General features: G+C 43.9%; 42 protein-coding genes and 1 pseudogene (1 of these 43 running past the window's edge). 8 read left to right on the forward strand and 35 right to left on the reverse strand.

What is annotated here, in order from left to right:
* The 7 genes from JOD82_RS27740 to JOD82_RS27770 all read right to left on the reverse strand — a co-directional run.
* Positions 1-4577, reverse strand: a 4577-nt coding sequence (locus JOD82_RS27740) for a non-ribosomal peptide synthetase (RefSeq protein ID WP_209950336.1), incomplete at its 3' end; no start/stop codon positions are given.
* Positions 4578-6602: 2025 nt separating this feature from the next.
* Entirely contained in the window at positions 6603-6911 is a 309-nt protein-coding gene (locus tag JOD82_RS27745) for a hypothetical protein (RefSeq protein WP_039275163.1), read from the reverse strand.
* A 121-nt stretch (positions 6912-7032) separates the two neighbouring features.
* Positions 7033-8883 carry an ABC transporter ATP-binding protein gene (locus JOD82_RS27750; protein WP_209950337.1) on the reverse strand — a complete coding sequence of 617 codons (1851 nt, stop codon included), beginning with the start codon at positions 8881-8883 and terminating at the stop codon, positions 7033-7035.
* A complete protein-coding gene (locus JOD82_RS27755; protein ID WP_039275165.1) occupies positions 8876-10639 on the reverse strand; it encodes an ABC transporter ATP-binding protein in 1764 nt (587 codons plus the stop codon). Before JOD82_RS27755 ends, JOD82_RS27750 begins: the two co-directional genes overlap by 8 nt.
* Before the next feature lie 73 nt (positions 10640-10712).
* Complete coding sequence (locus JOD82_RS27760; protein ID WP_069011340.1) at positions 10713-11123, reverse strand: MarR family winged helix-turn-helix transcriptional regulator; 411 nt, start codon at positions 11121-11123, stop codon at positions 10713-10715.
* A gap of 574 nt (positions 11124-11697) precedes the next feature.
* A complete protein-coding gene (locus tag JOD82_RS27765; RefSeq protein ID WP_209950338.1) occupies positions 11698-12720 on the reverse strand; it encodes an NADH:flavin oxidoreductase/NADH oxidase in 1023 nt (340 codons plus the stop codon).
* A 379-nt stretch (positions 12721-13099) separates the two neighbouring features.
* A complete protein-coding gene (locus JOD82_RS27770; RefSeq protein WP_069011343.1) occupies positions 13100-13972 on the reverse strand; it encodes a LysR family transcriptional regulator in 873 nt (290 codons plus the stop codon).
* 111 nt (positions 13973-14083) lie between these two features.
* Here JOD82_RS27770 and dapA point away from each other — a divergent pair, with 111 nt between their 5' ends.
* Positions 14084-14965, forward strand: coding sequence for a 4-hydroxy-tetrahydrodipicolinate synthase (gene dapA, locus JOD82_RS27775; protein WP_069011338.1), 882 nt, complete (start codon positions 14084-14086; stop codon positions 14963-14965).
* A 459-nt stretch (positions 14966-15424) separates the two neighbouring features.
* Here the strand turns inward: dapA and JOD82_RS29440 are convergent, their stop codons facing one another.
* From JOD82_RS29440 to JOD82_RS27785, 3 genes are all read right to left on the reverse strand, one after another.
* Positions 15425-15529 (reverse strand): DUF6254 family protein, encoded by a 105-nt coding sequence (locus JOD82_RS29440; protein WP_023988604.1) that lies wholly within the window; start codon positions 15527-15529, stop codon positions 15425-15427.
* A gap of 235 nt (positions 15530-15764) precedes the next feature.
* The gene (locus tag JOD82_RS27780; RefSeq protein ID WP_069011337.1) at positions 15765-18158 is read right to left on the reverse strand and encodes a cellulase family glycosylhydrolase; all 2394 of its coding nucleotides are present in this window, start codon (positions 18156-18158) and stop codon (positions 15765-15767) included.
* 913 nt (positions 18159-19071) lie between these two features.
* Positions 19072-19986, reverse strand: a complete 915-nt coding sequence (locus tag JOD82_RS27785) for an arginase family protein (RefSeq protein WP_069011336.1) — start codon at positions 19984-19986, stop codon at positions 19072-19074.
* A 106-nt stretch (positions 19987-20092) separates the two neighbouring features.
* Between JOD82_RS27785 and JOD82_RS27790 the strand changes: the two genes are divergently transcribed.
* Positions 20093-20434 (forward strand): winged helix-turn-helix transcriptional regulator, encoded by a 342-nt coding sequence (locus tag JOD82_RS27790; protein WP_029518466.1) that lies wholly within the window; start codon positions 20093-20095, stop codon positions 20432-20434.
* Positions 20435-20556: 122 nt separating this feature from the next.
* Here the strand turns inward: JOD82_RS27790 and JOD82_RS27795 are convergent.
* Positions 20557-21134: pseudogene (locus JOD82_RS27795) on the reverse strand (glycoside hydrolase family 2 TIM barrel-domain containing protein); the annotation flags it as partial.
* Positions 21135-21331: 197 nt separating this feature from the next.
* Positions 21332-23392 carry a beta-galactosidase gene (locus JOD82_RS27800; RefSeq protein WP_209950339.1) on the reverse strand — a complete coding sequence of 687 codons (2061 nt, stop codon included), beginning with the start codon at positions 23390-23392 and terminating at the stop codon, positions 21332-21334.
* 149 nt (positions 23393-23541) lie between these two features.
* On the opposite strand from JOD82_RS27800, the gene JOD82_RS27805 reads away from it, so the two are divergent.
* The gene (locus tag JOD82_RS27805; RefSeq protein WP_209950340.1) at positions 23542-24384 is read left to right on the forward strand and encodes a helix-turn-helix transcriptional regulator; all 843 of its coding nucleotides are present in this window, start codon (positions 23542-23544) and stop codon (positions 24382-24384) included.
* A 170-nt stretch (positions 24385-24554) separates the two neighbouring features.
* Here JOD82_RS27805 and JOD82_RS27810 read toward each other — a convergent pair whose 3' ends face one another.
* Positions 24555-25442 carry a LysR family transcriptional regulator gene (locus tag JOD82_RS27810; RefSeq protein ID WP_029518469.1) on the reverse strand — a complete coding sequence of 296 codons (888 nt, stop codon included), beginning with the start codon at positions 25440-25442 and terminating at the stop codon, positions 24555-24557.
* 110 nt (positions 25443-25552) lie between these two features.
* Between JOD82_RS27810 and JOD82_RS27815 the strand changes: the two genes are divergently transcribed.
* The gene (locus JOD82_RS27815; RefSeq protein WP_029518470.1) at positions 25553-26938 is read left to right on the forward strand and encodes an MFS transporter; all 1386 of its coding nucleotides are present in this window, start codon (positions 25553-25555) and stop codon (positions 26936-26938) included.
* Positions 26939-27632: 694 nt separating this feature from the next.
* On the opposite strand, the gene JOD82_RS27820 is transcribed toward JOD82_RS27815, so the two are convergent.
* From JOD82_RS27820 to JOD82_RS27845, 6 genes are all read right to left on the reverse strand, one after another.
* Entirely contained in the window at positions 27633-28115 is a 483-nt protein-coding gene (locus tag JOD82_RS27820; RefSeq protein ID WP_069011332.1) for a GNAT family N-acetyltransferase, read from the reverse strand.
* Positions 28116-28753: 638 nt separating this feature from the next.
* Positions 28754-29056, reverse strand: coding sequence for a putative quinol monooxygenase (locus tag JOD82_RS27825; protein WP_029518474.1), 303 nt, complete (start codon positions 29054-29056; stop codon positions 28754-28756).
* Positions 29057-29148: 92 nt separating this feature from the next.
* The gene (locus tag JOD82_RS27830; protein WP_069011331.1) at positions 29149-29943 is read right to left on the reverse strand and encodes an SDR family NAD(P)-dependent oxidoreductase; all 795 of its coding nucleotides are present in this window, start codon (positions 29941-29943) and stop codon (positions 29149-29151) included.
* Positions 29944-30078: 135 nt separating this feature from the next.
* Complete coding sequence (locus JOD82_RS27835; protein WP_069011330.1) at positions 30079-31107, reverse strand: helix-turn-helix transcriptional regulator; 1029 nt, start codon at positions 31105-31107, stop codon at positions 30079-30081.
* A gap of 632 nt (positions 31108-31739) precedes the next feature.
* Positions 31740-32804 (reverse strand): Gfo/Idh/MocA family protein, encoded by a 1065-nt coding sequence (locus JOD82_RS27840; protein WP_039275006.1) that lies wholly within the window; start codon positions 32802-32804, stop codon positions 31740-31742.
* A gap of 115 nt (positions 32805-32919) precedes the next feature.
* Positions 32920-33828, reverse strand: a complete 909-nt coding sequence (locus JOD82_RS27845; protein ID WP_029518478.1) for an AraC family transcriptional regulator — start codon at positions 33826-33828, stop codon at positions 32920-32922.
* 510 nt (positions 33829-34338) lie between these two features.
* Between JOD82_RS27845 and JOD82_RS27850 the strand changes: the two genes are divergently transcribed.
* The 4 genes from JOD82_RS27850 to JOD82_RS27865 all read left to right on the forward strand — a co-directional run bounded on the left by JOD82_RS27850 (position 34339) and on the right by JOD82_RS27865 (position 38877).
* A complete protein-coding gene (locus JOD82_RS27850; RefSeq protein ID WP_069011329.1) occupies positions 34339-35547 on the forward strand; it encodes an MFS transporter in 1209 nt (402 codons plus the stop codon).
* A 164-nt stretch (positions 35548-35711) separates the two neighbouring features.
* Positions 35712-36980: an aspartate aminotransferase family protein gene (locus JOD82_RS27855; protein ID WP_209018357.1), complete on the forward strand. Its 1269-nt coding sequence runs from the start codon at positions 35712-35714 to the stop codon at positions 36978-36980.
* Positions 36981-37014: 34 nt separating this feature from the next.
* On the forward strand, positions 37015-38064 hold the full coding sequence (gene gutB1, locus JOD82_RS27860; RefSeq protein WP_029518481.1) for a 2-amino-2-deoxy-D-mannitol dehydrogenase GutB1: 1050 nt from the start codon (positions 37015-37017) through the stop codon (positions 38062-38064).
* A gap of 30 nt (positions 38065-38094) precedes the next feature.
* Positions 38095-38877, forward strand: a complete 783-nt coding sequence (locus JOD82_RS27865) for an HAD family hydrolase (RefSeq protein WP_029518482.1) — start codon at positions 38095-38097, stop codon at positions 38875-38877.
* 243 nt (positions 38878-39120) lie between these two features.
* On the opposite strand, the gene JOD82_RS27870 is transcribed toward JOD82_RS27865, so the two are convergent.
* The 16 genes from JOD82_RS27870 to JOD82_RS27945 all read right to left on the reverse strand — a co-directional run.
* Complete coding sequence (locus tag JOD82_RS27870; protein WP_069011325.1) at positions 39121-40722, reverse strand: alpha-amylase family glycosyl hydrolase; 1602 nt, start codon at positions 40720-40722, stop codon at positions 39121-39123.
* A gap of 177 nt (positions 40723-40899) precedes the next feature.
* On the reverse strand, positions 40900-41376 hold the full coding sequence (locus tag JOD82_RS27875) for an RNA polymerase sigma factor (protein WP_029518484.1): 477 nt from the start codon (positions 41374-41376) through the stop codon (positions 40900-40902).
* A gap of 41 nt (positions 41377-41417) precedes the next feature.
* Positions 41418-42359 (reverse strand): polysaccharide deacetylase family protein, encoded by a 942-nt coding sequence (locus tag JOD82_RS27880; RefSeq protein WP_209950341.1) that lies wholly within the window; start codon positions 42357-42359, stop codon positions 41418-41420.
* Between the two features lie 66 nt (positions 42360-42425).
* A complete protein-coding gene (locus JOD82_RS27885; RefSeq protein ID WP_029518486.1) occupies positions 42426-43640 on the reverse strand; it encodes an ABC transporter permease in 1215 nt (404 codons plus the stop codon).
* Positions 43637-44374: an ABC transporter ATP-binding protein gene (locus JOD82_RS27890; protein ID WP_029518487.1), complete on the reverse strand. Its 738-nt coding sequence runs from the start codon at positions 44372-44374 to the stop codon at positions 43637-43639. Before JOD82_RS27890 ends, JOD82_RS27885 begins: the two co-directional genes overlap by 4 nt.
* Positions 44371-45831 carry an efflux RND transporter periplasmic adaptor subunit gene (locus JOD82_RS27895; RefSeq protein ID WP_165150588.1) on the reverse strand — a complete coding sequence of 487 codons (1461 nt, stop codon included), beginning with the start codon at positions 45829-45831 and terminating at the stop codon, positions 44371-44373. The genes JOD82_RS27890 and JOD82_RS27895 overlap by 4 nt, the downstream gene beginning before the upstream one ends.
* A gap of 35 nt (positions 45832-45866) precedes the next feature.
* The gene (locus JOD82_RS27900; RefSeq protein WP_029518489.1) at positions 45867-46976 is read right to left on the reverse strand and encodes a TolC family protein; all 1110 of its coding nucleotides are present in this window, start codon (positions 46974-46976) and stop codon (positions 45867-45869) included.
* A gap of 181 nt (positions 46977-47157) precedes the next feature.
* A complete protein-coding gene (locus tag JOD82_RS27905; protein WP_029518490.1) occupies positions 47158-49170 on the reverse strand; it encodes an ABC transporter permease in 2013 nt (670 codons plus the stop codon).
* On the reverse strand, positions 49136-49915 hold the full coding sequence (locus JOD82_RS27910) for an ABC transporter ATP-binding protein (protein WP_029518491.1): 780 nt from the start codon (positions 49913-49915) through the stop codon (positions 49136-49138). The genes JOD82_RS27905 and JOD82_RS27910 overlap by 35 nt, the downstream gene beginning before the upstream one ends.
* Positions 49916-50015: 100 nt before the next feature.
* A complete protein-coding gene (locus JOD82_RS27915) occupies positions 50016-51002 on the reverse strand; it encodes a sensor histidine kinase (RefSeq protein WP_209950342.1) in 987 nt (328 codons plus the stop codon).
* On the reverse strand, positions 50999-51700 hold the full coding sequence (locus JOD82_RS27920; RefSeq protein ID WP_069011312.1) for a response regulator transcription factor: 702 nt from the start codon (positions 51698-51700) through the stop codon (positions 50999-51001). The genes JOD82_RS27915 and JOD82_RS27920 overlap by 4 nt, the downstream gene beginning before the upstream one ends.
* Before the next feature lie 491 nt (positions 51701-52191).
* Positions 52192-53034, reverse strand: coding sequence for a carbohydrate ABC transporter permease (locus tag JOD82_RS27925; protein ID WP_029518494.1), 843 nt, complete (start codon positions 53032-53034; stop codon positions 52192-52194).
* Positions 53035-53062: 28 nt separating this feature from the next.
* Positions 53063-53941 (reverse strand): carbohydrate ABC transporter permease, encoded by an 879-nt coding sequence (locus JOD82_RS27930; RefSeq protein WP_069011311.1) that lies wholly within the window; start codon positions 53939-53941, stop codon positions 53063-53065.
* A 79-nt stretch (positions 53942-54020) separates the two neighbouring features.
* Complete coding sequence (locus JOD82_RS27935; RefSeq protein WP_069011309.1) at positions 54021-55322, reverse strand: ABC transporter substrate-binding protein; 1302 nt, start codon at positions 55320-55322, stop codon at positions 54021-54023.
* 199 nt (positions 55323-55521) lie between these two features.
* Entirely contained in the window at positions 55522-56628 is a 1107-nt protein-coding gene (locus JOD82_RS27940; RefSeq protein WP_029518497.1) for a response regulator transcription factor, read from the reverse strand.
* A protein-coding gene (locus JOD82_RS27945) for a cache domain-containing sensor histidine kinase (protein ID WP_165150580.1) crosses the window boundary here: on the reverse strand, positions 56621-57671 show its 3' portion. The gene runs 758 nt beyond the window's last position; only the last 1051 of its 1809 coding nucleotides appear in the window; the start codon falls outside the window, past its right edge; its stop codon occupies positions 56621-56623. Before JOD82_RS27945 ends, JOD82_RS27940 begins: the two co-directional genes overlap by 8 nt.

The raw sequence follows: 57671 nt of genomic DNA on the forward strand, positions 1-57671 counted from the left end.
GAATAAATGTTTTCCAGTTCTCCCGCATTAGCCGTCTGCTCTACAATATGATCCAGCTCTCCAGCCGTCAGTCCTTGGAAGGACAAGTCGCTTGGTGTCAGCTCCGGCAACTCTTTACCCACACAGTGAGCCAATATCTCACGTAAGCCCTCCTGCAACAGATCAGCCAGCTTTTTGATTGATTTTTTCATAAACATTTTGTTGCTGTAGCTGATCGTCAGTTCCAGTGCACCGTCCGTGATCATGCCGTTGATATCCAGAGCATACCGCTTGGTCAACGTGTCACTCATGGAAGCTCCGATGGAATAAGGAGACATGCGGAACGCATTATTCTTTAAATCCTGATCGAATTGTCCGAGATAGTTAAAGCTGATTTCTGGCTCGGCAACAAAAGCTGCTTCTCCTTCACCGCTAGCAAGATATCTCAAAATCCCGTATCCAATCCCTTTATGCGGCAAACGGCGCAGCCCTTCTTTGACGTTCTTGACACGCCGTCCTACATTCCGGTCCTCGTCCATATCAAGTACAACCGGGAATTGGCTGGTAAACCAACCGACCGTGCGCGTAATATCCATATCCGGCAAAATCGCTTCCCGTCCGTGACCCTCCAGATTTACAAGTACCTGACGGATGCCTGCCCACTCATAAATCGCAGTGCCCAGAGCTGTCAGTAAGAGGTCGTTCGCTTCCGTATTGTAGGCCCGATGAGCTTGTTTCAAGAATTGTTCCGTTTCTTCGACCGTCCACGCTACGGTCAGTGTTCGATCATCGCGAAGCTGTGGCTTGGCCTGAGATTTACGAGTGTAATCTTTTGGCAAGGATGCCTGGCTCTTCCCTACTTGCTCAATTTGCTCCCAATACGCACGCTCCTTCTCCAACGCTGCACTGCTCACATAAGCGGATAGCTGGTCTGCCCACAGACGGAAGGAATCCGTCTTATTCGGCAACCGGACAGACTCGCCCCGTAAAGCCTGCTCATAGCCGGTTGCCAAATCCTCCAGCAAAATACGCCAAGACACATCATCAACCACCAAATGGTGGATCGCCACCAGCAAATGGTCTCCATCGTTGCAACGGAACAGACCCAGCTTTACCAGCGGTCCTTCGGATAGATTCATTTTGTTTTGAATTTCAGTTGCTTTCGCCTCAATCGTCGCGCTCAGAATGGCTTCATCCGTCAAAGCCCTAAAGTCTAGCACGTCCAGATGATACAGCTCGCCTTCCTGTACTCCGCGGTTCCACGCTTGGTAGCCTTGCTCGGTCTTCCTGAATACCATCCGTAGTGCATCGTGATGCTCGGTCAACTGGATTAGCGCCTGATGCAAAGCAGCTTCGTCAAAGCCCTGCTCCCGGTGCAGCATAACCGCCTGATTAAAGTGATGCGCGTCTACATGCTCCTGTTCAAAGAACCAATGATGGATCGGAAGCAATGCCGTTTCCCCGCTCACTTCTCCCTGATCTGCCATACGACTTACCATAAACGGTGCCAATGCTGCGATGGTTGGACAGCGAAGCAGATCCTTCATATCCAGCTTGTAGCCTGCCTGGAACGCACGGGATACGATTTGAATCGCCTTGATGGAATCGCCGCCCAGATCAAAGAAATTGTCCAAAATACCTACAGTTGGCACGCCCAAGGCAGACTGCCAGATCGCCACGAGTGCCCGTTCCGGCGCGGTATGGGGCGCTTCATAATCCGCTCCGCTTTGCTGACTGCCTTCCGGTGCTGGCAGGGACTTGCGGTCGATTTTACCGTTCGGTGTCAACGGCATCTGCTCTAACTGAATGAAATACGACGGCACCATATAGCTTGGTAGCTCCCGCCCCAGCTCACTTCTCAGTTCACTGGCTTCCATTTCTTGACTGGCCACATAGAACGCCACCATTTGTTTTTGACCCGTTGTTTCGTCCGCACGGGCCACGACAGCCGCTTCTCGTACCGACTCCACCTGCAATAGCTGCGATTCGATCTCGCCCAGTTCGATCCGGTAGCCACGGATTTTAACCTGGTGATCCATACGTCCCAAATATTCAATATTGCCATCCAGTGTCCATCTCGCCAAATCGCCTGTACGGTACATCCGTTCATAGCCCTCTTTGCCTCCGGCAAACGGATTTTCCACAAATTTCTCTGCCGTCAGATCTTCGAGATTCCAATACCCACGGGCCAATCCTTCCCCCGCAATACACAACTCGCCCGGCATACCGACTGGCTGCAATTCCCAGCTCGCATTCATGATATAGATTTGGGTATTCGCGATCGGACGTCCTATATTAATTTCTTGAGCATGAGTCAGTTCCTGTACGGTCGACCAAACCGTCGTTTCTGTAGGTCCGTACATGTTATAAATACGGGGACCATTTATTTCTTGCAGTGCTGCGAGCAGCTTGAACGGAAGGGCTTCACCACCCACCATGATTTCCTTCACGCCTCGCAGCGCGTGGGAACCAGCTTCATGATCCAGCAGCATCTGTAGCCGGGATGGTGTCATTTGCAACATGTCTATAGAATGATGAGCAATCAACTCACCCAGCGCCTGAGGGTCCACCTGATGCTGATGGTCGCCAAGCACAACCGTCATTCCAGCCAACAGTGGCAAGATGGTTTCCAAGACGAAAATATCGAATGAAATGGTCGTGAGTGACAAAATGGTTTTGCCAGCTTCAAAGTCAATGATTTCATGCATCCCGGTAATAAAGTTCAGTACCGAACGATGCTGGAGCATAACTCCTTTTGGATTTCCGGTCGATCCAGAGGTATAGATGACGTAAGCCAAATGCTCTGGGCGAGCAATCGTCTCCAGGTTGTTGCTTTCTCCCTGATACAATGCTGCATCCTCAAGAAATATTGCATTGGCATTGCAATGATGCTCTTCCAACAGATCACGACTGGTCAGAAGCACTGCAGCCTTGCTGTCTTCAAGCATGTATTGAATACGAGATGACGGAAATTCAGGATCGATCGGCACATAAGCACCGCCTGCTTTTAGAACAGCCAGCAGGCCTACGATCATTTCCACGGAGCGCTGCATCATCAGGCCGACCAGCTTGTCAGGTCCTACTCCCTGTGCTTGAAGCATTCGTGCCAATGAGTTCGACCGTTCATTCAGTTCCCGATAAGTCAGACTCTGACTTCCAAACATAACCGCTGTCTGATCTGGTGTACATTCTGCCTGTTTCTCGAATAACTCATGAATCCCCACATCGTCTGGAAAGGGAACTGTGGTCGCATTAAATACATTCATAATTTGTGCCCGCTCTTTGTCACTCATCAGTGACAACTCCTGAATCCGCTGCTGTGGCCCTTTCACCATATGCTCTACCACACTCAAGAATTGACGAATAATTCGAGCGATTTCCTGCTCGCTGAACAGCTCGGTCCGATAATCCAGTTGCAATACAAGTTTATCGTCATCCAGCATATCAATCATGGCAATATCAAAGTCACTCACTGTATCTCCGCAGAAATCGGTATGCACCTGCTGAACAGCTTCATCAAAACGATAGAAGCTCAGCGTACGGTACTGAATGGTAACGCCAAACAGGCGGCCAATATCCGTGCCGCTTTGTTGTTCACGCAAATCCTGTATGATTTTGTTATACGGATAACGCTGATGCCGCAAAATGGACGACTGCTCCTTGCCAACACCCTGTAGGAAAGTAAGCAGCTCGGATTCCGGCTCAACTTGCAAACGTGTAGCCACAGTGCTGACGAACATGCCCATTGTATTTTTTTCCTTCTTCAACGTACGGTTAGCATACAATGTACCAACCGTTAAATCTTGTTCACCTGTCGTTTTATGTAAATAAATATACAGAGCAGCCAGGAAAAATGTAAAAATACTGATGTTATGCGCCTCGCAAAAAGCCGTGACACCACGATATAATTCGTGCTCCAGTGTATAGGTCTCCCGGCGTGCAGCCGTGCTTACTGTGAGCGGATTATACGATTTTAAACCTGTAACCTCCGGCAAATTGGAAAATTTCTCCGTCCAGTACATCTTATCCTTTTGATAGCGGTCCGATTGCTCATAGCTTTGCTCCGTCTGAATAAAATCGAGATATGAGTTCGCTGGGGCCGGCGCATCTGAACCTGTACCATGCACAATATTCATATAATTCCCCGTAATTTCATTAATGGCCTGCTCCATGGTAACGCCATCCGAAATAATATGATGCATCTTGAAACTAAACCAGGTGTCTTCTGCCCCCAGCTGCAAAATAGTAAACCGATACAGCTGCGAATCCAGTAAGGGGAACGGCTGTGCGTTGTGATGGCTGACCCATAGCTCAGCTTCCTCCGGGGTAACCTGAAGCGTTTCTATGCTTTGAGCAGCAAACGGTTCCACATATTGATAGGGGATGCCATCCCGAGCCGTGATTTTGATACGAAAAGAATCGTTTTGTGCAATCACCCGGTTCATTGCCTGCTGCAATGCATTTATTCGAACCGTTCCCTTGATTTTAACAGTGGTAATAATCGTGGACGTGTTGCGATTGGGATACACAAGCTCCGTGTACCAAATACGTTGCTGTGGTTGGCTTAATGCAAACAGTTGAACATTGTGCTGAGTCATACGTATCTCTCCTCGCGAAATAGATAGAGGTAAAGTAACTCCTCATAAATGACCGCCCTTGTCAAGGAACTAGTCATGCGTGTCTTTTCTCCGGCATTAAATTGCCAATGGTAGTCGGCAAAAGCGATCACTCCTGATATACCATTGAGATATGGGTGCCTTCAAAGAGCTGAATTTGAATCGAAACAAGCGCATCTTCTTTTCATCGCTCACACTTTCGCAGTGCAAGCTTTTTTAGTTGTGCGGACATAGCAAATAACTCTGACTCTGGATGTATGAAAATGTGCATGGAATGAGAATATTTTTGAATTATGCTGAGAGTGCATCTTGGTGGTGGGTTGTAGAATGGTTGCCACAATATTAACAACGTAGTGTATCATGATGTGTGCTGTCGAATCTTGGCTGGAGGGTATCGATGCTGTGAGATACATGAGCTGCTGCAGCGTGGTTAGGAGCGTGATTCACGACTGCGCTTATGACTTCCTGATTTTGTACATGGATGAAAAATGATGGTCATCGGACGGGCCAACGGGGTTCCCAGGCTGCTAAGGATACGTTTCACATACCTTAAAAATAATGAAGTTGTCTTTTGCAATACGGGAGATGTGGGACGGATTTACTGGATATGATGCTATGGACAGGGAATCTTACAGTTTGGCCTATACAACTGCCATGCTGTTTCAATTACAATCAGTGCCCCCATACATTGTCTAAAAAAGAGAACAGCTTATGTACTTATGAAGCCATTTCGGGAAGCAGTGAGGGCATGTTGTCCTGCTTGATGTCCATGGAGCTTCTGTTGAACAACTTCTATGTTCTGCAAGCCATTAAGCAAAGTCCTCATATCGGGCGAAAATAACTGGATCTTCTCAGTCAGATAGATCACGATTTTTAAAAACTAAGACATGATCGGAGTCGCCATATAAATTTCTCAAATCCTCTTATTGCCCAAAATTTCACAATAAATCCTTATATCCCTTTTTTCCTCCCAATACTTTCTAGCTATTTTAAATATACAAACTTTAAAACCGATTAGCATGGGACAAAAGTTCCAAATTGATAGATTTCATGAAATCCATAAATAACCCATATTATTCTATTATTTTTATATCTTCAAATACAATAATTTCACTTTTTTTATTAAATTGAATACCGATCATGACCCGTTAACGTGATTTAAGACAAAATTTTTGATTTTATAAATTGATAAAATCAAAATGACGTAGACTTGCAAAAAAGTCCAAAACCCTTGTATCAAAACAAATTTTACGTTACACATCATTAACACAAATGTAACAAATCAATTCTGACATCATCCGACAAATTTCAACTTTTTCAGCAATATTCTTTAATCACCTATATAATGGAATTTATTCACATCAAGCTGAAGTGATTCAAAATTAATAACTCTTCATTTTTTAAATAGATAGTGACTTTTCATAGCTCTTTTGAACTAATTCACATGCAAAATTTTCTTTAATTTTCTTCTGAAATTTCAGTTCAGATTAAATTTTTCTCTAATTTTAGCTAGAAACTTTGCTTTTTATTTAATAGAAACGTTTTGATCTTCCTTTAAAAGTATAAATTTTTAGAAAAATCATAACTATGGAACTATTTTTTTCGCAAAATTCAATGAACCGGAAACATAAAAATAGCAAGTCTCCATGTTGCAAGAGACTTGCTATTTTTATGTTTTGGCGACTTGACCCTTAAGAATGAAGTGAATACTGCCACAGCGAACGTACCAGAAACATTTGTTGTGTGATGTATACTGTGTACGAATCGAATCGTTTTTGTTGCCGAGCGCATCACAACCGATTGAGCTTCTGCCCTGTGATCAGACATGGAACAAATCCTTTGCAACCACTCACCAGATATCCAGACAAACAATCGTATATCACGTCTTTTAGATGACAAGGGATTCCCGCGGCTGTCCACATTAACCGATTCAAACTGGTGCGAGAACTGAACCGGATAATCAGAGCTTGGCTTCTACGCCTACTTTGCTGCAATAAGAATCGTTCTTCACCCATCCACTACATCTGCTTGTAAATCTGTTGCAATTTCAATCATCTTAGGCACGACAGCCTCATTGGAAATAGCCACGTACACATCCCCCATGTAATGACGAAAAGGTATTTCTACGTCAGCATACTTCCACATGAAAAAATCTCCCTCGATCGACATGGTGCTCTCAGCACCTTGTATGATAAGCTCCCGTGAATACGAAAAGTCTGGCTGGGATGCAAAGTAATCTTTGCACTCCTCCAGGGAAATGGATTGCTCCACAGGATTTTCCTGCATGGAACGGGTGATTCGAAAACGCTGGTTCATTGATCTGCCTCCACAATTATGATTAAGAAATTCTGACTCTTATACCTTATAATGTCCACATGATGATGTTAATTAAGTTGGAACTATATGGATATTCATTATACTTTCAAGCAGTTACTTTTTAGGACGCATGTTCAAACTGACTGTTGTATAGATCGGCATAGAAGCCGCCTTTTGCTAGCAATTCCTCATGGTTACCCATTTCGATAATGTCACCGTCCTTCATGACCAGAATCAGATCCGCATTCTTGATCGTCGAAAGTCGGTGAGCAATCACAAAGGAGGTTTTCCCCACAGTCAGCTGGTCCATCGCTTGTTGAATCAGCAATTCCGTACGCGTATCGACCGAGCTTGTGGCCTCATCCAGAATGAGCATAGGTGAATCTTCAATCATCGCCCTTGCAATGGTAATCAATTGCTTTTGACCCGCAGAGAGATTGGCTTTGTCATCCAGAACTGTATCATATCCCTGCGGCAGTGTTTTAATGAAACTGTGCAGTCCCACCGCTCTACATGCAGCTTCTACCTGCTCATCAGTAACATGATCTTTGGAAAAGACGATATTGTCACGAATCGTTCCTTCGAACAGCCAGGTATCCTGAAGCACCATACAGAATAATTCATGAATATTCTCACGCGTTAATTGGCTGATCGGGGTTCCGTCAATGTAGATTTCTCCATCGTTCAGCTCATAAAACCGCATGAGTAAATTCACGAGCGTGGTCTTACCAGCGCCTGTCGGACCGACAATGGCGACTTTCTGACCAGCTTTAGCTTTCATAGAGAAGTCTTTGATAATCATATGGTCTTCGTTATAACCGAAACGAACACGTTTGAATTCAACATCCCCTTTGGCGTTATCCAGCTTCATAGTCTTGTCACTTTCATCCGCCAGTTCTTCTTCACCCAAAAATTCGAATACACGTTCACTGGCAGCGGCCGCCGATTGCAGATTGGTTGCAGCCTGTGCCAGCTGTGACAAGGGCTGTGTAAACAGACGAATATACACCATGAAGGCGACAATAGTTCCGATGGTTATAGTCTGTTGGTTGACCAGCAAAGCTCCCACAACACAGACCGCGACATAACCAAAATTTCCAATGAACATCATGACTGGCATCATCAGACCAGACATGAACTGGGACTTCCATGCATTTGTATATAAGCGGGTGTTAATGCCATGAAACACTTCCTTGGCTGCTTGTTCCCCGTTATAGACCTTGACTACGTTATGACCAGCATAGGTTTCTTCGATATGACCGTTGATCTGGCCAAGCTCCGCTTGCTGTGCTACAAAATATTTCTGTGAATGCTTCATAATCACGCTCATCAGGCTAAAGCCGATCAGCGTAGCTACAATTCCGGTAACGGTCATGATCCAGTTCGTATACAGCATCATAATCAAAGCACCCACAAAGGTAGCCAGCGCACTAACAAGCGTGCCGAGACTGTTGTTTAGCGTTTGTCCGATGGTATCGACATCGTTTGTTACGCGGCTAAGCACATTACCGTAACTCGTAGAGTCAAAATACTTCAAAGGCATATGATCGATTTTTCGAGACAGCTCTGTTCGCATCTTCTTTGTAAGACGCTGTGAGACGGTTGCTGTAATGAAGCCCTGAAAATAGTTAAAAATAAGACCAAATCCATATAAAAGCGCTAATACAAAAATAATCTTCTGAACAGCACTTACATCAATCCCGGTTACGATTCCTTCCTGAATCAGGTTGGCAATATCACTGAGCTTATCTGGGCCAATCACGTTGAGGGTAGAGCCGACCAGGGCCAGTACCATAGCGAGTATAATCATAGGCACATAGGCCTTGCTGTAGGATGCAAGCTGGCTGATGGTCTTTTTAAAATTATTTGCTTTTTCACCACCACCCCTGCCCCCCGCGGGACCTTTGCCCATGGGACCTGGCTGATTCATTTTCATTTGCTGGCTGTCGACGGTGTGTTCATTCTTATCCATGTATGAGTTCCTCCTTCGAAAGCTGCGAATATGCGATCTCCTGATAGGTGCTGCAGTTCGTCATCAGCTCTTCATGCGTGCCACTCCCTACAATCTCCCCCTGGTCCAGCACGATAATTCGGTCAGCGTCTTTGATAGTGCCTATGCGCTGACCAACAATAAGTGTCGTAGCGTGGCCGGTTTCTTTTTTGAGAGCGGAGCGCAGAATCCGATCTGTTCTGTAATCTAGTGCCGAGAAGGAATCATCGAAAATATAAATTTCCGGCTGTCGGTAGATGGCACGCGCAATCGACAGCCGTTGCTTTTGACCACCGGACACGTTCGCTCCACCTTGCGAAATTCTACCCTGATACTGACCATCCATTTTTTCAACAAACTCCGTTCCTTGAGCAATACCAACGGCTTCTTTGACGAGTTTCTCTGAAGCTCCTGCTCTTCCGTTAACACCATACGAAACGTTGGATACCACCGTACCGTTGAACAGTACAGCTCTCTGGGGAACATATCCGATTTTGTTATGGAGTGCCTGCTGATTATAGTTCCTGACATTCACACCGTCCACGAGTACCTCTCCCTCGGTCACATCATAGAAGCGGGGAATTAGATTGATCACGCTGGTTTTGCCGCTGCCTGTAGCGCCAATAAAGGCAACCGTCTCGCCTCGTTTCGCCGTAAAGCTAATATTGCGAAGCACGGCCTCCTCCGCGTCCGGATATTTGAAGCTGACATTACGGAATTCCACTTGCCCCATAACGCTTTCTTCTCCAGTCGTCTCATGCCCGTTAACGATACTGGATTCGGTATTCAAAACCTCCATGATCCGTTTGGCAGAAATCGAAGCTCGAGGCATCAGGAAGAAAATCATACTTACCATCATAAAGGCCATGACCACCTGCACCGCATAAGAGGAGAATACGACCATATTAGAGAATAGCGTAATGCGGTCCGGCACGGCCGCTCCGTTAATCAGGTAAGTGCCAACCCAATAGATCGAGACACTCAGACCCGACATAATAAAGGTCATACCCGGGCCAACCATTGCCATTAACCGGTTCGCAAACAGGTTTGTATTCGTCAATTCGGCATTAGCCTGCCCGAACTTCTCCTCCTGATACTGATCTGCATTATAAGCGCGCACCACCCGAAGCCCGGTCAGATGCTCACGTGTTACTCTGTTCAGATTATCGGTGAGACGTTGGATTTTTTGGAAACTCGGAAGAGCGAAAATAACAATGACACTCAGCATCAGGATCAGGACAGCCACAGCCACTCCTGTAGAGGCGGTCCACTGCCAGTTTTTATCCGCAATTTTTGCAATGGCCCACACGGCCAGAATCGGCGCCTTGATGATCACCTGCAGCCCCAGCGCAACCACCGTTTGAATTTGGGTAACATCGTTCGTGGAGCGGGTGATAAGGCTGGCTGTTGAAAAGTTGTTCATCTCTTCCATGGAAAAAGATAAGGCCTTGTCAAAGACCATCGCACGCAGACGCATGGCCAGCCCTGCCGCGACCTTTGCCGCAAAATAGCCGACAATAATAGATGCAATCATACTGCCGACGGCACAAAACAACATGTAACTGCCGGGAATCAGCAGTTCGGACATAGGTGTTCCTTCTGTTTGCAGCTTGGTCGTAATTTCCGCCATATAATCAGGTAGCTTCAGATCAAGCCAAACCTGCACAACGATGAAAGCCAGGCTGCAAAGCACGAGCATCCATTCATTTTTTTTGAGATATTTGAATATCTTTAGCATTCCGTTGCTCTCCTTTTATCTGATAGTCTTTGATGTCTGGTGAAGTATGGTGCTCCTGCGTCTGCATAGAAATTCAGCTTCTAGAGACAATAAGCTTAATGAGCCGGATCAGTTCTTTGGCATCCTGTTCGTCTAACTTTCGAAGAACATTCTCGGTCCATGTGATTCCTTCCTTATGCCTATCAATCATAAATTGCTTACCTGAATCCGTAATGAATACAATCACCTTACGTTTGTCATTGACATCAGTACGCCGTACAACTAGTCCTTTCTTCTCAAGGCTCTTCAGTGCCGTTGCTACTCGTCCCGTACTGACGGACAAGTATTCGCTCAAGTGGCCAGAGGTAACCCCGTCCTTATTGAAATTCAGACAAATGAGAATCCCCATTTCGCCACGTGAGAAGTGCCCTCGTTCCTCTAATGCTGGTTTCCGCGATTTGACGATATACTCGAATAGTTCTGTCGCTAATGCTTTATAATCCAATGGTCACAACACCTTCTCGCTAATACCTTATAGTATGAGATAATTAATCTTATAGTATAAGATAATAATAATGTTGGGTTACAAAGTCAATTAGAGAAAATATGGAATACAAAAAATCCTCCGTAACCAGCTTGTATTTTCACCAAATTTTCCACACAAAAAGTTCAATGGAAATGCCAAAAACTCGAGGAGTGGTTTGCAAGGCTTTTACCAACCTTCACTTCTAACATTGATAGCTACATTGCATTGTAACGTCCATGGTATGAATAACCATCTTATAGTGCCACATATCACAACACCTAAGAGCTAAAACCGAATCTCATCTTATGTATCTTCCTCTGACATGCTCTCTGTGGTCGCATAGTTCATTGAATTAGACCTTCTGTAGAGTACCTTGATAGAGTACTTTACAAAAGGTCTAAAGGACGTACTTTTTTCGCTTAATCGACCATTTCCATTTCAAAGTCTTTTATCGTTGCATTCGGTCTTAAAATCTTTTCCTGGTCAAATATAGCTAGCGGTTCACCACCATTTTAACTTTGACAGGCCAATTATGATTAGCAAGAGCTCAGTCTTAGAACCCTGTAGTATACTGTGTAGGGATTGCAGTTTCTTTTTTCAATTTTGATGCGGCTTCCAGTGACCAATAAGGATTTCTCAACATCCCTCTACCCACAGCAACCAGATCGGCCTCTTCATTTCCGATAACTGCATTCGCCAATATTGGATCTTCTAGTCTTCCAACGGCCATCACTGGAATATCCAAAGCTTCTTTGATCTCTTTTGCTAAGGGGACTTGATACGCTGCGTGAGTTCCTGGTCTGCCCCATGCAGCTATAGGTCCCTCACCGCCAGATGAAATATCAAACATATCTACTCCTGCCTTTTGATATTCCTTGGCAAAAGCAATGCTTTCCTTAATACCATATCCACCTTCTACGTATTCTTTGGCAGAAATACGCATCAAGAGCGGCATATCTTCTGGCATTTCACCCTTCGCTGCCTGGATGATTTCCCGACCAAAAAGGGTAAGGTCTTTACCATATTCATCTTCCCGTTTGTTCGTAAGCGGCGAATGAAATTGATGAACCAAATAGCCATGTGCACCATGAATTTCAATGCTGTCGAATCCAGCCTTGACAGCGCGAGCTACAGCAGCACGAAATTTCTCAACCAGGCCTTTAACCTCTTCTGTTGTAAGCGCGCGAGGTTGTTTTGAATTTTCATCAAATGCAATAGCAGATGGTGCTACAGGAACTTCAGCATCTTCCGCCTTGCGTCCGGCATGCGCGATCTGGATTCCCACTTTGGCACCGTAGCTATGACAAGCATCTACAATCCGTTTGAGAGCAGGAATCTGCTCATCTGACCATAAACCAAGATCAAAATCGGAGATACGACCATCCGGCTCTACATCTGTCATTTCAATTATGATAAAACCAGCTCCGCCTACTGCACGGCTAACATAGTGCATATAATGCCAATCTGTGGCAACCCCGTCCTTTTTGTCAACCGAGTATTGGCACATTGGAGGCATAACTACGCGATTTTTCAATTCCAAACCTTTAATTGTATAGGGACTAAATAAATCTTTCATGTGAGAAAGACTCCTCTCTGAGTTATATTAGGAAATACAACAACAAAATGCATGCACACGCATATATACTAACATGTTTGTTTCATTTGTCAACTCTAAGCATGATTTCAAAACTTCAAAGTAAGATTACGTCATTTACTCGTTTGTTGTAGTAAGCCACTTCTTCGTCTATATCGTAAAACCGGCATTGCCTGACCACGTAGTCATCGGAGCCATACGCTATTCTTCATAGTGATCCCGCTTTTTAAATTAATTAATGCACATTTTGATTGCTTATTTTTCAAAAAAATACGTGGATGATTTGAATAAACTGTGAGCGCTTCTGGTTTCCACTAGGAAGCGCTCGTACTGTATATTAATTTTTGATGTGGAGGAAAATCTACATTCTCATGCTCTCCATAAAAAAGCTCAATGCGTTGGACACCCACTTCTTGGGATGAAGAACAAGCTGAATTTCCAGCTTGAGCTCGGCATGCTCAAAGGGTAACACCTTCAGCTCTTCCCGTTCAATCTCCTCCAGCGCAGCCATTAGAGGTAGAATGGATATACCCTCTCCAGTCTTGATGCTCCGTTTGATCGCTTCCGGATTACCCAGCTCTAGGCTTACGCGATAGGTGATTCCATTTGCTCGAAGCACTCTCTCCAGCAGTTGTCTGTAGTTGCACGTATGCTCGGGCATAATCCACTCCGCATCCACCAGATCATCCAGGCCTATTCGCTCTTTAGCGATAAGCGGATGGTTCGGATGGACAATCAGCACAAGCGGTTCTTCTCGAATCGTAATCCACTGCAAGGCCGGATTGCTTGAATCGTCCGCGAGGATCAGTCCAACATCGGCCTCCCCTTCCCTGACCTGGTGCAAAATCATCTCTTCGCGATCCGTATGCAATCGTATGTTTAGATCAGGGTATTCTTTGCGAGTTGCCTGCATAAACGGCGGCAGAAAATACGAAGCGATGGAATCCATAGTACCGATCGTCATAGAGCCGCCGCCCTGCTTGGCCAATTTTTCTTTCGATTGCTCGAAAAGCTCCAGCATTTGTCCAGCAAGCTTGAACAGTTCTTCCCCGGCAGAGGTAAGACGAATCTTGTTGTTGCTGTAGCGTTCGAACAATTTGACTTGATACGTTTTCTCCAGCTTCTGAATCTGGGTCGTGACGCTGGATTGTGCGTAACCGAGCACTTCTGCTGCTCTCGTAAAGCTTTCACGAATAGCAACTTCCCGAAATGTCTGAAGATAAATGAAATCCATTCTGGCCACCCCATCGAAAATTTTGATTAGAATCATCGCTTATTATAGATAACTCCGATGCTGTCTCCTATGTTACATTAGATTTAATTCAACGGGAAGGGATAACTGGTGATGATGAACGAACAACATATTCATGGGATTTTCATACCGCTGATTACACCTTTTACGCGTGACTATAAGTTGGACATCGATTCGTACCGGAAGTATGTTACCTATCTTGCAGGCCATGACATTCAGGGTCTGGTTGTTAACGGTACGACAGGAGAGTCGCCAACCGTATCCTGGGATGAAGTAAAGCAAATGGTACAGGTGACGCAGGATGTTCTGAAGAGCATGAACAAAACCATTCCGATCGTCATTGGCACTGGAACGAACGATACCTATTCAACGGTGCATCGGACGGAAATGGCGGCTGAATTAGGAGCGGATGCAGCCATGGTGGTCACTCCGTATTACAACCGACCGACGCAGGAAGGGATCTTGGAGCATTTCCGTGTCGTATCTCGTGTAGGCCTGCCTGTGCTTGTATATGAGATTCCGGTTCGCACGGGCAGTCGCATGACAATAGATACCATACGCAAGGTGCTGGACCTGGATGGCGTAATTGGGCTCAAGGACAGCACGGGCGGTCTTGATCTGCTCTTAAAATTGACCCAGTACGAGACCAAGCCTGTCCTCTGCGGAGAGGATGCCTATTTCCATGCCATGCTATGTCAGGGAGCTGCCGGCGGTATGCTTGCATCCGCTCATCTCAATATCCAGAAGTATGTGGATACGTACCAACGTTTTGCAGCTGGCGACATGAACGGGTCGCGAGACAGTTTTAAGCTACTGGAACCGCTGATCCAGCATGTATTTGCAGAGCCAGCCCCGGCCGCGATCAAGTGGTGGCTTACCCAGCAAGAAATTATTGCCGCCGAGCAATTGCGCCTGCCACTTATGCCACTGTCGGATCAGGTGAAGCAAGGTCTCCTGAATTCAATCGTATCCTGATAAATCAGCTTATCTCAGACTACCCAATCATAACGTAGAAGAAGCATCTCCTAGTCAGGAGATGCTTCAATTTTTAGCCGGAACTGGCGCCCTTCTGAAAAACGAATTTAAGAAGATACCTTCTATACTAGAACGCTATAAGTTACTGGTCTAAAATTGGTGAAGATGAATGTAGCACATAGCAATTTGATGTTTGAAGACGTGTCTTCTATCGAGCTTAAAATGTCCGAAAGATCATTGCGTTGCTTGATCCCCACCCAACCCTAACTGTCTGTCATCAAGATACATTTTTTGCAAGTCCCTCAATCTGAAAAGCTCACAAGCAATAGCTGGATGGTTGCTAGTAAATCCAGTTGCAGCATTAAGGGAATTCTTTGTGTACGCGAAATCATTGCAAAAAGAAGCTGCCGATGAATTTCATCGACAGCTCTTCTCTTTTACGCAGTATACTCCTCAATCCTATTCGCTGGACAACTCCTTGAGCGATTTGACTTTACCATGGGGATGCTGTTCTTGCTTTCGTGACTTCCAGGCTGCTTCTTTCCTTTTCTTCTGGTGAGCCATAACAGATATCCTCCTTTGGAAATTGTGATGTATACTACTTTCTTAAGTTGTCATTTCTCAGCTCTGTTCATTCATAAAACTAAATTCGCTGGATTTTTGGAATAACTCAGGGTGTAATCTGGATAAGCCAACTAGCCTTCTTGGAAGCGAGAAATGTAGCTGCATGTGGAATCGGCCGATAAGAGGATTTAGTACATATAACTGCGCCCGCAAGATTGGAAGGAGCAGTAGAAGGCTATTTGTCGGCTGAACCACTATAAACTGTGCTTAATTTCGATGTCGCCCTAATACCATTGGGACCTTCAATAATAATACGACCTTGTTCCGTAAAACTTGTTCCTTCCCAGTCAGTAGCCATATCCAAATAATCGAGACCCGCGCTGTTTCCTTTCCAAGACCATGCTAGATAACCTACCCCCTTTTGCTCAGCGTAACTCATAATGGTAGCCTCATCAACATCACCGCTCGTATGCTTGATGCCGAATTCGCCAATCACAAGAGCCAGGTTTTTATTCAGTACATTATCCATGTTGCTTTTTACTGTAGCAGCATTTCCACCGGCATATTCATACATATGAATAGAGAACATCGTATTTTTAAGCGGATCTGCATTAAAGACTTCTGTTCCGTAGTCAAAAATAGATTGCGGATACTGTCCCCATCCTGCTCCGTCAACCATGATTGTGTTTTTGATGCCGGCATTTCTAAGCTTGGGTATAACAGACTTATAGCCTTGCGCCCAGCCTCCGCCATCCCATGTTCCATACCATTCGTTCGCAATATTGAGGATAACGGTGCTTTCTTTTCCAATGAGTGCACCTTTCATTTCAATCCAGTAATTCGCAATATTATTCAATACAGTAGCGCTATCAGACCCTGTACCATCATGTACTTCAAGGACAACAACCAATTTGTTTTGCTCTGACAAAGTGATTAAATTCTGTAACTCAGACAGATTGTTTTTTGTCCATTGCTGACCATCCGACAGTACGATTCTGATGGTGTTCGCTCCCGTTCTCGCAATGGCAGGGATCGCTGCTGACTCTTGACCCTTATACCATGTATAAGCGTGATTGATTCCTCTCATTACGAACGGATTTCCGTTGGCATCGTACAGCGTTGTTCCGTTAATATAAAAGCCTGTATTCTCAGAGGTAGCATTTGTCGTCACATTTGTGATATTGCTTGTTGTTGAAACATTCCCTGCCGTATCCCTGGCTTTTACTGTGAAGCTATACGTTGTATTGGCGGTAAGTCCTGTCACCGTATAACTTGTCGTGTCGGTTGAATCGACTAATGTTGTTCCATTATACACATCGTAGCTGGTAACCCCTACATCGTCTGTTGAAGCATCCCATATAAGACTTACCGAAGTGTTTGTTTTGGAAAAGCTTTTCAGGTTCGCTGGTGCCGTTGGTGCTGTCGTATCAGCGGTGGATTCGACAAGCGTAAACTTCCATTTCTGCTGATCATTTCCGTTATCCACCCATTGCTGTACATTTGCCCCATCATTAGTATAACCCCCGATTACATCCAGCGCTTTACCGCTAGATTTAACGAGCAACTTATAATATCCGCCGCCGACGCTAATAATCTTCCACTTTTGATTAGATAAGTCGTTGTCTGTCCATTGCTGCACATTAGCACCATCTTCGAGAGAACCTCCAGCTACTGTTAATGCTTTACCGCTGGATTGCACAATCAGTTTATAGTATCCATCGCCAACGTCGATCACTTTCCATTTCTGCTGGGGTCTGCCGCTGTCCGTCCACTGCTGCACCTTGGCTCCATCGGCAGTGGAGTTTCCTGCTACCTCTAGGTTTTTTCTGCTATGTTGTGCTGTTAGTTTATAAATTTCACCTGAAACAATACTTGTGTCGGATGCGCTAGTGTTCACATCAATCACATTGCTTGCAGCCGACGCGTTCCCAGCAGCATCTCTGGCTTTCACATAAAAGCTGTACGCCATGTTAGCTGTTAAGCCGGTAACGATAAAGGACGTAGACGCACTGGAGCCTATGAGGTTTGATCCGTTGTAGATGTCGTATTCGGCAACCCCTACATTGTCTGTAGATTCCGTCCACTCTAAGCTTACCGTCGTATCAGATATAGAGGAACTAGTCAGGCCGGAGGGCGCTGTTGGAGGTGTGTTATCCCCCGGTTCGTCGGCTGAATGCACCTCGAATTCCCAGAGGGAATATCCGTAGCCAGTAGCCCTTTCGATGCCGTTCATTCTTACATACCTTGCGTTTGTTGCTTCGAAAGATATCTTCTCAATTCCTCCCTCTCCAGTCGTAGTGGAATAGACGGTAGCCCAATGATCATTATCCGTTGATGTTTGAACTTGGAAGGACTTCGCATAAGCCGCTTCCCAGTTAAGCGTAACCCCATTGATTTCGGTAGTATTGCCGAGATCTACACTTATCCACTGTGGATCTGAATATTGTGAAGACCATCTAGTTAGCGAATTCCCGTCAATCGCAAAATCAGCCGCCTTACTCGAATCTTCGACGGAGCTTGCAGTTGCCGATTTGGTGAGAACAAGGCTTTCGGAAGCGCTCACATTTTTGATCGGCAACAGACTAATAAGCAGACCAAACAAAATCAAACATGTTATGGTTTTTTTCATCTCAAAACCTCCAATTCATATAAATAAACAACTGCTTGATTAGTCCTGTATTATTCATCTTGAAGTTCACTAATTTACCTAAATTGTCTTTTCTAGGTCGACCCTCCCTTCATAGTTTTCTATTCAAATCTTCATCCCAAAGGCTTAATAAAGGCTCCTCCTTTAACCGCTTTCATTTAGAGTTACATCACTTATTTCGCTTCGATTGATTTTCTATATCGTCCTCCAGAGATAAAATTCATCAAAGCGACCTAAAGCATATATATTTTTGTCCTCCAGCACTATTCCTTGATTAATAAAAAGTTTTAAAATCTATTTGAAAAACTCATAACAATGCGCCTGAATCATGCAAATTATTTAATAGCTGTTATTGTAACTCCCTAAAAGAAACGTTTTTTAAAGAGACTATGAGCTAATGATCAATTATTCAGCAAATGAAGCAAGTGAACCGCCTTCCCACATTTCCCACTAATTCAGTGTCAAACCATCATTATAAAGATTATAGGCACCTTTGAAGGCTTACTATAAATTTTATCCAAAACAAAAAAGCCGCCAAAATGGCGACTTCTTATGCGTATATATTGTTGTCTCTCCTTGCAGTGCTGATGATGTTAACCAAGCCATAGTGAACAAAATAGCCTATACTTAACACACTCCATTCCAGTCATCCCCTTTGTCCAAACGCTCTCTAGGCTCTAACCTCACTTCTGGCAATCCTGGATAAACAGGCATTTCTTCATATATTGGGTAACCGATTTCAACGTACTTTTACATAATAAGACGCTTCTGTAATTAGTTTTAAGATCCATTATAGGGGATATTCGCCTAATGTGCAGCTTCCGAAAAGTACAAGCGGAGTAGAACCAGACAAACTGTAAGCAGATCATTGTTCTCTTATAATCCGTGTATGAACTTAGTTATTTAATATAGGTATCTCTCCAAGCAGATTTTTTAAATTAATAGAATCCCACGGCATATGCTCCGTTATACCTAAGCCAACTACATCTGTTTCTTCAGATAGTTCTCTAATCAGATTAAGTAGTTGGGGCATTTGCATTGTTCCCGCAGGAGAATAATTATAAGGTGCTTCAGGGTTGGCGAATAATAAAGAACGAAATGCTTTTGGGTCAAGCACATCTAAATCAAGGTGAATAGCCAGATGCTTAATGCCACTTTCTTTAATCCACTCTTTTATAGATTCAGTACTGTTTGTTAACTCTTGAGCTTCTGCAGTTTTAATCCCTAGTCTTTGAATCACTTCTGTATCTGGTTCTGTTGGTGCTATACCTAGTCTTTGAAACGCTTCTGAAATCACTTCTATTTCTTGCTCTGTAGGAGTTGCTAATCCTGCGATAAAAACATTTTCTGGTTTTAGAGGGATTTTCACATGCTTTGCGAATTCCTCATCTCCTTCTCCCAACAGATTTCCGAGCGGTAATGTATGTCCGTTATCATAGCCTACATATCTAACTAAATCACTGTGAGCATCGATCCAAATTAAACCTAATTCCCCACCATATCGTTCGTTTAAATAGGCAAATGGAGCTTGTTCCACTAAGCAGTCACCACCAAACATTACAATGCGATCTGGCTTATGAGCATCAATGATATGCTGAGCAGCCTCTAATTGTTCAAGTAGCTGTGTTCTCCCATTCATACCGTTTTCGTTTTCAAGTGGAGTTCCATCATAAGCTTGAACTGGAACATGAATAAGGGGTTGATCATTATCCGGAGCTAGCCAAGCAAGCAGTTCGGCTCCAAAAGAGTAATTAGGATTGTTTCCCCCTTGCCATTGTGGCATTAACAGGCGTATTGTTTTTTTAGTCATGTTATTCTCTCCTTTACTTCAAAAGTAAGGTTAGTATAAACTGAACACAAATAAAAACGTAGTACGCACTATTTTGATAGGTACTACCCGAAAGGATATTGTTACCATGAGTATGGCTGAATTTAAAGGTAAAGTTAAAAATATTCAAGATACACCTTTTGGTTATACAGTTTCATTGATTGGTGGTAAATGGAAAATGGTTATTATTTATCTTCTAGCCGAAAACCGAACCGTTCGCTTTAATGATCTGAAAAGACAGATAGGGGCTATTACTTATAAAACATTGAGTTCACAACTAAAAGAATTGGAAGCGGATGGTCTGGTAAATCGTAAAGAATATCCTCAAATTCCCCCTAAAGTCGAGTACAGTCTCACAGATAAAGCAGAAACGCTATTACCAGTTTTGGAAGGGTTATGTGAGTGGGGAACAAAAAACCAAAATAGTTAAATCCAGTTTTATACTAAAAAGCCCATATGCGAAAAGTATGCTGAAGATGCCGTATTCCTTATTCTCCAACGGAAGAGACAGCATACAGCCGTTCTGCAAATTCTATTATCTTAATTATCGCATCAAGCCAGATTTATCTCCCGAATCACTTCAAGCGGAACCTTCGGTTTTCGGTCTTCCGTCAACATTGACTTCCTGCTGTACATCGGTTACCTGTGTATAGCAATAGCCCGAGAGATAGGGGGGTCGCTTTAATTGCTCCGGTGATTGCACGGAAACGTTCGATAGAAGCTTCGACTGAATAAAGGAAATGCTGTTGTTTACGATGCTTTCCTTTTCCTGATATCGCCCCAAAAACTCTTCGCCCGTTTCCACATAATCATGAAGAGTTAAAAATATCCGAGACCCTATGCTCCCATCCGTCATTGGTAACCACCGGACGATACGGATCAATCGTCTTCGTCAGATGATAAATGGTTTGCGTGAACTGCTGCTGCCTTACATCATGTTCTATGGTCGATATGCCACACGATTCATTGAACGGGACCCAAGTTATGATGCTTGGATGATTGTACTACTGCGGCACGATTTCCAGCCATTCCTTCGTAAAGCGGCTAACCGCCTGGTCATTGAACTCAAAGGTCGACGTCATTTCTGACCAGACGAGCATGCCTTTCACATCACACCAATATAAAAAGCGTCAATAATATTGTATTAAATTATTAATTTTGTATTAAATACCGATCATGTTCGATTTCTCTGGTTCAAGAACCCATAGGAAAGACAGCGATTATTGAGCCGAACCCTGTACAAAAAAGCACACGTTATTTCCTTGCTTTATGCAATAAAAAGCCACTGATCTTCGGATTAAGACCAGCGGCTGATGCTCTCTTCATTTTAAACTTTCTTTAATACCCATACTCCATACGGTTCCAAAGGTACGGTACCCGTAAGCCTGCTACCGGAAAGGAGCTCCTCCGTCTCAACACTCAGTTTAATCTGAGCCGTTTCTCCGCTGTAATTCAGTAGAAATACCAGCTCTTCTTGTACATCCGCGCGAATAGCGACTTCTACCGTCGAAGGAGCTTGACACCAGCCCGCAAGCGGAGATGCCACCGGCAGCTGTCTTAGAAGCTCAGCCGCTATCGGTAAGTCAAAAGCTGCGCCCCAATAGTAGACCAGTCCCTCGCCGACACGGTTGACGGTCAAGGCCGGTTTCCCTTCATAGTAGCTTGATGCGTACTCCGCGAGTACTTCTACCGTGTCAGCATGAACACTCATTATATCGTTGAAGCCTGGAGCACAAAAATCAAGAGCTTGATCCTTAAATCGCACCGATACAGGTGATGCCGTCCCATTTATCATCGTAAAGTCCTCTACGTGAACGCCGCTCATTGCGGCTGCTGGGCCTGGGAGTGGCTGTATACGGCAGTGACCGAACTCGTTCTTATAACCGGTGCGGCAGCCGAAGATCAGGATGCCCCCATCCTCTACATATTTCTGTAACATAGCTGCCGTACTGTTTCGTAGGATCGCCGGATGCGTGTATACCAGCACCTTGTAATTGGCCAGTTCCCGCAGCTGTTCTGATTCCATACCCGGACGGATTGTAACCATATCCGAAGGTATATGTCCATACTGCAGTGCCTTGTACCAGCCGAGCTCACTTTGCTTTGTCAAGGGACCATACCATTTATCCAACTCGCTATCCCACTCGTTATCATAATCGCGAAGTAGAGCAACCTCTGCCACGTAGCGTTTGCCAAGAATCCGTCCTCCAACCTTTTGCAGCTCCTTTCCGACGCGGCCTGCTTCTGCGACCCGACGATTCGGCTGATTGTGATAATCATTAATTCCATGCCAGTACATTTCTGTACCAAACGTTGCCGTTCTCCAGCGGAAATACAAAATCATGTCTGCCCCGTGAGCAATGCTTTGGTAAGTCCACAATCGCATCTGCCCCGGACGCGGGGATGGCATCTCCATCCTGTTCACCCATCCTCCCGGACCGGATTGCTGCTCCATCACGCAGAAATTTGGTGACATCCCTCTGACGTTACTTAAAGAAAGCCCCCACTTGCGATCCAGCAATGGCATCTCCCCTTGGTCCGGATAAATGGTACTGAATTGAGGGTAAGAATCGTACGAGAAAAAATCAAGTAATTGATCCGTCATCCTATGACTATCCAAATGCCCGAATACACCGTTGGTTGTCACCCACTGATTAGGCGCCACTGACCGAAGGATGTCCACTTGTAGTTTGGCAAACGAAATGGTGTTATCGGATATAAACCGTTTCTCGTCCAAAGACTGATGAGGGTTCGTTGACCCGGATACGGTTGGACGAGTTAGATGAACCTGCTTCCAGCTGTCATAAGTTTGATTCCAGAATACAGTACCCCAGGTCTTATTGAGTTGCTCCAACGTACCGTATTTTTCCTCTAGCCAGCATCGGAAGGCCTGATGATCTGCCTCGGCATAAAAAACATTTATCTCGCAGTTCAGCTCATTATCAATTTGCCAACCCATGATGGCCGGATGATCTTTGTAATGTTGTGCCATCTCTCTTGTAATACGTGCGCAAAGCTCCAAATAAATGGGACTACTGTAGTTATAATGCCGACGCTGACCATGTTGGAACGTGACCCCCTCCATAGACACATTCAGCACCTCTGGATACTTATAAGTAAGCCATGCCGGAGGCGTAGCTGTTGGTGTGCCCATGATCACTTGAATCCCGATCGCGTCTGCCTGCTCCAAGAAACGGTCAAACAGCGTGAAGTCGAACTTTCCTTCCTCCGGCTCGAAGATCGACCAAGCAAATTCCCCAATCCGAATGACGCTGAAGCCCAGTTCCTTCATTCTTATGAGATCGTCCGACCACAACGATTCGTCCCAGTGTTCAGGATAATAACAAGCTCCCAAATGAAAGCGATCTAAAGATAAGGATTTCGGCATGCTCCAATTCTCCTTCAGTAGAAGTGATAGTACAAAAATGTGATTCTCTTATAATTGTATCTATTGTAATATAGGAATAAAAGGATTAGAATAATTCGATTTTGCTAAATGAATTACTTTTTTGCTAACTTACTCAAGGAGATGGATACATGATTAAAATAGATTGTTATCTTCCTTCACCCATTCTAAATAAAGGTATACTGTTTCCCGAATCGTTAGGGCATTACAAGAATTTCCCCAATCATGGGGAGCGAAGGAATGCAGGATTACTGATAGAATACAATTTACATATCATTTTTGCAGGCAAAGGCGCTATTGTGCATGATGGGAAGGAAATCGAGCTTACTCCTGGCATGGGCTTTCTTTTCGGCAAGCATACGACACAGCAATATCGAACTAAACCCGAGGATCCCTGGGATGTCCGATGGATTCATTTTGACGGGCAAGATGTAGATTCGCTATTACAAGGCCGAAGCATGCACGAACCGTATCTGTTCTCGCTCCACCGGCCAGAACGTTTAAAACCGCTGATGGAAGAAATGTTGCAACTTGCCCAAGCTTACCGTCACGACTATGATGTACGGATCTCTTCCCTGCTTTATGAAATTCTTCTGGAGATCGTCCACCATTCCAACCAAATTTTCGGGACCTCTCCCGGCGGCACCGTCCATGAGAGGATTCGTCATACGGCGGAATATATTCGTATGCAATGTCAGAACATGCTCGATTTGAAGACAATGGCTGCGACGTCAGGTTATAGCTCCTTTCATTTTAGCCGGCTCTTCCATCAGATCATGGGCAGTACCCCAGCTCAATATTTACTCCAATGCCGAATAACGCTGGCTAAACAGCTCCTTGTATCCACGGCACTCACTGTAAAGCAGATTGCACTGGAATCTGGTTTTCATCAAAGCAGCTATTTTATCAAGAGGTTTCGGGAGCAAACAGGTATCACACCGGAGCAGTTTCGTCAGCTAAGAAGGATGGGTTAGTCAATGCAAGAACTCCTTTAATAGCTAGGCAGGTGTGTAGGCAGCGTACAAATCGAAAACACAAATTTTGTAGTTGAATAAAGAATAAGCGGCCGCTTAGGACGTTTGATTAACATGTCCTACGCTACCGCTTCTGTTAATGTATTTTTTATTTCGCTTATATTATGGGATTATATTGTCTGTTTGGATATCGCTCCGAAATATTCTACAACTACCTCACGGAATTCCAAAGCAGCCCGCGAAATATACCGACTTCTGTGCCATAATAAAGCGATCTCCCGTACCAATTCGTGATTTTCTACTTGGAGATATTTAAGATGTTCCCGTGAATTCCTTGCCGTGCTTGGTATGAAGGCTATGCCAATTTCAGCTTCCACAAGCGTACTAAGCCTTGCAGGTTCATCCCCCTCATACACATATTTAGGTACAAATCCTTCCGATTTGCATACAGAGTCCACTAAATCGCGAGTACCGTAGCCTCTCTTTACACCGACAAACCATTCATCCCTTAGATCTTTCAACGTTACACTGCTTCGATCTGCCAACCGATGCCCCTTTGGAACAGCTACAAGGATTGGGTCGATAAACACGATTTGGCATTCGATGTCATCTCCCTCTATTGGAGGTGAGGACAAGCAAAAATCGACCTCGCCTCTATGAAGAAGCGTTACCATTTCCTGCGTAGTCAGCATTTGCACATGAAATTGAATATAGGGTCGCTTTTTCCGAAACTCTCGCAGGATATTGGGTAATGTGCTAGCGGTGGTCACCGCCAATTCGAGAGTGCCATGTTCCGGGCTGGATAAATCACTAAGCTCCTGCTTCCCCTGCTCCAATTCAAATAAAGCCCTCTCTGCTCGATGAAGGAATCTGCTTCCGAACTCATTCAATCGCAGTTTCCTCCCTGTTCGATCGAATAGAGGAACCCCCAGATCTTCCTCCAGGCGTTGAATCGTTTTGCTCAGCGACGATTGAGTAACGTGCAGACTTCGTGCAGCTTCGGTCACATGTTCCAAACGAGCTACCGTCAGAAAATATTGCAGTTGAAGAAGTTCCATTATGCCCTCCATTCATTCCCTCAAGTCAATGAGATTATAACATCAAATGCGTTGGAATAAATAATCGATTTCAAGTACGATGACATTAATTCGCTATGGGGGGACCAGAAATGAGCGTTCGCAGCTGGTGGTTAATGATTTCAGTTGGTCTAGGGATACTATTGAACCCATTAAATTCTTCGATGGTTTCAGTTGCTATTCCAAGTCTACAAAATGTGTTCCATCTTGACTTTACAGGTGTTTCCTGGATTATTTTTTCTTTCTACATTGCAAGTAGCATCGCTCAACCTGTCATGGGTAAGGCCAGCGATTTATTTGGTCGTAGGAAGATATTCCTTACCGGGCTTGTTGTAGCCTTCATTGCATCATTATTAGCTCCATTATCACTAAATTTCGGGTGGCTCATCATGTTCCGCATTGTGCAATCCATCGGAACAAGCATGATGGTTGGAGTTGGAATGGCTATTGTTCGAATTCATATTACAGAGAAACAAGCAACTGCGTTGTCTGTTTTGTCCATATTCCTATCTGGAGCAGCAGCAATTGGCCCCTTTATTGGCGGGGTGTTGATTCATTGGTGGAATTGGCCTGCTATCTTTTTCATCAATATTCCGTTTGTGGTGGCCAGCTTTGTATTGGCTTGGAGGAATATTCCTAAGGACGAACTGCCAACATCCGTAGCACGCAACATGTCTTTTCGTAAATGGTTTGATTTGATTGATGCAACAGGGATTCTGCTCTTCACATTGGGTCTGGTTGCCCTGCTCGTTGGGTTACTCTCGGCAAAATCATCTGGGCATATCTCATTAGGAAATGTCATTGTCGGGCTGATAGGCTTCGTTGCGCTGGGGGCATTCGTACGACATGAGTTAAAAGCGACATCACCCTTCATTCCTTTACGCACATTCGCCAGTTACCCTGCGATGATTTGGATTAATGTCGAATTCATGCTCGTTAACGTACTATATTACTCGCTCTTTTTCGGGCTTCCGTCCTACTTGCAAATGGTACGTCATGTCAGCGAATTCCAAACAGGCATTCTCATGCTAAGCTTAGGCTTGTGCTCGCTAATTACTTCTCCCATTGCAGGACAATGGATCGATAAATCAGGACCCAGACCGGCATTGCTGGTGTCCGCAATTCTGATGACATTGGGGTCAGTGTGGCTGGTGACATTGAATCCAAATTCACCGGTTATCAGCGTGTGTTTGGCTTTAGCTGCATTCGGTATTAGCAACGGTTTGAACAATGTAGGTATGCAAGCAGCCCTGTTTCAAAGTTCTCCAAAAGAAATAATCGGTGTAGCATCCGGATTATTTAGCACATCAAGATATCTGGGAACCATTATCTCTTCATTATTGATAGGTATCGTAATGGGAGGTACATTTAGCTTCAAGGGATTTCAAATGCTTGGGATTATCCTCACGGTAATTGCATTGTCTTTGGTATTCATAAGTCGGCGGCACCAGAAGTCAGCGCAATTGCATGAGTCATAGGTTCACCAAGTTCATATCTCAAACCAATGTGTGGCACGGATCATCATGAACCAAATGTCATTTATCTGGCGTAAAGATGGTGTCTCCCCTCAAAATGGAAGGCTTTACGCAGGATGGTGGAAAGAAAGTTTATAAATAAACACTAGATAATCTAGGTACATCACATAAATCGAAGAAGGGAAGAATCCGAAAGAAAGAATAACATTTCCCCAGCTTTTGATATACTGGGAAAACTCTAGTAGCTTCAGGATTTTAATAAAAAGGAAGCTTTTTTGTTCGATTGAAAATTGGACAATCAAACAGGAAAACTTCCTCAACACATATTTAAATGATATTTTATTCGTCGTTTACATTAGTTAATCACAGTACATCACTATAATCTTTTAACTTCTTGGATACGAATCAGTCGTTTCTTGGTATTCTATCGGACAATACAACGTTTGATTTAATGTTTTTGGCTTAAAGATGGTTACAACAAAAAACGCCAATTTGGCGACTTTTTATACATAGTTGTTGTCCTTCGACAGTAATGAACGGTCAGGCGTCGCCATAGATATGTAACTAAGTAAGTAGAAAACTCAATTTTATATCGGCATTTCAAAAGAAAATGATGATATTAATGAGAAAATAGCGTTGAACTATCGTTCTCAGTTACTTTAGCGAACCCACCCTCCAGTATTCGCATTCTTTTCTGCTAAACCCCTCCTACTTTCTTCATTTGATATTTCCAATAAAGCAATTCTTCATCCTTGTGACAAATTTGAAATCCTAACTTCAATAACAAATTCTTAGAGCTGATATTGTCAAGTACGCATCTTGCCGTTATGATTTGAACTTCTTCATGATTTAATGACCACTCTATTATTTTTTGAGCGACTTCATAGCAATAGCCTTTGCGGCGATGGCTTTCATTCGTTGCAAAACCGATCTCAATCATACCGTTCTGGTCAGGATCTCCTAAAAAACCAATCCCTCCAACAATTTCTTGGTTATCCTTATCTACAATGATCCAAGAATCAAAACCTCTAGTGCCATTATTTTTATCAGGCCCCGGCCATTCATCACTGGTTTTATAACCCAAAGCTTCAATAGCACCTATATCACGTCGGGCTGCTGCTTCGATTAAATTAAGATCAAGTGTTTTTAATAAGAGCCGATTCGTTTGAAGTTCATATATTGTCCACCTTTCTATTTACTTAGATTGAATCTTTCATTCAAGAAATCTGGTTGTATTTGATCCAATTGGAGTAATTCCCTTCTATCCCACTTTGCTAAAAATTGGAAAAGGGTAGGAATGAACATACGTCATTCCTACCCTCATATCAACTGCTATTTGGGCCACAAAAAAATCCGCGCTGAAACAACACGGATTGGACTCATTATAACAGGTATCCCTAAGGATCTGGTAATATCCGTTGTTCTTAACTAATTCCGAAGCTTTCAAATCCCACCCGTAATACAAAAATTGGGCAGAGAAATAGTAAGTACATGAAAACCCCTTTTTATGGAATTGGATTAGTAAAGAACAGCTCTAGACAATAAAATCTCTCCTTAGTGAATTACCCTTATTATACCAAGGCCAATTTTATCTGCTGACCTTTCACTTGTTACAAAAGCGTTTTCCCAGGTCCTCCGATTTTGACTATATTTTGATACCATTCATCCGGAAAGTAACCATCTGGGATTGCACATCGAATGTAGCCTCCGACCTTTAAATATCTAAAAACATAACTTAGCTGCTTGAACTCCTTCAGCGTAATATGCAACAATAATTTTCATTAATGTGATTAGAATACTCGTTATTGAGTGATAACCCTACAGGCCTTTTCCGCCTAGGGCACGCAGTTTAATAGGCTCCGCTCCGACAATCAACGGTCGGCCGCGTTGTATCGACGCCAGTACCTCTTCGTTCTTAAGACTGGCTGCATGAGCATCTGCATCTTTCCACACTTCGGTCACATACACCGCATTCGGGTCGTCGTCTGACACATTGACTATATACAAATAGCAGTCAGTATTCGACTTCAACAGATCGGCCGCTTCTAGCAAGATGCCTGCAAGAGCATCCCTTTGCCCTGGAAGTGCCATCAACTTTCCATACATAGCAAAATGGTTCATGATCCTCATCCTACCCTCGAGTGAAATTTGACTTCATCTTATCATAATGTTCCGCAATGTCAGCGTAATTTCAGCAAGTTTCTCCACAAACGCTAAAAAATAGTCGGTACCATTCCTCCATCCATACGGATTGGAGAACCTTTAAATGCAGATGCATAAGGGCTACATACAAATGTAGCTAGTCTTCCTATTTCAATAGGCTTGATAAATCGCTGTATTTCAGATTGAGGCAGGTTTGTAACCATAAAATCTTTCTCTTTTTCTGAAAAAGTCATATCTTCATGAGGATACATACTCTCAATTATTTGGTGCACATTCTCAGAGAGCGTTGGTCCCGGCATGATCGTATTGACTGTAACTTCTGTTCCTATTGTTAATTTAGATAAGCTTTTTGACAATGACAACAACATAGATTTTGTCATACCATACTGAGGCATTTGTCCTGAAGGCATAATTGCTTCTTCACTCGCAATAAAAATAAGGCGACCATAATCATTTTTCAACATTTTAGGTAAATAAAATTTTGATAATCCATTTGCAGCAAGAACGTTAGTGCGGAAGTATTTTTCCCATACTTCATCGTCTACGTCCACATATTGCATAATTTCATAAATACCCATATTGTTAACTAAAATATCAATTTCGGGGCATTTTTCAAATAAGGCTTCTCTTTGTCCAATATCCACAATATCGGCTGTAGCATTTTGAGGGGAGGTAGCTGGGAAATCTGACTTAATTTCATTTACAGTTCGTTCTACCTCTTCATAATTTCGTCCATTAATTAGTACATTAACACCTTCTTTGGCTAGTTCAATGGCAATTGCTTTACCTATGCCTTTCGTTGATCCTGTAACTAAAGCTGTTTTATATTTTAATCCCATATCCATAATACACTTCTCCTTTTTTAAAACAATTGTGCTCCGGATAGTGATTATATTATCTTGTCTGGATTGTCCAGTAACTAGCATATTGCGCCAAAGTTCTTGTTTAACACGCCAAATGACAAAACTCATTAGGCAGTCCTAGCGTGCTCCTGATATCGAGTTTGTACCTAAATGTTCAGTCCGCCAATTTGAAGGCGTATCCCCCTCCCATTGGCGGAAGGCGCGGTAAAACGAGTTTTGATCTTCGTACCCAATCAGGAATGCTACCTCTTTAATATCGAGCGAGGGGTCTGCCAAGTACTCTCGTGCCTGCTCATGTCTAGCTTTTGTCAATAGAATCTTGAAGCTCGTATTTTCGTCAGTAAGACGGCGCTGCAAGGTACGATCGCTCATACTGAGCTCCTTCGCCACAGCCTGAATGTCGGGGCGCCCTCTTGTAAGGCTGCGTTTCATGATCCATTTGACCATCTCGGTAATTGAACGGCTGCGCTGCTGTTCATCCAACGATCGGTCCAGAACAGGAGTCAAGATTTCCAGCAACTCTTCGTTGTACGAGACAAAGGGGCGGTCCAGGTCTCTTCGATGTAGCGTCAATCGGTTACATTTTGCACCAATCCGGATACGACAGCCGAAATAAGCTTCAAGGGCTTGTATATCGCCCATGTAGTGCGAAAATTCAACAAGCTGCGCTTTCAAAGGTTGACCTGTGCCCCGGCGCCCAATCTCCAGAAGACAAGCCAGCGTGCTACCAACCAGCATCGGCGGACCAGACTGCTCGGGAGATAGCCACTCCAGATCAATTGTACAGTGCTCGCCCTCCTCCGTGATATGTAGGTTTTCCGGGGGACACAGTTGTTTGTACCGAGCCATTCGGTTTAGAGCGTCGCGATAGTCCCGAGCGTGGTAAGTCGCTAAGACAGTCGGTGGGTACTTTGCTGTATCAAAGACGGTCACAAGTCTGATGATTCCTTGGGCTGTGTCACCAATGAGATCAGAATATGCCTGCCAGATCGCGAAATATTGGGCGGTGGTGACTACTGGTTCAGTAATAATGGTGATCGGCAGTCGTGCTTTGCGTGCTACGTCGTGGGCGCCAAACCCTAACTGACATAATCCTGCCCACAATCCTGGCGGGAATTTAATACGCTCAGAGGTATGAGACTTCATATATATGGGCCTCCTTTATATACTTACATATTCATTGGTTTTGGTTGCGATGAGGTCCCTCTTAAGTACACATAAGAATACTCTTAAGTACGTTAAGGTGTCTACATTAATGTAATAAGCTGTGGAAAATGTTACATCATATTGTTATCTGGGCTACTTTCAATCAATGATGAGTGATTTGGCGAATTACTTAATCATGATAAAATTCTGTTAATGCATGAACGACTCATTCTCAACACCAAAAAACACACCCATATGTTTATGAGTGTGTTTTTAAAACCCCAAATCACCGACACTCCTAGGAATGTCATTCCCTTAATACTGATTATTCTAGCTCTTTCATGGATTATTTTATGTTTTCATGGAAGATTTAGAGTGAAATGTGTTGATTTAAGGAGGAAATAGCGGATTTAATTTTTATGTAAAAAGCAACTTAAAAATGATCAAGCCATAGAATTCGGTTGTGGAGCGATACCCGCTTGAGTTTTATGGTGGGCAAAACTATTTTGCTCACCATTTCAAAGGTTTACTGATTACTTAAATGCATCCCAAAATTTCATTAAATAAATCTGTTTGTTTCTCTCCAGATTCCTATATATCTCTCTTATGATGGATCGAAAAATAGAGCAGATCTAAATAGTTCTTCGAATCACGCTTTTGGTTGCTGCCGCCTCAAAAATCGTCTCAATCAGCACCAATACACGGTGTACTTCTTCATTTTTGATCGCAATCTCCGCTTTTCCTTCGATGGTGGAGACAAAATTCTCATAAAAGCTTTCTGCAGCAGCAGGTATTTTCTCAATCGGGAACTTAAGGGTGGATTCCTCAGACGGCGGCGCCATCGTTTTCGTCAATCCTTGACCTGCTTGAATCGGCTTGGGTTCCACGTGAGCAACATCTGGATTTCGGGTGACGATCTCTCCGCTCAAATCCCAATCTCGAATCACTGCGGTTCCTTCGGTTCCTTTAATATACCAGCGTGGCAGCTTTACGTAATTGGTTGTACCCACTTCAATGACTGCTGTCAGGCCGTCCTTGAACTCAATAAAGCTGGCAAAGCCGTCATCCACTTCAGTCCCCAAAATATAGCTTAGGGTAGCAGCTACGCTTTCTATTTTGCTGTCCGTAATCTGAAGCAGCTGGTCCAACAGATGTACTCCCCAATCCAGTAGCATTCCTCCTCCATACGCCTTTAGTTGCCGCCAGTCACCTGGAATGCCATTAGCTCCCTGAACTCGCGATTCCAGCTGGAAGAGCTCGCCCACGGTCTTATTGCCAATTATATCTTTGATAATTCGGAAGTCTTCATCCCATCGACGGTTCTGATGTACCGTAAACACACGATTTTCTTTCTTTGCCACCTCAACAATATCCAAGAAATCCGCGCTCGTTATCGTAACCGGTTTTTCGCAAATGACATGCTTTCCGGCTTGTAGCGCCTGGATCGCGATTTCCTTATGAACATCATTAGGTGTTGCTATCAAAACAATATCGACGGCCTCATCGGCCAGAACGGCGTCCAGGCTCGCGTAGGTTTTATAGCCGGCAGCCGCAGCCAGTTCCATCCGGTAATCGACAATATCATATACACCGCCAACGGCAAGTTGCTGATTAGATTCGATCAATTGAACATGGTAGCTTCCCATGCCTCCATAACCGATGATGACTACATTGTATATACGATTGTCCATTTTCATCTTCCTCCACTCCTGATTTAAGCCCACCGCCTATCAAGTGGGTGCTCATGTCAATAAATTTTAATGTCCTCGTAACTCACCCTTAACTTCGTCGGATAGCTCTATCATACAAATCTCATGAAAAGCTTTCCTCCTCATTTCTTGCTGTTTTATTCCCGAATATTGTCCTGCGGTATTTCAATGGTGATGTTCCTGTCGCTTCCTTAAAGAGATGATGAAACGTCTTTACACTACTGAACCCTGCCGCCTCTGCGACCTCAGTAATCGGATTGTTTTCATTCAACAAGATCCATTTTGCCTTATTTAGTCTGTAATCATTCAAAAATGCTACAAAGGTCATCCCCGTATTCTTCTTAAACAGCCTGGCGAAATAATAAGGACTGAACCCCATATAATCAGCGACATTCTTCAGCGAGATGGTTTCATGATAATGACATTCCACATACTCAAAAATACGTTCCAGTTTATAAAGAGTGTCCTTGGATTGTGTTAAGGTTCTTTCTGAGAGTTCAGGAAGCCTTGGGGTTATGCTTCTCGGCACTTCACGCATAATAAGAGTCAACATCTCAAACACCTTGGCTTTGATCATATAAGCATGGCCTTCGTGTCGGTTGACGTTCTCATCATAAATGCTTTGAATCAGAGGAAGCATTTTAGCTGCTGTTTCTTCTGGCCAGTTCCAGCTTGATTGCTCCATCTCCGTAAATATATATCTTAGAGGGCGTTTCTGATCACTTAATGTGGAAACCTCTTGAAAAAAGCTCAGATCAAATTGAATAACCACCCGTTCGCTGTCGGGAGAGGCCAAGAAATAATGAACATCACCCCCATTTATAAACTGAACTTCACCTTGTTTCATGCGTATCGAAATATCGTTAATTCCCAGATCCAAGGTTCCCTGGGTCACATAAATAATTTCAATTTCTTTATGCCAATGAGGATAGCAAAGCACGTCGCCTTTATTAATAAAACTCCGGAAAGGAAAATGTCGGTCAAGCTCCGGGATTTCTAAATAAAAATTCATTTTGGTAGACTCCTTTTGCAGTAAAGTTCAAAAAGCCGTGCACATGACTAATGATAATTATGCTGCACTGCATTCCTTTCTTCCCTTCTTCATGCTTCTCCTTCTCAACTAGCGAATAAAATTCCCTCTCCCTTTTGAATTGTAAGCGTTTAACATTCGTTTTTCTACCCTATCAATCATAGTTGCTATGAAGTAAAGCAACTGTTAGGCATCTTTACTAGGTATCCTTACTAACATTATTGCAAACTCAAAGTTATGACTTAATTATGAGCCGTTTGGCGTTCGAGAACAATTTGGACTGATCTTATTCCCTCCTGCCGCTTGCAGTTTCTTTAGATAAAGGTTTCACCTTAACTGGATTAAACATAATTGAAGTTAAATACGTGTAAAATTGTCAAATTAATTTTTTACATTTTCTATATAAAAATATATATACATTTCCAATGTGATGGTATATTCTAGTAAAAAAAATACTCATATAAAAAATATGACCTACTGGAGGGACAGGCCTTGAAGAGACTATTCGCTTTAAGTTGTGCTTTCTATCTGTTAATCGGCGTCACCAGTGTGGTGCTTGGGGCATTACTGCCGACTTTACTATCTCACTATGGACGGGGGTACAGCGATGGTGGATTACTGCTGTTCCTGCAGTTTTTCGGATTTCTTGTCGGTGTTCTGCTCACCCCCTTCATGGCTCTGCATCTGGGTCGCAAGTCCATGTTATCCATAGCCCTGGGTAGTATCGTGGCAGCGTGCATTATCTTGGGTGTACTACCCTCATGGAATTGGGTCATCGCAATGGCCATCTGGGTTGGTTTCGGCTCAGGCATCATTGAATCGTCCATCGGAGCGTTTACCATTGAGTTCACGGAGGAGCAAAAAGCCGTGGCCATGTCTAAGCTGGATGTCTATTTTGCACTTGGTGCACTGCTTATTCCGGCGATCGTTAGCCTGTATATCTGGCTTGGAATGTGGAATCTAACCTTTTACACCATCTCCCTTCTCACTTTTGTCTTAGCGCTGTTGTGGCTTACCATGCCTACATCCGCCTCCTCTCACCTTACCCAAGCAGACATCCGAACTACTGAACGTTCAGTTGAACAAGCCCGTTACTCTGGACAGCATCGTGTATTGCTAGGAATCTTCATTATATTCTTCTTTGTTTATATGGGTCTTGAACTGGGGCTCATGAACTTCCTACCTTCTATTCTGACAGAGACGCTACATCTTCAAGGATCCGTAGCCTCGCTGGGTGTCAGCGTGCTTTGGATTGCAATGATCATTGGTCGTATGTTCTCAGGAAGGATTGCAGAGTCAGCAGGATATATTCCTTACCTGCTGTGGAGTGCAATCGGTACTTTCTGTTTCCTAGTTGCCATGGTGTTTATATCCAGCCAATGGGCTACATACCTTATAATTTTCGGTGCAGGTCTATTCATGTCTGGACTCTTCTGTATCGCGCTTGTCTATGCCAACGTGCTGATTCCAGGAATGACCGAGCGGACGACCAGCATTCTGATTGCGTCGGGCGGAATTGGCGGCTCGGTGCTTCAATATGTAATTGGCTGGAGCATGAGCGAATGGCCAGTGGCGGCTAGCCTCTGGATTTTAGGAGGGTTTACTCTGATTTTGCTGCTGGCACTTATTCTCACGCATCTGTGGAATGATCGGGGCAGCCGAGTCGTTGACTCTCTTGTCCATCAGGGCAAGGAAGGATGATATTGTTTTAGTTCTTAGGGGAGGTGAGGCCTATCGCAGAAGCACCGGATTATGCTCCCTTGTCCATGAGGGCAAGGAAGGTGGATTTCTTATTTTGGGGAGGTGAGTTCAGCCTCGTTATGCTCTGATAGGGTGGTAGACTTTATAAAGATGACTTAATAAGAATGTATATTCTGATATGGAGGGGAAATATCGTGCATACGTTGACCAAAGAACGTTTCAGATATGGTAAAGGCATTACTCTAATTGACGATTCGGGTAAGGAGTATTTGGATGGCGTATCCGGCACCTTCAACTTGTCGCTCGGTTATAACCACCCTCATGTCGTAAGCAAAGTACAGGAGCAAGTCGGCAATCTTGCACACATGTCTTCTACTTTTACAGAGCCTTATGTCGAAGAAGTCCTAGATCATCTAATCCAGTATGCCCCGAACGGCATAGACGCCGGATGGATGAGAGATATTACCGGCTCCACAGCGAACGAATGTGCTGTGAAGCTGGCCCAAAAATACACCGGAGCAACCGATATCATCAGTCTGCATCTATCACATCATGGACAAACCCAGTTTGCAACAGGCATTTCCGGTAATGCCTTTCGTCGCAAGAATTTCCCTAACTCAGTTGCAGCAAATTCTCTGCATGTGCCTGCCCCCTACTGTTATCGCTGTCCTTTTAATTCTTCACCAGACAAGTGTGGTCATCATTGTATTGACGCTATATCGGACGCCATTGAGTATGGAAGCTCAGGGTCTGTGGCCTGCATGATTATTGAACCCATTCTGGGCAACGGAGGTAATATCATCCCGCCTGCAGGATATTTCAAGCGCCTCCGTCAGCTATGCGACGAGCATAGGATGATTCTGATTGCAGACGAAGTGCAGACCGGAATCGGGCGGACAGGTTACATGTTCGCAAGTGAACTGTTTGACATCCAACCGGATATTATTACTCTCGCTAAGGGTCTGGGTGGTATTGGAGTCCCGGTTGCGGCGGTATTGATGCAGTCTCGTCTCGATGTCCTGGAGAAGCACGAACATTCCTTTACTTCGGGCAGCAATCTGATCTCGGTCACGGCAGCCAAATCCACATTGGAGGTTGTAACCGAGCCCGGTTTTCTGGAAGCCGTCCGGTCCAAAGGAAGCCTGCTCGGATCCCTACTGACGGAGATGGCCGACAAGTATGATTGCATTGGTGAGGCTCGTGGCGTCGGACTGATGTGGGGACTGGAAATTGTAGACGAGGACGATGCCCCGGATGCAGTGAAAAGCAACGGGATTATCGATCGCGCATTTGAGGAACAACAATTAATTCTGAGAGGTTCCCGTTACGGTTATGGGAATGTGGTCAAAGTCAGACCTTCCCTCACGGCTACCGAAGATGAGATTGCCGAAATTGTTAAACGGCTTGACGCCGTTCTTGCTACCCTTCACTAACGATCTGCCCAATAAGCAAAAGGAGGAATTATACATGCTCGCACTTGTATATAAATCAGCTTGGGATGTCGCACTTGAGGAAAGACCTATCCCGGAGATAAAAAAAGATAACGATGTACTCGTCCGGATTCGGGCGACTGGCGTATGCGGTACGGATCTAGGTATCATCAGTGGCAAATATCATGCCGTGCCTTCTACGATTTTGGGGCACGAATCAGCGGGGGATGTGATCGCTGTAGGACCAGCCGTCAGTTCACTGCAGCCTGGAGACCGAGTGGTGATTGATCCAACTTACTACTGCGGCCAATGCGAAATGTGCCGGACAGGAAGACAAAATCATTGCACACACAAATCCGTAACAGAGACCGGAGTCAGCGCAGACGGTACGTTCACCGATTATTATGTGACTGAGGACCGTTTTTTGTACAAGTTGAAGGACCATATCAGCTACGAAGAAGCGACGCTGACCGAGCCGCTGAGCTGTATGCTGACCGGAATCAACCAGATTAACCTGCTGCCGAACTTCACAACCGTTATTATAGGCGCAGGTCCGATCGGGATTCTGTACAGCTATGCTCTTGCTTCGAAAGGCGTAACTGGTTGCCTTGTTGACATCTCGGAGGAACGGCTCGCCATAGCGGATTCTATTGCCCCCGAACGGTGGTCCGCGCACGCCACACTGGAATCGGCCATTCATAAGCTGGCTCCGTTAAAAAATCAGGTGGACATGATTGTGGACACCACAGGAGTGGTCGGCACTGAGGTGCTAAGCCAGCTTGCGAGCGGCGGGTATTTGATGCTGGTGGGGCTGAGAGATGGGATAAGCTCGTTTAATCCGAAAGAGGTAGTTGACCGTAGCCTTAAAATCATCGGTTCGATTGATTCTCTGGGCACGTTCTCCACGGCGCATTACCTGATTGAGCAGCAAATCATTCCCGCCAAAAAAATCATTACCCACTCGTATCCGCTGGATGACTACCATGAAGCCTTTAAGACGCTTGGATGCAATATCAGCGAGCGGACACTTCAGCCCTCGTCTCAGGCGATCAAGATTGTGCTGCAATCTAGTGGCTCCGACAACTAAATTTAGCTACTAACAAGGGGGAGAATGGACATGACGAGCATCCATCATGTTACACCGACGAATAATGAATGCACAGGAGACCTATCCGCGTCCGTTCCAGTCAAAGCGGTCATTTTCGACATGGACGGGGTGTTAGTAGACAGCGAACCGATCTACTTTGAGGTCGAACGCAGCTCCTTTGCCCATTTCGGTGCGCCCATGACGGAAGAAGAGCATCACACCTATGTCGGAGTGACACTCGAATCCATGTGGCGTCAAGTGCTGGACAGGCATCAGCTCACCAATACGGTGGAAGAGGCCTTGTCCTATCACCGAAAAAATGTGATGCAGACAATGATTGCACACGAGGGCCTTGCGGCGATCGATGGACTGGAGCGGTGGCTGGACTGGCTGCAAGAGAAAGGGATTCCGGTCGCGGTGGCCTCTTCCTCTCCGCGGGCGCTGATTGATCTCATTATGGAAAAGACAGGACTTGGCCGTTACTTTGACATTCGAATCACCGGTGAAGAGGTACTGCAGGGTAAGCCGGCACCGGACATCTTCTTATACGCCGCCGAGCAGCTAGGCATTGCACCAGCCCATTGCATCGTTATTGAGGATTCACATAACGGGGTCCAGGCAGCCAAAAGTGCAGGAATGTACTGTATCGGCTTCCATAACCCCGGCTCCGGCCGGCAGGATCTGTCCAGAGCTGATCGCTGTATTCTCAGCTATGACGATCTGTGGGCGATCAAAGAGAATTTGCCGTTTGATGAGCAGTTGCTTGCCAAGAGCAAGAGTCGAAACATACCGGAAGGCATACCCCCTTTATAATCATATGGAATCGTCCGATCTTTACTATGATTGAGGGTATTAAATAATGCCCCTTGGAATATACACTGGAGAATGTCATTTTTCCTTCCCTGTGTGTACTCTAAGGGGCGTGCTTTACGTCAAATCGGTATAGTTAGAACACGTACGTTTCCGGTTCAATAGAAAAAAGGGGTGCTGTTAACACCCCAAACTGGATTCAACGATATATGTCCTGCTTCATCTGAACGGTAATTTTGCGTATATTCAGCTCTTTCTGTCTTCTTCGGTAATCAGAGAACTGTAAGCCGGAATTTTAACTGTTCCTTTCTTCACCTTCACATCCTTTGAGGTGGAGAAGACCACTTTCCATTTACCCTTATCGGGATCTTTCATCTGCAAGGTAACCGGCTCTCCAGACAGGTTATGATATACATACAGTGCTTCTTTGCCTGAAGTACGTTTAAATGCGGTCACGCTGGCAGAGCCTGCTTGTATAGGTTGCAGACTGTCGCTGCGTAAAGCTTCATGTTTTTCCCTCAGACGGATGAGTGTGCGATAGCTTTCCAGCAGGGAATCATCGTCTCTCAGCTGCGCTTCCACTGATACCTCGCCTTTGTTGTATTTGGGTTTCTCCCATGTCGTTTGACCAGGGCCCTCTCCCTTGTACCAGCGCATAGGCTCACGAAGAAACTCATCAGGCTTCTCTCCCTTCATACCAATTTCTTCGCCATAATAGAGGAACGGCTGACCCGGAAGCGTTAAAAGAATGGAAGCGGCCAGCTTGGCTTTTCGCACATCCCCGCCTAGCTCGCTCATGACACGAGTCTGGTCATGGTTGCTCAGGAACGGAGCATCGAGTGCCGCCTTATTATATGATTTGTACAGTTGCAGCGTTTTCTCGGCGAATGCCGCGATACCCTGATCTCGGCCGTTTTTCACGGACTTCAAAATCGTTCCGCCCAGGTCAAAATTAAACAAGGAGTGGAGCTGTCCGTAATAAGGAGCTATGGTCTCCGGTTTGTCCCATACCTCTCCTGCCAGATATACATTTGGATTTACCTTCTCCATCTCGGAACGAAATTCACTCCACCAGGCAATGTTCTTATCCGCACCATCTTTCGTCTGTCCTCTAAAAATATGCATCGCCGCGTCAAGTCGGAACCCGTCTGCACCTTGCTGCAGCCAATACTTGCCGACTTTGATCATTTCTTTGCGGACTTCGGGATTGTCAAAGTTCAGATCCGGCATGCCCGACCAGAACGTACTGTAGAAATACCCTTCGCCATTCGGATTCTTATGCCATACCTGCTGACCCCACGAGCCCTTTTCTTCCAAATCTGTGTTCTCATCCGCCCATACGTAATAGTCGTGGAATTTGCTTTGCGGGTTGGCACTGGCCTCCTTGAACCATGGATGCTCGCTGCTTGAATGATTGATAACAAGGTCCATGATCACCTTAACGCCCTTTCGGTCCGCTGCTTTCATCAAGGTGCGGAAATCATTTAGACTCCCATACTGTGGGTCCACCTGATAGTAATCAGTTGCATCATATTTATGGTAGCTTGGAGATGGATTTAGGGGCATAAGCCAGAGGCCGCTGACCTGCAAATCCCTACCCGAATGGGGTTTTCCATCGTTTAAGTAATCAAGCTTTTGTGTGATTCCTTTCAAATCACCATGTCCGTCTCCATTCGAATCATAAAAAGAATTGATATAAATTTCATAAAATACGCCGCTTCCAGTAGAAACCGGAGGCTTATGTCCGTTCGATTCCTGCTCTGCCATTGCGCTTGAAGCGAACATCGTGAGCATAGGCACCGTTAACATGGCGGTGGACAATCTTCTTAAGCGTTTGTTACGTGTCAAAACAAATCAGCTCCTTTGATTGTTATGGGTGCGCTTTCATTATAAATAGAAACAATCCAAAAAAAGGGGATATTTATTATCTATTATGGTGGAAAATATCGATCTTATTGTTTTATCTCTGTATTGAGCGAAAAGAGGAGCAGACTCTATGTCTACTCCTCTTTTCATCCAATCAGTTCAAGAAATATATCTCAATTTAATACGTTGGGAAGCTCTGTGAAGCGAAGACTTCACTGCATTCTCACTCTTGTTTAAAATTCTAGCCGTTTCCTTTATGGAGTATCCTTGGACTAATCGCAATTCAAGTACCGTTCTTTGCTCGGTATTACTTGCCATCAAGAGAATTTGATTGACCTCCTCCTGAATTTCAAAATCAAGGATATCCCAGTGATAGTGGAGCAGCCCCTTACGTAAAATGTATTCCTCCATCTTTTTTCGTTTTCTGATTAAATCTATAGCTAAATTTTTGGCAATTCTCAAAAGGTAAAACCGAATACGATCTTGGGGCAAGTCAGGCGAAGCTCTTATAAACCGAATAAAACACTCATGCAACAAATCTTCAGCATCCTGTTTGTTATGCAATATCCTCAATAGATAGCCAAAGAGGTCTGATTTGCAAGATAAATATAGATCCTCCAGATCTTTAACATCCATATTATTGCGTATCCCTTCATGCTTTGATTGAAATCGGTACGTTACTTGATAGTCTTAAATTCATATCCCTGCTTTTTTAAATATCTTATGATTTCAGGCAAGGCTTTGGCTGTTTCTTCCTTCCCATAAGTGTCATGCATGAGTACCACTGCTTTTTCTCTAGTCCCAATATTTCTCATGAATTCACTAATTAATTGCTCAGCATTCTTACGTGCACCCTCTGCATCTTTAGGTAACACATTCCAGTCAATCTGATGGTAATCCTTATCCTGTAGTTCTTTGTCCAGTACTTCCATACCATCGGGATCATTTCTCTGCCATGTCATGTGGCCGCCTGGAAATCGAATCGCTCTTGTGGAAAAATTCTGCCCCAATATTTGCTTTAAAACTTGATTTGTTTTTTCAATATCATTCATAAAACTGCTCGAATTCACAGTCTGATTCGGATACAAATAACTGTAGTCATGTGAGTAGGTATGATTTCCGATCGCATGTCCTTCCTTAACCAATCTTTTTGTTATTTTTTTAGTCACTTCATTTTCCTCTACTGCTTTTCCTACCACAAAAAACGTTGCTTTCACACTTTCTTTTTTAAGAATATCTAATATTTTAGGCGTTACGGTAACCGATGGACCATCATCAAAAGATAAATAGACTACTTTTTTACCGTCGATCCCCTCAGGTCGCTGCCCTTGCATTTGCTGATTTAAGTACTTTTCAACAAATGCTGCATCTTCAACATCCGAAACATTTTGTAGAGAAGATTCGCTCCCTTTGGATTTGTTATTTAGTTTGTCGGTTGATACTGATTCTATTTTTTCTGCATATTCAATCGTTTTTACTGGCTGTGGTTTACTACTGAAGATGTCAAAGAGTTTTATAATCATTAGAACCATACAAATGAGAATAATAAACAGTAGTCTTCTTCTCTTCCTCTTCATTCGATGAGCTCTGGTTCTATTTTGCACATAGCTTTTTTCCATAGTATATATTCCTCCAAAAATCTAGAAGCAGTTCACGTTTTATGTTGCGACCATGTGCCCATTCAATTATTCGTATCTCAATGCATCTATTGGTTTTAATCTTGCTGCTTTATAAGCCGGATATACCCCAAATAGAATGCCTGTACCTGCAGAGCTAAGAAACGAATATAGGATCGGCGAGATTGTAAATTCAATGGTCATGCGTGCTGTTGCTTCGATTATTTTGGAGGCGCCTACGCCTGTAACAACCCCGAGCATCCCCCCTAGCAGACCAAAAATGACCGCTTCGGACAGGAATTGAATCATAATATCTCTTGGCTTGGCACCAATAGCTTTTCGAATACCAATTTCTTTCGTGCGCTCTATAACCGACACCATCATAATATTCATAATTCCGATTCCCCCTACCACAAGTGAGATCGCAGCTACACCTCCCAGCAAGCTGGTCATGATATTATCTACACCGGATGCTGCACCTGCTGCTTCGGACAGACTCATTACTTGAAATTGATCCGGTTCCGAAGGTTTTAGCTGATGCGTCACACGCAAGCTTTCCAATATGTCTGATTGAGCCTGACCCATCAAGCCTGGTGACTTGGCGGATACCTCCAGACCAGTAATGTTTTTCTCACCCAGACGGTTCATCATGGTTGTAGCCGGGATGTAGATTTGATCATTTGTACTGTAGCTTAAATTCGTAACAGGCTGAGAATTCAATACTCCGATTACTTTGAAAGGGATCTGTTTGATTTGAAACGTTCGTCCCAATACGCCTTTGGTATCTCCACCAAAAAGACGCACAACCGCTTGGCTTTCCAGAATGGCAACATTCCTACGTTTATCCATCTCATCGTTGGTAAATGTTCTGCCCTCGGCAAAGGAAAACTTTTTGGCCTTGTAAAATGAAGCAGATGTCCCTACAATGGTTGCATTATAGTTATATCGCCCCCATGCAGCTTTTGAACTGCTTGAAATACGGGGCATCATTGCTGCAATCGAACTCTTTTGTTCCAATGCCTCGACATCTGTCCACGTAAATGAGGGCAAGGTATCCTGATTTATTTCTTCCTCAGTCATTGGCATGACGGGAGCAACCAAAAGTACGTTATTTCCTAACTTATTGATTTCCTCCTTAATACTGGCCTTTGAGCCATTCCCGATGGCCATAATGGCAATCACCGCTGCCACCCCGATAATAATACCGAGTATCGTTAAAAATGAGCGCATCTTGTTGGTAGTTAAGCTGTTCATCGATACACGGATCGTTTCCATCAGATTCATAGACTTACCACCCTTGATGAAATTCGTCTATTTGCAATAGGCTCATCTCGCTCAATGTTACCATCCCGAAAGCTGATCAATCGTTTGGCATATTCCGCTACTTCCAGTTCATGAGTAACCAGGACAATGGTTTTTCCTTGCTCATTCAAGCCTTGGAACAGCTCCATAATCTCGATGCTCGTCTTCGTGTCCAGTGCACCCGTAGGCTCATCTGCCAGCAGAATGACCGGATGATTCACCAAAGCTCGGGCGATGGAAACCCGCTGCTGCTGACCGCCAGAAAGCTCGTTAGGCTTGTTATACATCCGTTCTGCAAGGCCCACCATCCGAAGCGCCTCTATAGCTCTTTCCCGACGCTCCTTGGCAGGAACACCTGCATACATCATAGGCAGCTCCACATTTGCTAAAGCTGTAGTACGAGGCAGGAGATAGAATTTCTGAAACACAAATCCTAGCTTCTGATTTCTAATCTCTGAAAGTTCGTTCTCACGAGCATCCAATATGGAGTAACCATCCAGATAGTATTTACCGGTATCCGGATGATCCAGGCAACCAATAACATTCATCATGGTGGACTTGCCTGAACCAGAGGGCCCCATGATAGCAACAAACTCCCCTTCGCTAATAGATAAGTTCACACTGCGTAGAGCCTGAATCTCCTGACCGCCTACTTCATACCTTTTTTTCAGCTCTTTAATTTCAATAACGGTGTTATTGGATTGAGTTTCACTCATTGTGTCTGCCCCCCTCCACTGCCATTCGGGTCAGCACTGCTGTTCTGAGGAGGAATAACAATGGTTTCACCTTCCTTGACACCGGACTTGATTTCGGCCTGATCCGCTGTATAAACACCCAGTTTCACGGGTCTAAACTCATAATCGGCCGGATTCGCTGTGTTCTTCGCCACATATACTCCATCCACACCGCCTTCAGACCTCAAGGCAAACAATGGCACAGACAGCGCATTTTTGTGTTCAGCTAACAGTAGAGATACATCCATATTCATCCCCGGTTGCAGCCTTATGTTTTGGCTATCCAAAGACAATTCAATTTTGTATGTAGTCACATTGGCTTCCGTCACCGGCTCTGGAGAAACAAAGCGTACTTCGCCTTTAAATTGTTTGTCCGGGAATGAATTCGAGTGCATTGTCGCCTGAAGTCCGGTCTTTAATTTAGCAATATCACTTTCGTTCACCTTGGCAAGAACCTTCATAACCCCTGTGTTGGAGTTATTCATGACAATAAAAGGTGCAGTAGGACTAGTGCCCACATCGCCGTTGACCTTCAAAATAATCCCGTCCCACGGCGCCGTAACCTGTAATTTACTTAGAACACTTTTCTTCTGCTCTAATGCCGTTTCAGCCTGCAATAAAGAAGCTTGTGCAGATTGGATGTTGGAAGCTTCAGGTGGGGACTGTGCAGCCTTTAATTGTATTAATGCTGTTTTATAGCCCATTTCCGCCTCTTCGATCGCCTCAGTTTGCTTGGTCTGTGCCTTCTTGTACTGCAGCTCTGCATTGCTCATATCCAGTTTTGCCTTATCCAGATTTTGCTTGGCTGTCGCCAGGTCACTTTCTGCTGCCGCATCATTCTGAACCAGATAAGCCTGGTCATCATAATCCTTCTGGGCTTTATCCAAAGTCACCTTGGCTGCCTCCTTTTGCGCAGCAGCTTCCTCTAATTCCATCGCGTTCTTGGCTGTTTTAATCGCCATCTGTGCCTTTAAGACATTTGCTTTCTGTAGCTCGATATCATTTGTTTTGGGTCCGCGCTTGGCTTCGTCCAGTTTGGCCCTTGCAATTGCGACATTAGATTCGGCATCCTTAATTTGCAGCCTGGCATCTGAATCATCTAGTCGTGCTAGCACCTGACCTGCCTTGACGCTATCTCCTGCTTTGACATTGACAGCGACGAGCTTGGCACCCTCGATATTTGTAAAATTAATATTTACTTCCTTGGAAGCCTGAACGGTTCCAGTCACGCTAAGCGACTCGGTTATGTTAGCTTTCTGTACCTGTACGACCTGATTCGCCGGAGCCTCCACAGGTTTTTCCTGGCCCCTTTTCATGTAGAGCGTACCGCCAATTCCCGCTATAATGAGCAAGATCAGAATACCTATGCTCCTTTTCACTCTTCTTTTCTTTCTTAATACTTGTAATGAATTTTTATCTTTCTTTTCTGTTTCCGACAATGTTATATCCCCTTAAATTGTATTTTTGCTAAATCCTATACACTCCACGGCTTGTTTAAAGCATGTTGCAGCAGCGTCATTTGAACAATGAGTTCATCCATATTCCGTTCGATTTGCTTTACTTTCAACTGATTCGTGGCGACCTCCGTACCTGTTGCAAATCCACGTGCCTTTCTTTTGCGAGAAATGTCCAACACTTTACTAAGGTTCTGTAGATTACTTCGCATTTGTTCGTATTGTTCTTCATTTTGCTGTAAATTAAAGTACATACTTTTCAGTGTTTCTGCCAGTTGATCCTTGGTATTTTCCAGTCCACCTTGTGCTGAATCTACATCTATCTGTTTAATTTCATAGTCATCCGTTCCCGAGTTCCACGTGTAATATTTAATTTCCATTTTTGCTAGCTTGACTGCCTCCTCCTGTCTCCATACCGAAGGACTCGCTGAGATGGCACGCGACACTAGCGTATCCAGATTCGTGTTATCCATTTTCCGGTAAACGGGTCTGTCCACCAGTTCATATAAATTTCCTTGTGACTGTCCCATTTGTGTATTAAGCGAATCCTGCGCTTTTTGCAGTGCAGCTTTAGCAATGTCTACATTCTTTTGAGCCTCTATACGAGTCTGAATAATCGTACTTCGATCACCTGGAGAAATTTTTCCACGGTTGGCCTTCGCTTCAGCAGCTTTTTCCTCCAATAGCGCAAGCGAAAGTGCATCCTCACTACTCTTTACTTTGTTATCAGCCAGAAGTACGTCATAATAATTCTTCATTGCAGTGTAATCTGTCTGATCTTGGGCAAGTTCGATTTGCTTTTTGGATTCCAAATAAGAAACTGTCGATGAAGCATACCCCTTCCATGCTGAACTACTAGCCGCATCTTCTTCACCGTTGCCTTGACCTGCCGGAATGAAGTCCAGATTCTTGCCTGCATTTTTTAGCATAATCCGGTTGCGATCTATCGTCTGCTGGGCTTCCTTCAAGCTAAAACTATTGGATTGTGCCCACTGCTGGGCTTGACTCAGTGTTAATTTCACACTTGCTTTGGTAACCTGCTGCTGCGCCTCCTCTGCTTGAACAAAGGACTCTGATAAAGAACTGGCCGACAAGGCGAGCAGCAATAAAATGAACATACGTTTTTTCATAGATATCCCCACTTTAAAAATATGGTAACGACTAAGGTCGGTTCTTAAATAAGTTGTTATATGAATTATGTGTTTTCTTCTGTATCCCACTTGAGACCTTACCTTCTATTCGGTGCACATTCCAGAAAGGAGGAACACCGTCCTGCCCTTCTGCAACTTTTTACACACAACGTACCGTTCCTTATAGTATCTTTAAATCTAATTGACGAAGATACAGAGAACGTACAATAAGAAAGGAAAGAAATTGGATGGCCCAGAAGCACAGCATAATCTGAATCAGCGTAAGATGAACGGGTACTCCATATATTACAGATGGTTCTGACATCACTAAACAAAGCACCATTCCCATAGACGATACGACTAATGGCAGAAGAAACAGGAATGCAATTTGTCTGGAAGCCGATTGTCTCATTTCCCTTGAGTTTAGTCCAATTTTCGATAAAGCTCGGTATATTTCTTCATCTCGCTGAAGATCTACATATAGTCTGAAATACAGCAGGCTTACTGTACTTGCCAACATAATAATGGCGATAAATCCGCCAATAAATTCACTAATAACCAGATCCATCTCCGATGTCAAATAGTCTACGGCCCTAGAGTTAAGCACCCCTTTATTCACCCTATTGGCCAACACAGAATACAACCATACCTCTTGTTGAGTTTCAGAAGTTTCTAAGGAAAGCTGGCCATTCTTCCATTTTGGCACAAAATAATAAGTAGATTTAAATGCCAACGGATCATTGAAATACCGATGTTCAATTAAATAGTCGTAAGTTCGATCAGTAACAACAAGTAGCCTTCCTAGTTCAGAGACGATATTTCCATCAAACTTCAGGTTATGATCTATCGTCTTAGTATCCATAATCTCAAGATTCATCATATGAGATTTCCCTTGCTTGTAAGTTAGCTTTTTTTCAAAAAGGGTTTTCTTTTCTTCGAGAGGCATCTCGTTTGGATCGATAATGAAAAAACCTTGATTCTCCCGAAGCGTAGGTACCTGTTTTAGCTTCTTAAACTTGGAAGCAAGTGCTTCATAGTTGGATTGTTTCATCACTGGCGCAATCTGTTCCCGAAAAGGGAAGACTAATACTTCACCTTTTCCATAATCCACCCCAGCCGTATACAGATTTTGGTCAATCTCTTTTTCAAGCTCGTTAGAACTTACAACATCAGAAGTAAATGCAAATGAATAAGATTGCTCCCTAAGAAATCTTTTTTGCTGTTGCATGGAGTCAAAAGTTGATGCGGCTCCTACACAGGAAATGATAGAAATGAGGGTAATCAATGAAAAAAGCCCGGCATTATTCCTCATTTTATATGTGATCTCAGATAACCATAACAAACGCGATCCGCTCCAAGACCATTTCCTGTTAGCTCTAAGCAATTGAATGAATAGTACACATGATTGAGTATAAAATAAGTAAATACCCAGAGATCCCATTATAATTGTATATTTAAAGGTGTCTCCAACCGAATAGTGCAATATATAAAAGGAAAGGGTCCCTAAACGATAAGGTGCCAGATAAATGTAGGGTGAAAAATCAAGCTTCATTAAATATACAGCCGCTCCGATTAATACTACGGCAAGAATGGACAGACTCCATGAAGCTTTAGGCTCTTTGTTGAGCTGAGGAGCCTTGCTAAAAAGCTGCTGTAGTTTAAAACGTCGGATAAAGAAAACAGACACAAGTGAGATCAATATAAACAAAAACATAAATCCAATTCCTGTAAAGGCAAGTGCTTTCCAGGGAAAATAAAATCTTAAATACATTCCTATGACATTGGAACCCATAAGCAGGAAAAACTTCGCTGAAACAAATCCTCCGATCATCCCGGTCACCAATGATAAAAAGCCTATAATTAGATTTTCAAAAGCTACCAAAAAATAAATTTGCCTATGACTTGCTCCTAAAATGGTGAGTATACCAAATTCTTTCTTACGTGCAGCAACAAAGATATTATTTGTGTATAATACGAAAAAAAAGGAAAATACAAAAATCAATAGATCGGCAACCTGTAATCCCTTTTTTACATTAGCTGCTGTGATTACATTCGAGACATCCGGGTGAAAAATAAATACCGCATATACGAAAAAAATCGTAATCATCAAGGAGCTGCTTAAATAATAAGGAACGTAAGCACGCGCATTGCGTTTGAGATTATTCCATGCTAACAGACGAAAGCTCATGTGCATGTCTACTTCCCCCCAAAAAGGAGAGCATATCTATGATTTCCTGAAAAAATATTTGCTGACTATGACTACGACGGATTTCATTATATAACTCACCATCTTTAATAAAAATTACCCGGTCGCAATAGCTAGCTTCCAAGGCGCCGTGTGTTACCAGCACAATTGTAGAATAGTCTACACGGTGGACAAGGCTCAGCATTTCCATTACAACACGCGAAGACTTGGAATCGAGATTTCCGGTTGGTTCATCTGCAAGCAGGAGCGAAGGAGAATGAATCATAGCCCTGCCTATGGCTGCACGTTGTTTTTGTCCCCCCGATACCTCATAAGGCCGTTTGTCCAAAACATCTGTAATATCCAGTTTTTTCGCTACCTCTTCCAGTTTGTGCTCCATTTCCTTTAACCCTTTTTTATTCAGCATCAGAGGAAACAGTATGTTTTCTCCCAAAGTGAGGGTTTCCAGCAAATTATAATCTTGAAATACAAGGCCCAGTTCTTTGCGGCGAAATAAAGCCAGCTTATCCTTCTTGAGCAGATGTGGATTTTCTCCTTTAATGCTAACCTCGCCAGAAGTCGGCATATCAATGGTCGAAATCATATTTAATAATGTAGTCTTCCCACTACCAGACGGCCCCATAATACCAACAAACTCGCCTTGTTTGATCGTTAAATGGATATTGTTAAGAGCTCGGTAGGGAACCTTGCCATAGTATATTTTGGTAACTTGATCCATTCGTACAATCTCCATCGTTCATTCCTTTCTTTTCCTATGCTATGATCATAATCCATCCAGATAAGTGAAGCGACCGATTAACATTACAAAAACCTTAAATGTGTTGTAAGGTTTCTCATTTGCCAATGGAAAACAGGATTTGAACCGTCGTCCCTTTACCAACCGTCGATTTCAATTGAATATCATGATTCAGTCTTTTGCAGATTTCAGACACCAAATAGAGTCCCATCCCGGTTGATTCACGATACTTCCGCCCATTTTCACCTGTGTAATAAGCCTCAAATACCCGTTCTATGTCTTTTTTAGGGATACCAATCCCCTCATCCTTTACTTCCAACACAATGACATGCTCTCTTACGTCAGACATCAGCTTCAGACTGCGGGCATGACCTGAAGAGTACTTTACCGCATTGGTCACCAATTGGTTAATTATAAATCTTAGCCATTTGGCATCGGTAATCACACTCAACTGCTCGTCCACTTCATTGGAAGGATAAATTTCGTTGCGGATCAATAATCTTTTGTTATCATAAATCACATCACTAACTAGCTTTCGTAATACAACAGGCTCCACATGAAAGTCAGGTTCAAAGGATTCCAATCGTGACATATACAAAATCATGTCCAGTCCTTTTCCCATTCGATCAATCTCATCGTGAATCTGATCCGATTCGGGGTCTATTCTTCCTTTGAGAATTAAATGAATAACAGAAAGAGGAGTTTTCATCTGATGAACCCACTGATTGATAAACGTAATATGATCGCGCTGCTGATGCTCTAACTGATGAATTCGGGACTGATACAATCGATAATATTGCAAAAGCAAATGTTGTAAAGAAGCGGCTAACGGATTAAGTACCTTCATCTGAATAAGCTCATCTAAATCTTTAATGTTTGTAGTGGATAATATGCGATATAAACCAGAATACATAACGAACCGGAACAGCAAATAGACCCCCAATAGGATGGACCCAAAAAAGACGGAATATAGGGCCGTCGACCAGTTACGGTAACCATCCATCCAATAGATACTTAACACAAGAAAAAGTTGGATGATATTAAAAATGACCAGCGAAAAATGGTCGCGCCAAAAAAGCTTCACCGTTCTTCCTCCTCAGTCAAGTGAAGCCGATAGCCAGCCCCTCGAACCGTCTCTATGATATCCCCTAGTCCCAGCTCGCTCAGTTTTTTGCGGACACGTGTGACATAAACATTCAGTGTGTTCTCCCCTACATATTGGTCATCATCCCATAAAGCCTCTAAGATATGAACTCGCCCTACAACCTGCTTAGGATATGTCATCAATAGCTCCAGGAGGGCCGCTTCTTTATGACTCATCTCTACCTGCTTGTCATGGTATACAAGTTCCATAATGTCGGGATAAAGAGTCAAGCCTGACACCGTTAAGGATCGTGATGGTGGAGCAACGGCATAGGAACCATAGGCACGCCGTAAATTACTTTCTACTTTGGCCAGTAGTACTTCGGGATAAAATGGTTTCGTAATGTAATCATCTGCTCCGTTTTGCAAAGCAATGACCTGATCCATTTTATCATCACGTGCAGACACAAAAAGGATGGGGCATGTAGACTGAGTCCGTATTTGCCTGCACCAATAAAATCCATCAAAACGAGGTAGATTCACATCAAGTAGTACCAAATCAGGCTTTACCTCTTCAAAGATAGCCAGAACTTGATCAAAATTTGAAACAATAATTCCTTGATAACCATATTTCTCAAGATAGGATTGGAGCAAGGAGCTGATTTGAGGGTCATCCTCTACTATTAATATCTTCTGCATCGTGTTTTCTACCTTCTTAGTGCTTGAATTTTTAACAACTGATTTCTCTATATAATGCCTTTATTTGATCGTTCAAGCAATAACAACAATCTAACCCCCTTTGGTTGTAGATGATTAGGAGTTTTTCATGGTGGTGTATATTGAATCCCGAATTATATACATGGTGCCGAGCACCAGAGTGATTAACAGTATAATTATAATAACGATAACTGTGACTGTTATAATAGTTCTTTTATGATTTTTTAATGTTTCATGGAAACTTTGCTTTGGATCTTTCAAAGTTTGCTTCACTTCTTTCCTTGCCTAGCTGTTTACCAGCATAACAGCTTCTACATAACGAACAACAGTTTAAACTTACAAAAACCTCTATTTTACTGTAAGGTTTCTGATTAGCCACAAACCATCGTCGGATTGAATTAACGTATGTACATATCAAAAATGCCCGGCTAGAGAATCTTTTTCTGATTCTCTAGCCGGGCATTTTATTCTTTCTACCCTTTTACAGCAGAACCTACCGTCATCGCCCGCTCCACTTGTTCACTCAAGAACAGGTAGACAAGTACCATCGGTAAGGAGGCCATAGTCATAACAGCTCCCATGGCTCCCCAATCCGTACTGTAGGAACCCTGGAAGAAAAGTAAGCCTAGAGGCAATGTTTTCATATTTTCATCAGAAATTAGAATATAGGCCAAAGTGAACTCATTCCAGTTGTTCAAGAATTGAAAAATGGCTACCGTCGCAATTGCAGGCAATGCAAGTGGCATAATGATTTTCAGGAACAGTCTATAAATATTAGCTCCATCCATGCATGCCGCCTCTTCAATCTCTTTAGGAATTGCTGTTAGGAATCCATAGAAAATCATTGACGAGAAAGGAAGCCCAATTGCGATATAAGGAAGAATAAGAGCTCCGTACGTATTCGTAAGATGAAAATCGCGAACCAAAATCGCCAGCGGTATCATGATAACCTGCAGTGGCATAAACATTCCTATGATCATATAAGTCCGGACAGCTGAACGAAACCTCCATCTCATACGAGCCACTGCGAAGGCAAACATCAGAGCCAGCAAAAGGATGAACAAAGTCGAAATCGTTGATACGACCAGACTGTTCAGAAAGTAACGGGGAATATTAAATTGCGTCCACGCATTGATGTAATTTTCGTAACGAAAATGCGTTGGCAGTCCAAATGGGTTAGAGACAAAGATCTCATCGTTGTTCTTGAACGAGTAGGAAACCATCCAGAACAACGGGTAGACCGAAACAATAAAATACAACCACAGCGGTATCTGCAGAACAGCTTGTCTGAACTTGCTCAAAGCAGTTTTACTCATTTCGTTCTCCTTTTCAATACACGCCTTATCAGGCGGTTTGTCCGCGGTCGAACAGCTTATTGATAACTACAGTTGCCAGTAGTGAGATTAGTACAAGCAGCACGGATACAGCACACGCATACCCATAATTGCTTTCCATAAAAGCATAGCGGTAAATCATGAATGTCAATGTATAGTTTGTAGTACCGGGCCCTCCGTTTGTCATAATCAGCATCTGCACAAAGGCCCCTATTCCAGAGGTAATCGCAATAATGAAGCAGAATTTGTACGTTTCCCTCATCAGTGGAAGCGTGACATGCCAGTGCGCTCTCCATTTGGTGCAACCGTCAATCGTGGCGGCTTCAAAGTAGTCTTCGGGTATTGACTTAACTCCCGCATATAACAACGCAAATTGATAACCCATAAACTGCCAGGCATTAACGAAGGCAATGGCAATAATCGATGCTGTCGGGGAGCTCAGCCAATTTTGCTGGTACGGGATGTTCAAGAGATCAAACAGTCGGTTGATCAATCCGTTAGTTGGGTCATAGATTGCGATCCACAGCTGGCACACCACGGTTACCGATAGGACAACTGGGATAAAATAAGACGTTTTCAGTATTTTTCGCCCGCGTGTGCGCGGGTCAGCACAGATTAGCGCTAATAGTGTTCCCAGTCCGATCTGAAAGACCGCCAGAACAATGGCAAATATTAATCCGTTCTTAAGCGAAGTAGCAAGTAGAGGATCGGAGAACAGTTCCCGATAATTACTCAGTCCCGAAAAGGTCAGCGTACTCAGGCCATCCCAATCATAAAAGCTGCGAAGAACGGTTTGCAGAACGGGATATATCAAAATTACGCTATACAGTATCAAAGCAGGGAGGAGAAACAGCGCGAGTGCCGGTTTGTTCCCCAAATATTTATTCATGTCTTGCTTCCACCCCTTATCTTCGGAACAGCATCCCCTAGCGACTTATGCCGCCAAGGGCAGCCGAGTTCCTGAATTCTCAGTTTTCTTTATCCAATGTGCTATTCAGATTGTTCACAAAATCGTTTTCAGAAAAGTTGTCTACCATCAAATTCTGAGTATTGTCATTAATAGTGTTCTGAATTTTTGTACTACTCAGAAGTTGAGCATATTCCTGCGCATTTGGCAGCAACTCTTTGACAACTCGCTGCATCATTGCTGGAACATTGGAGGCGATTGGCTTATCCACTTTCTGCGAAACAATTGGGCTTCCAAGTTGAGTGTATCTGTATTCGGCTGACTTTGTGGCAAGGAACGCCGCTACCTTTACGGCTGTTTCCTTATTTTTGCTACTTGATGATACTGCGTAGCCCTGCGGAGAACCTGAGCCGTCAATGAAATATTTGGATTTCTCGTAGGTTGCTTCATCCTTTGCAGGCCAGTACATCCAGTCGACCTGGTCGCCCAGCTTTTCCTGTGAGCTGTAAATTTCCCATTGTCCATTCACGAACATGGCAGCTTTGCCCTGATAAAACAGGGACGAAGCCTGATCATAATTGGTGTTCGTCGCGTTTGCATCGAATAATCCGGCTGCTTGCAGTTGCTTCATCTGCTGTGCCGCTGTTACGAATGCTTCCGGCAATGCTTTTACACCCTTCTCATCAAGTGCTCCAAATCCACGCGGCTGCTCCCTTGTAACCAGCCCATTATAGAAAGCGGTCGTAATCCATTTTTCTTTGGCAAAGATTGACATAGGTACGTAACCAGCAGCTTTCAACTTTTTCGCTGCATCGGTCATCTGGTCAATCGTCTTAAGCGGTGTTTTAATTCCTACCTTCTCGAAAATTGACTTGTTGTAATAGATCATTTGGAATTCAATGCCGGTTTCGGGATAAGCATATACATGATTGTCTGGAGCTACCAAACGCGATTCAACACCCGGATTAAGATTCTTCTTGAATTCGGCCGTTGTGTCATAGTTGTCCAGCACCTCAACATTTTTCGATTTTGCGAAAGTTTGCAGGACAGCCCAATCCGCTAAATAGACATCCGGCATATTGCCCGTTGCCGCATAAGTTTTAAGCTTCTGTCCTCCGTCCTGTACGGCAGGATCCAGTTCAATTTCTACGTTTGGCATCTTCTTTTTAAGCTCTTCCACCGCATAATCGAACGGCTTTATGGTATCGTCATCAAAATGTTGTGCATACACCTTTAATTTGATCGTACCGTCCCCTGCCTCGCTCTTGGAAGAGGTCGAGTTATCTTCCCCACAAGCAATCAATCCAATCGACATAGTGAGCACTAGCAAAGCTGCACTCCAACTTTTGTAAGTTTTTTTCATTTGCTTAATCCCCCTCATGCAGTGTGTTTTATGTTTGCGCTTTCATTTGCATGACTACAGTATACTGCCGCTTCTATTCTTGATTAAGGAATAAAACGGGCATAACCAGTAAAAAACGGGACAAATAGAGCAGCGGTTCTCCGTATATAGGAAAACCGCCAGGCTTAAATCGAAGTTGTCCTGCCTCGCAGGACAGGCGCTACCTTTTTTTGAGTTGCTCATATTCAGTGGGTGTCATGCCAAAGCGTTTCTTGAAGCATTTGCCAAAATAATTGGGGTCACTGTATCCTACACTTTCAGCGATTTCTGACAGCTTCCGATTTCCTTTCAGCAAAAGCTCCTTAGCCTTCTTCATTCGGATGTGTGTAATATGATCCACTATGGAAAAGCCAGACTCCTTGCGAAATACGCGGCGCAGGTAGCTGGGATCGACGAATACTCCGCACGAAACCTGCTCAGCAGACAGCTCTGAGTCTGCATAATGTTCCTCAATATAGTTGATCGCCGCCACAAATAAATTGGAAGCCTTCGTAGGACGCATATTCTCCATCAGTTGGATCAGCTTGCGGTATAGAGCGAGCATCCAACCTTCAGCAGCCTCCCAGGAATCTAACTCTCGCAGCCGTTCGTAAGGAGAATTGTCTCCTCCATTTTCCCATAGCCGGTCATAAGGAATGCCTCGTTCACTGGCAAAGGAAAGGGCTAAAGATACGATTCCCATAAGCATCGCATCTGCGTATTCGTCTCCCCATTTATATTTACTAAGCTGACGGATTGCCTTACGGACCTCCTCTAGCGTTTCACTGTCTTTCATTCGGAGGTCAAGCACAACCGCATCGCGTAGATGGCCCAAATCAGGCATACCTGCTCTGCTATGCAACACTTCGCCGCCCTGTCCCCTTAACTCTGCACTTTCGCTCTCCTGTGGAAGCACCGGTAGCTTCGGCTTAATGCGTTCCAACATCGAGAGCATTTCTTCTGCATTGAACGGCTTCAACAAATAATCCTGTACTCCGGTTCGAACCGCCTTCTGTAGGTATTCAAATTCGTTATGTCCAGATATGAATACAATAACGATGCGTTCGAACTTGACTTTCAACCTCTTGGCTAATTCAATTCCGTCAATGAAGGGCATATTGATATCTACGAGGGCGAGATGTGGCTGATGCCGCTCGGCTTCCTGAAGTGCTTCCTGTCCGTTCCTTGCTTCGCAGCAAACCCGAAAACCATGAATTTCCCAATCTATCTTCATACGCAGAAAGTCTCGGAACAGCGGTTCATCATCGACAATCATCACTTTATACATTTTGGTGTTCACTCCCCTTTGGCAGCATCGGCAGCGACAGGTCAACAGTTGTTCCCTTCGTGAGCACACTTTGCACGGATATCCCATACTCCTCGCCAAAATACAGGCTCAGCCGCTGCTGAACGCTGTAGGTGCCGATTGATCGTATTCCTTCTTCCGGCAAATGTCTGGACATAATGGTCTGAACCTGTATTTCGTTCATCCCCACACCGTTGTCCTCCACTCGAACGACCACCTTATCGCCCTGTCTAAAGGCAAAAATGCGGATAAAACCTTTTGTTCCTTTCTTCTTAAGGCCATGGTAAATCGAATTCTCGACAAGCGGCTGAAGCGAGAGCTTCGGGATCGGTGTACCTTCAAACTCGGGAGGAATATCCACTTCATAGCGAAACACATCGGGATAACGGATTTGCAGAATCGTCAGGTAATCATCAGTAATCTGAGCTTCCTTTTCTAAAGTGATTAGTTCCCGTCCCTTGTTCAGCACCATTCGATAAAAATCTGCCAGCGCTTTTGTAGTATCTCTAGCCTCCTCATTACGATCTAACTCATTGAGTGCATAAATGGTATCCAAAGTGTTGTACAGAAAATGCGGTTTAATTTGGGCGCTTATCAGTGCAAGCTCATATTCACGCTTACGGTTCTGTTCCTGCCTTACCTCATCCAGCAGTTCCCGAACCCGTCTTACCATAAAGTTAAACGCTTCCGCAATGGTACCGATTTCATCTTCAGTACGGACTGTCGCAACAGGTTGCAAATCACCAGTTACTACTTTTCGCATGGCCTTAGTCAATTGTTCGAGAGGACTAACGACCATTCTGGACAGAAAGCTGGCACCCAGCCAGGAAAAAACAAGGCATAACACACCGATTAATAGCGACAATCTAACATTTTGCCGGACATCAGCTGTAAGCAGGCTAAGAGAAACAATATTGACCAACTTCCATTCCATACGGTTATAATCAGTGACCGTTATCAGGTTGCGCTCATACTCGAATGAACACGTTCCATGGGATGCATTAGGGGCACAACGTTGGATGGCC

The organism is Paenibacillus sp. 1182, from assembly GCF_017833915.1.
Taxonomy (GTDB): domain Bacteria; phylum Bacillota; class Bacilli; order Paenibacillales; family Paenibacillaceae; genus Paenibacillus; species Paenibacillus polymyxa_D.

What these genes read in the sequence shown, in the direction of transcription:
- JOD82_RS27745 (WP_039275163.1), bottom strand. Translation starts at nt 6,911, where the DNA reads ATGAACCAGCGTTTTCGAATCACCCGTTCCATGCAGGAAAATCCTGTG.
- JOD82_RS27750 (WP_209950337.1), bottom strand. Translation starts at nt 8,883, where the DNA reads ATGGATAAGAATGAACACACCGTCGACAGCCAGCAAATGAAAATGAAT.
- JOD82_RS27755 (WP_039275165.1), bottom strand. Translation starts at nt 10,639, where the DNA reads ATGCTAAAGATATTCAAATATCTCAAAAAAAATGAATGGATGCTCGTG.
- JOD82_RS27765 (WP_209950338.1), bottom strand. Translation starts at nt 12,720, where the DNA reads ATGAAAGATTTATTTAGTCCCTATACAATTAAAGGTTTGGAATTGAAA.
- JOD82_RS27770 (WP_069011343.1), bottom strand. Translation starts at nt 13,972, where the DNA reads ATGGATTTCATTTATCTTCAGACATTTCGGGAAGTTGCTATTCGTGAA.
- dapA (WP_069011338.1), top strand. Translation starts at nt 14,084, where the DNA reads ATGATGAACGAACAACATATTCATGGGATTTTCATACCGCTGATTACA.
- JOD82_RS29440 (WP_023988604.1), bottom strand. Translation starts at nt 15,529, where the DNA reads ATGGCTCACCAGAAGAAAAGGAAAGAAGCAGCCTGGAAGTCACGAAAG.
- JOD82_RS27780 (WP_069011337.1), bottom strand. Translation starts at nt 18,158, where the DNA reads ATGAAAAAAACCATAACATGTTTGATTTTGTTTGGTCTGCTTATTAGT.
- JOD82_RS27785 (WP_069011336.1), bottom strand. Translation starts at nt 19,986, where the DNA reads ATGACTAAAAAAACAATACGCCTGTTAATGCCACAATGGCAAGGGGGA.
- JOD82_RS27790 (WP_029518466.1), top strand. Translation starts at nt 20,093, where the DNA reads ATGAGTATGGCTGAATTTAAAGGTAAAGTTAAAAATATTCAAGATACA.
- JOD82_RS27800 (WP_209950339.1), bottom strand. Translation starts at nt 23,392, where the DNA reads ATGCCGAAATCCTTATCTTTAGATCGCTTTCATTTGGGAGCTTGTTAT.
- JOD82_RS27805 (WP_209950340.1), top strand. Translation starts at nt 23,542, where the DNA reads ATGATTAAAATAGATTGTTATCTTCCTTCACCCATTCTAAATAAAGGT.
- JOD82_RS27810 (WP_029518469.1), bottom strand. Translation starts at nt 25,442, where the DNA reads ATGGAACTTCTTCAACTGCAATATTTTCTGACGGTAGCTCGTTTGGAA.
- JOD82_RS27815 (WP_029518470.1), top strand. Translation starts at nt 25,553, where the DNA reads ATGAGCGTTCGCAGCTGGTGGTTAATGATTTCAGTTGGTCTAGGGATA.
- JOD82_RS27825 (WP_029518474.1), bottom strand. Translation starts at nt 29,056, where the DNA reads ATGAACCATTTTGCTATGTATGGAAAGTTGATGGCACTTCCAGGGCAA.
- JOD82_RS27830 (WP_069011331.1), bottom strand. Translation starts at nt 29,943, where the DNA reads ATGGATATGGGATTAAAATATAAAACAGCTTTAGTTACAGGATCAACG.
- JOD82_RS27835 (WP_069011330.1), bottom strand. Translation starts at nt 31,107, where the DNA reads ATGAAGTCTCATACCTCTGAGCGTATTAAATTCCCGCCAGGATTGTGG.
- JOD82_RS27840 (WP_039275006.1), bottom strand. Translation starts at nt 32,804, where the DNA reads ATGAAAATGGACAATCGTATATACAATGTAGTCATCATCGGTTATGGA.
- JOD82_RS27845 (WP_029518478.1), bottom strand. Translation starts at nt 33,828, where the DNA reads ATGAATTTTTATTTAGAAATCCCGGAGCTTGACCGACATTTTCCTTTC.
- JOD82_RS27855 (WP_209018357.1), top strand. Translation starts at nt 35,712, where the DNA reads ATGTATATTCTGATATGGAGGGGAAATATCGTGCATACGTTGACCAAA.
- gutB1 (WP_029518481.1), top strand. Translation starts at nt 37,015, where the DNA reads ATGCTCGCACTTGTATATAAATCAGCTTGGGATGTCGCACTTGAGGAA.
- JOD82_RS27865 (WP_029518482.1), top strand. Translation starts at nt 38,095, where the DNA reads ATGACGAGCATCCATCATGTTACACCGACGAATAATGAATGCACAGGA.
- JOD82_RS27875 (WP_029518484.1), bottom strand. Translation starts at nt 41,376, where the DNA reads ATGGATGTTAAAGATCTGGAGGATCTATATTTATCTTGCAAATCAGAC.
- JOD82_RS27880 (WP_209950341.1), bottom strand. Translation starts at nt 42,359, where the DNA reads ATGGAAAAAAGCTATGTGCAAAATAGAACCAGAGCTCATCGAATGAAG.
- JOD82_RS27885 (WP_029518486.1), bottom strand. Translation starts at nt 43,640, where the DNA reads ATGAATCTGATGGAAACGATCCGTGTATCGATGAACAGCTTAACTACC.
- JOD82_RS27890 (WP_029518487.1), bottom strand. Translation starts at nt 44,374, where the DNA reads ATGAGTGAAACTCAATCCAATAACACCGTTATTGAAATTAAAGAGCTG.
- JOD82_RS27900 (WP_029518489.1), bottom strand. Translation starts at nt 46,976, where the DNA reads ATGAAAAAACGTATGTTCATTTTATTGCTGCTCGCCTTGTCGGCCAGT.
- JOD82_RS27905 (WP_029518490.1), bottom strand. Translation starts at nt 49,170, where the DNA reads ATGCACATGAGCTTTCGTCTGTTAGCATGGAATAATCTCAAACGCAAT.
- JOD82_RS27910 (WP_029518491.1), bottom strand. Translation starts at nt 49,915, where the DNA reads ATGGAGATTGTACGAATGGATCAAGTTACCAAAATATACTATGGCAAG.
- JOD82_RS27920 (WP_069011312.1), bottom strand. Translation starts at nt 51,700, where the DNA reads ATGCAGAAGATATTAATAGTAGAGGATGACCCTCAAATCAGCTCCTTG.
- JOD82_RS27925 (WP_029518494.1), bottom strand. Translation starts at nt 53,034, where the DNA reads ATGAGTAAAACTGCTTTGAGCAAGTTCAGACAAGCTGTTCTGCAGATA.
- JOD82_RS27930 (WP_069011311.1), bottom strand. Translation starts at nt 53,941, where the DNA reads ATGAATAAATATTTGGGGAACAAACCGGCACTCGCGCTGTTTCTCCTC.
- JOD82_RS27935 (WP_069011309.1), bottom strand. Translation starts at nt 55,322, where the DNA reads ATGAAAAAAACTTACAAAAGTTGGAGTGCAGCTTTGCTAGTGCTCACT.
- JOD82_RS27940 (WP_029518497.1), bottom strand. Translation starts at nt 56,628, where the DNA reads ATGTATAAAGTGATGATTGTCGATGATGAACCGCTGTTCCGAGACTTT.